The following is a 57,086-nucleotide window of genomic DNA, read 5'->3' on the forward strand; positions in this document are numbered from 1 at the left end:
GCACGGAAGCAGGTAACCGCCCGGGGAAAGCGAGCACAAGCCGAGGGCCGGCGGCCAATCCGGCTCGTGGCGCGTGGCGGGCAACGCAGGGGTTCGATTCCCATTTGGACAGCGCAGCCCAGCACCGCGCACAGGTGACCGCGCACGCGGCACACTTCACCACCACGTGCTGGTTCCCCGGGAAGGTGAGGGCGGGTAAGGGGTTTTCCGTGTCAGGGCACCGCCGGGGGTGGGGTACCGGTTCTCGACGGACCGAGTCTCGGAAACGATCTTTTCTGAGACTCGGTCCGCAACCTCAGTTCTGCCAGAGGAACGCGGCCTCGCCACAGGGCCGGCACGTGAAGAGGTAACCGAGGCCCCCGCCGCCGAAGTTCGCGGAGGTGGCGAAGTCGTAGCCCTCCGCCAGCTCGGCTGTGAACGTCATGCGGGTGGCGCACACGGGACAGTCGGGGGTCTCGTCCCCCTGGATCCAGTCAGGCTCGGCGCCCAGCCGTCCGAGGACCGGCTCCTCCGTGTTTTCGCCGGCGGGATGGAGACGCAGAGCGGTCACGGCTCCCAACAGCGGCTCACCGTCGGCTGGGACAGCGGCGGGGGTGAGTTCACTGGTGAACAGGAAGGCGCGGTTGGCGCCGGCAGTGGCGTCCCAGTCATCGCACATGCCGGGATCGTTCTGGCAGAAGAATGCCGCAACCACACCGATTTCCAGGGGTAGATGGGCGAGGAACTGCATGGCCCCACCGCACTCGCGGCACCTCGGCCAGACGAAGTCGTCCGGGACGAGTGGGACTCCGCCGGTGCGTAGCGTGGGCGCGTCGGCAGTGGTTTGCCCGTCGTAGATCAGCAGCACGGATACAGCCTAAAGTCGCCTCTCCGCGCGCTGTGCCGGTGGTGATCGCCGAGACCAGGCCTTCAGTCCATGAGGACCTCCGGCTCAGCGGTCGTAGTAGCTCGGCGGGCGACGGTTCGTGCCACTGCCGGGCCGGCATGCCTGCCCGCGAGGCGTGCTTGCGCTGGTACGGGGCCCGCGCGTTGGTCCCCATGCTGCTCACCACACTGGCGATCACGAGCCCGATCACGAGGTTGATCGCCCCGTCGGTCGCCGGGTAATTTCGCTGTCCGAGCCGCAAACGTGGGGCAGGCTCAGTACCTGCTCGACACATTCTTCGCGTTCTTCAGAATGTCGTCCCACGGGAAGGTGTTGTTGGCGATCGCCTCGCGGCAGCCGGCGCTCGGCACCGTTAACCAGACTTTGACGGGGGTCGCGGCGTCGACGCGGCTCCGCATGAATGGGCCGATGCCGGAGACGTGGCAGATCGACGTACGTGCTTCAGTTGCGGTTTGATGCTGGGCAGCGATCTACATGGGCGGGGTAGCGATGGGTGGGCGCGGGAGCGGGCGCATGAACGAGTCGGTGTGGACCGAGACCGCTGACCTGCCCCTGAGTTACGGGGTCTTCCTTATCAAGGACTTGAGCGCGGACTTGCCCAGTCCAAGCGTTGCCTACGCCAACGGTCTCGTGGGGACGGATTTCATCAACGGGGCGGTTGTCCTCACCGGCATCCACACGGGTTCGGTCACCGTGACCGTGCAAGCGCTCGACGCCGCACCCGACTCGGTCGAGCTCGACGGCTGGGACGAAGTCGCCGAGGTGTCGGTGGATTCGGAGTACGGGGACCTCATCGTCCACGGCGTGGATGAAGCCCATCCGGATTTCCCCGAGCTGGCCCACGCGGGACCCGGCTCCTACCGGCTGCGCGTCCACGCGCGTGGCCGCGACATCGCCCCCCATCTCAACGTCGAGGACCCCGTCGAGGACTACCAGATCTCCGTGTGGCCGGCTCCGGAAGCACCCGAGGTCGTCTACAAGCAGTCGGACAAGCGCGGACAGGAATACCGGGCTCACCGGAAGAAACCGTGACGCTGGGCTGCGCAGGCTGACGCAGTGTCGGGTTGGTGGCACTTCGAGCAATCTTTCGACGCCTGCTCTTCGTCGGCCACGGCCGCACCCCTGTTCTCGTTCACCGTTTCGTCGCGACGACCGTAGGTCGCGCCAGGCCGCCGCACCGCCTCGACATGCGCTCCCGCGGTGCGGCGTTCACGGCAGCCAGCGACTGATGCCCGCGGATGAGGCGTCCGGGGCTGCCGCCCGCCAAAGTGTCTCAAGCGCGGCGCAGGACCAGGAACGCGAGTTTGCCGGCACCGAGTGGCAGGAAGGGGGCTGGGTGTTCGCACAGCCAACCGGCAGGCCGCTGGATCCACGGGCGGATCACGATGAGTGGAAGACGTTGCTGGCCGAGGCTCAGGTTCGCGACGCCCGCTTGCACGATGCTCGTCACACGGCAGCGACGATGCTGCTCGTCCTGCGGGTGCCGCTGCCGGCGATCATGGACGTGATGGGCTGGGGCGATGCGGCAGTGGCGAAGCGATACGTGCACGTGCCGACGGAAGTCGTCACGGGAATCGCCGACGAGGTCGGCAACTTCCGCGGAGCGATGCGCCACAGCAGGAGCCGCCCGCTTACGCAGACTCGCTGATCGACCAGCTCCAGCAACTCCTCGATGCCGCAAAAACGTCCGGCCGAGACTCTGATGGCGACGACCCGCCGGGGCTGCGCGCGGTGGTCTGAACACCGTATAACGGCTTGTACTGAGACGAGAACTGAGGCGGCGGGATCCCTACCCTCGTAGGAATCTCGCCGCTTCCGCTGGCCAGATGATCGACCTGAGTCGGGATGACAGGATTTGAACCTGCGACCCTTCGCTCCCAAAGCGAATGCGCTACCAAGCTGCGCCACATCCCGATGCCCGCCACCCGCCGAAACCCGAGCCGAGCCGGGGTCCGGAGGGGGTGTGCGGCATCAGCCTAGCCCTCACGCTAAGCTGGGCCAGCCTCCGGGTCCACTGGGTCCCAGTGGGGGCGCTGCGGGTGTAGCTCAATGGTAGAGCCCTAGTCTTCCAAACTAGCTACGCGGGTTCGATTCCCGTCACCCGCTCCATAACCGTTCACCTGCGAAGACGAGGCCGCGTCGGCCTCGAGGCGGGTGGCGATCACGTCCAGGAGCAGGTCGGTGTCCACCGGCTTGGTGATGTAGTCGTCGGCGCCCGAGGCGAGGGTGCGTTCGCGGTCCTCGGCGGTGGCCTTGGCTGTGACGGCAATCACGGGCAGGTCCTCGTGGGCCGCCTCGGCGCGGATGGCCGCGATGGTGGCGTTGCCGTCGAGCTCGGGCATCATGACGTCCATCAGCACCAGCGCCGTGTCCTCGTGGCGTTCCAGGGCGCGGATGCCCGCAACGCCCGTGTCGGCGTAGATCACCTCCAGGCCGGCCTGTTCGAGCACCGCCGCGAGGGCGAAGACGTTGCGCAGGTCGTCGTCGACGATCAGGACCTTCTCGCCGTTGAAGCGCTTCGGGGCGCTGTCCGGCTCGGTCACGGTGATGGTGCTCGGCAGGACCGGCAGCTTCGGCGTGGGTCGCACCGGGACGGCGGGCGCGATGAGGTTCGCCGCGCCCACGGGCAGGTACAGCGTGAACGTGCTGCCCTTGCCCGGTTCGCTGTGCACACGCAGCTCGCCGCCGATGAGTTCCGTGAGCTGCTGGCTGATCGAGAGCCCGAGGCCGGTGCCGCCGTACTTGCGGCTCGTGGTGCCGTCGGCCTGGCGGAACGCGTCGAAGATGATCGCCAGCTTCTCCTCGGGGATCCCGATGCCGGTGTCCTCCACGCCGAACGCGATGATCCCCGCCGCCGACTGCAGCGCCTCCTGCTCCACCTCTTCGGCCGACGCCATGCGGATGTGCAGCCGCACGCCGCCCTCGTCGGTGAACTTGGCGGCGTTGGACAGCAAGTTGCGCAGCACCTGCTGCAACCGGTGTTCGTCGGTGTGCACGCTGCCGGGCACGGGTGGGTCGATGAGCACGGCGAACTCCAGGCCCTTGTCCGACGTGAGCGGGCGGCACAGGGATTCGACGTAGTTCACGAGCTCCGGCAGCGTCACGTCGGACATCTGCAGGTCCATGCGCCCGGCCTCGACCTTCGCGAGGTCGAGGATGTCGTTGATCAGCTGCTGCAGGTCGCTGCCCGCCGCCCAGATCGTCTTGGCGAACTGGATCTGCTTCTCCGTGAGGTTGCCCTCCGGGTTCTCCGACAGCAGCTTCGCGAGGATCAGCGCGCTGTTGAGCGGGGTCCGCAGCTCGTGCGACATGTTCGCCATGAACTCGGTCTTGTACTGCGACGCCACGGTGAGCTGCCCGGCGCGCTCCTCGAGCTCCTGGCGCGCCTGCTCGATCTCGATGTTCTTGACCTCGATGTCACGGTTCTGCTGGGCCAGCAGCGCCGCCTTCTCGGCCAGCTCCGTGTTGGAGCGCCGCAGCTCGCCCTGCTGCGCCTGCAGCTGCTCCGAGCGCGCGCGCAGCTCCTGGGCCAGCCGCTGCGATTCGGTCAGCAGCGCCTCGGTGCGCGAGTTCGACAGGATCGTGTTCACGTTGACACCGATGGTGTGGCGCAGCTGCTCCAGCAGATCCAGGTGCACGGCGGAGAACTCGTTGACCGACGCCAGTTCCAGCACGCCGAGCACCTCGCCCTGGAACAGCACGGGCAGCACGATCACGTTCACCGGCGGCGCAGAGCCGAGGCCCGAGGACACCAGCGCGTACTCCGGCGGCGCCTCGCGAACGAGGATCGTCTGCCGGTCGACGGCAGCTTGCCCGATCAGCGACTCGCCGAGCGTGAACCGAAGGCCGGCGCGCGACTGCGCGAGCCCGTACGCGGCGATGCAGTCGAGCACCTTGCGGCCCGGGTCGCTGCCGTCGTCGTGGGCCAGGAAGAACGCGCCCTGCTGCGCGCTCACCAGCGGCGCCAGCTCGGACAGGATCAGGGTGGCCACGGACGCGAGGTCGCGGTGGCCCTGCATCCGCCCGCCGAGGCGCGCGAGGTTTGTCTTCAGCCAGTCCTGCTCGCGGTTCGCCGACGTCGTCGACTTCAGGTTCGCGATCATCTGGTTGATGTTGTCCTTGAGGTCCGCCAGCTCACCGGACGCGTCCACGGTGATGTGGCGGGTCAGGTCGCCCGCCGTCACGGCCGTGGCGACCTGGCCGATGGCGCGCACCTGGGTGGTGAGGTTGCCGGCCAGCTGGTTCACGCTCTCCGTGAGCCGCTTCCACGTGCCGGACACGCCCTCGACTTCGGCCTGGCCGCCCAGCTTGCCCTCGGTGCCGACCTCGCGGGCCACCCGTGTGACCTCCGAGGCGAACGCGGAGAGCTGGTCGACCATCGTGTTCATGGTGGTCTTGAGCTCCAGGATCTCGCCGCGCGCGTCGACGTCGATCTTGCGCGAGAGGTCCCCTCGCGCGACCGCGGTGGTCACCTGCGATATGTTGCGCACCTGGCTGGTCAGGTTGTGCGCCATGAAGTTGACGTTCTCGGTCAGGTCCTTCCACGTGCCGGCCACACCCGGCACGCGCGCCTGACCGCCGAGGATGCCTTCCGTGCCGACCTCGCGCGCCACTCGTGTGACCTCGTCGGCGAACGCGCGCAGCGTCTCGACCATGCTGTTCAGCGTGGCCGCGAGCGCCGCGACCTCGCCGGCGGCGTCGATGGAGATCTTCTTCGACAGGTCCCCGTTGGCCACCGCGCTCGCCATGGTGGCGATGCTGCGGACCTGCTCGGTGAGGTTGTCGGCCATGCCGTTGACGTTGTCGGTGAGGTCCTTCCACGTGCCGGCGACGCCGGGCACGCGGGCCTGGCCGCCGAGCTTGCCCTCGGTGCCGACCTCGCGGGACACCCGCGTGACCTCGTCGGCGAACGCCGAAAGCTGGTCCACCATCGTGTTCAGCGTGTTCTTGAGTTCCAAGATCTCGCCGCGCGCGTCGACGCTGATCTTCTGCGTCAGGTCGCCCTTCGCCACCGCCGAGGTGACCTGCGAGATGTTGCGCACCTGGTCGGTGAGGTTGTTGGCCATGAAGTTGACGTTGTCGGTCAGGTCCTTCCACGTGCCGGCCACGCCCGGCACGGCCGCCTGACCACCCAGCTTCCCCTCGGTGCCGACCTCGCGCGCCACGCGCGTGACCTCGTCGGCGAAGGCGGAGAGCTGGTCCACCATCGTGTTCAGCGTGGTCTTGAGCTCGAGGATCTCGCCCCGGGCGTCGACCGCGATCTTCTTGGTCAGGTCGCCGCGCGCGACCGCCGTGGCGACCTGGGCGATGTTGCGGACCTGCGCGGTGAGGTTGTTGGCCATGAAGTTCACGGACCCGGTGAGATCGCGCCAGATGCCGGCGACGCCGGGCACCTGCGCCTGGCCGCCCAGCATGCCCTCGGTGCCGACTTCGCGCGCGACTCGCGTGACCTCGTCGGCGAAGGCCGAGAGCTGGTCGACCATCGTGTTCATGGTCGTCTTGAGCTCGAGGATCTCGCCTCGCGCGTCGACGGTGATCTTCTGCGTCAGGTCGCCCTTCGCCACGGCGGTGGTCACGTGGGAGATGTTGCGGACCTGGTCGGTGAGGTTGTCGGCCATCTGGTTCACCGAGTCGGTGAGCCCGCGCCACGTGCCGGCCGCGCCGGGGACCTCCGCCTGGCCGCCGAGCCGGCCGTCGCTGCCGACCTCGCGGGCCACGCGGGTGACCTCGTCGGCGAAGGCGGAGAGCTGGTCGACCATCGTGTTCAGCGTGGTCTTGAGCTGCAGGATCTCGCCGCGGGCGTCGACGTCGATCTTCTTCGTCAGGTCGCCCGCGGCCACCGCCGTGGCGACCTGGGAGATGTTGCGGACCTGGTCGGTGAGGTTGTCGGCCATCAGGTTCACCGAGTCGGTGAGGTCGCGCCAGGTGCCGGCCACGCCGGGCACGCGCGCCTGACCGCCGAGGCGGCCCTCGCTGCCGACCTCGCGCGAGACGCGCGTGACCTCGTCGGCGAAGGCGGAGAGCTGGTCAACCATGGTGTTGATGGTGTTCTTGAGCTCGAGGATCTCGCCCCGGGCGTCCACGTTGATCTTCTGCGTCAGGTCGCCGCGCGCCACGGCCGTGGTGACCTGGGCGATGTTGCGGACCTGCTCGGTGAGGTTGTCGGCGAGGAAGTTCACGGAGTCGGTCAGGTCGCGCCAGGTGCCCGCGACGCCGGGGACCTCGGCCTGACCGCCGAGGCGGCCCTCGCCGGCGATCTCGCGCGACAGGCGGATCACTTCGGCGGCGAAGCGCGAAAGCTGCGCGAGCAGGCCGTTCACGGTCTTCGCGAGGTCGGCGTACTGGCCCTGCAGCGGCTTGCCGTCCAGCTGCAGCGCCATCGGCTGCGAGAGGTCGCCCTCGGCCACGGCGCCCAGCACCCGATCGAGCTCCACCACCGGCTTGCTGACGTCCTCGATCAGCCCGTTGATCGTCTCGACGGCGGTGGTCCAACCACCGGGGCCGATCTCGGCGCGCACGCGCTCGGTGAGCCGGCCCTCCTGCCCGACGGCGCCGCGCACGCGCATGAGTTCCGTCACGAGCCGCTGGTTGCGCTCGGCGATGTCGTTGAACGCGCCCGCGAGCTGAGCGGCGATCCCGTCGCCGCTCGCCACGAGCCGACGGCGGAAGTTGCCCTCGCCGAGGTCACGGACGGCGGCCAGGAGCCGCTCCAGCGCGGCCGCCTCACCGGCGGCGATGCCGCTTCCCCCGGTGATCTCGTCCCGCTCGGAACCGGTTGTCATGTCTGCCGACCCTCTCCACCACGCGTGTGCCAGCCATGGTCGTCGACCCAGCGTGCCACGGTTCGCCCTACACTTCGAGCCAGTCCGCCCGCTCACGCTGTGCCAACCTTGTACTGACGACAAGTCGGTCGACCCGGAGGCAGGAGGTTCGTGCATGGTGTCACGGCCCGCTCCGGCGTCGGCCCTGCCACCCGGCGCCGAGCTGCCCGAGTACGGGGGATTCTGGCGTTCGGTGCTCGAAGACGTGCGGGACCCGGTGTTCGTCCAGGACCCGGCCGGAGCCGTACGCTGGGCCAACGCGGCCGCGCGCACGCTCGCCGCCGAAGGTCCGCCCGTGCTCGTCACCGTGACGGAGACCACCGGCCACATCGATCTCGGCGAGGTCCGCCGCGCCGCGCACCTGCGCCCGCTGCCCGAGGGCTGGCGCGTGTGGACCGTGGTCGACGACAGCCCCCGTCGTCCCGAAGAGTTCCTCGCGGAAGCCGGTCCGAAACTCGCTGCGGCCCGCGGCCGCCACGGCACGGCGCGCGTGATCGCCGAGCTGGCCGCCTCCGCGCTGGGCGACTGCGTGTTCGTGTTGCTGCCCACCACCCGCGGCCGCTGGGAGTGGTGGAGCTGCGAGGACCACGGCGCGCCCGGCCACGGCCGCATCCGGCGGGTGGCGGCTCAGCACGCTCCGGCGGTGGCCGAGACGTTCGCGGCCGTCGGGCCGCCCGAGGTGCGCGTGGTGCCCGCCGCGGAGGTGGCCACGATGCCGCCGGCGGTGGCCGAGCGGTTCTCCGGCCACGCCGAGGTTTCGGCGGTGTCGCTGGGCGTCGACGAGGGCGGCGTCACCGGCGCGGTGCTGATCGGGCGGCGCACGGAACCGGCGTTCGGCGCCGGGCAGCCGCGCGCGATCGAGGCGTTCGCCACGGCCGCGGGCACGGCGCTGGCCAACGCGCAGCGCTACGCGCGTCAGGAAGAAGCCACGCGCGGCTTGGAGACCACGCTGAAGCCGACGCCGCCGGCGGAGGTCGACGGCGCCAACTTCGAGCTCTGGTACGAGCCGGCCGGCGGCGTTCTCGGCGTCGGCGGCGACTTCTACGATGTGCTCGCGCGTGAGGACGGCAGCGCGTTCGTGGTGGTCGGCGACATCTGCGGCAAGGGCGCCGAGGCGGCTGCGCTCACGGGCCGCGTGCGGCATTCGCTGGCCGCGCTGCAGCTCGTGGAACGCGACGGGCGCACGATGCTGCGCCTGCTGAACGAATTGCTCATCGCCGGCGGCTCCAACCGTTTCGCGACGCTCGTGCTCGGCTCGGTGGCGCCGACGGACTCGGGTCTCGACGTCACGCTCGCCTCGGGCGGCCACCCGGCGCCGCTCGTGCTGCGCCGCGACGGCGGGGTCGAGGAGGTGAGCGTGCCGGGCACGCTCGTCGGGATCTCGCCGCAGGCCCGCTTCGCCGAGGCGACGGTGCACCTCGACGAGGGTGACGTCTGCCTGCTCTACACCGACGGCGTCACGGAAGCCCGCAACCGCACGGAATCGGCCGAGCTGTTCGGCGACGAACGGTTCCACTCCGTGCTCGCAGACTGCGTCGGGCTGCCGGCGCACCAGGTCGTGGCGCGGCTGCGCGAGGCCGTGCGCGCGTGGCTGGGCAACTCCGGCCACGACGACATCGCCGTGCTCGCGATCGAAGCCGCGGCGCGCGCGGATTGAGCGGTCCGCCACGCGGGTAGCCGGGGTGGGTCACTAGGACCCGGACGGAGGAAACCCGATGGCGAACGCACTTCAGGGCCGCAAGGTGGCCATCCTGGCGGCCGACGGCGTCGAGCAGGTGGAGCTGGAACAGCCGCGCAAGGCGGTCACCGCCGAAGGCGCGACGGTGGACCTGGTCTCGCTGGCCGACGGCGAGATCCAGGCCATGAACGGCGACATCGACAAGGGCGCCACGTTCCCGGTCGACCGGCTCGTCGCCGACGTCTCCGCCGACGACTACGACGCCCTCCTGCTGCCCGGCGGCACGATGAACCCCGACAACCTGCGCCGCGACCCGGCGGCCGTGCGGTTCGCGGGCGACTTCGTGCGCGCGGGCAAACCCGTCGGCGTGATCTGCCACGGGCCGTGGACGCTCGTGGAGGCCGACGTGGTCCGCGGGCGCACGCTGACCTCGTTTCCCAGCGTGCGCACGGACATCCGCAACGCGGGCGGCACCGTGGTCGACGAAGAAGTCGTGGTGGACAAGGGTCTCGTGTCCAGCCGGAACCCCGACGACCTGCCGGCCTTCTGCGCGAAGGTGATCGAGGAGTTCGCAGAGGGACGCCACCCGGTCGGCTGAGGCTGGTCACCGACCCGCGCAAAGCAGTGGCGCTCTTCCCGTCGGCGGGGGACCCTGGTGGGGTCCACGCCGTGCGGTCCGGGAGGAGGTGACGCGATGACAGTGCATTCGAGGCGGTATGGCCGTTGGTGCCGGGACCACTTCAACGCGCCTGCTCCCGAGGGAGACAAGGCTGTGGAGGAGGTTCAGGCGCAGTCTGCCCAGCCCGAACCTCCGAAGCCGCCCGCGCCTCCGTCGCCGCGGAAGCCGAAGGGCTGAATTCCGGGCCGTCCGGGGGAAGGCGGGCAACCTCGGTGAGGGCCGCACGTCCTGCCGATCATGAAACCCACCCGGTGCGCCGCCGCCGTCGCGGCCGCACTCGCCGTGCTGGCCCTCGTCCCCGCCTCCGCCACTGCCGCTCCTGATGTTTCTGCTGTTCCTGCCGGCTTCGCGCCCGCGTCGACGAGTTGGACCGGGCCGGAGCACGGCTTCGTGCTCGGCTACACCGACTGCGGCGAACCGGGCTGGTGCCCGGTCCTGCTCGAGACGACCGACGGCGGCGCGCACTGGCGGAGGCTGGGCGCGCCGCCGATGTCGTTGCCGGACAACCACAACCACGTCCGGCTCGTCGCCGCGAGCGCCCAGCACCTGTACGTCACCGACGGCTCCCGCATTCTCGCCACGCGCGACGGCGGCCGGCACTGGTTCACGGTGCTCGTGGCCGGCGGCGGGCAGCGTTATGTGTCCGCTCTGGCCGAGACGGGCGGCCGGATTTTCGCCGTGGTCACGAGCAATTCCTACGGCAACACCACGTCCGTGTACTCCGGCCTCGCGGGCGCGCCGGTGCTGGCGCCGCTGCCGGGGTTCGAGGTCACGGGTGGCATCACGTACGGCGATCTGGCCACCGAGGGAGGGCTGCAGATCGCGCTGGGCGCCGACTACCGCACCGAGGAGTACTGGACTTCGCGTGACGGAGTGGTGTTCACGCCCGCTTCGCCGCCGTGCCCGTCGGGGACCACGGCGTCGCTGGGCGGGGTGCGGTCCGGGCAGGTGATCGCGTTGTGCAGCAGCAGCCCGGGCTCGCCGCAGCCGGGTTCGTCGGAGCGGCGGATGTGGCGCGCGCCGAGGCTGGGCGCCACGTTCAGCGGCACGGCCGACGCGCCGGCCGTGGGCATCACGCAGGGGTTCAGCGCCGCGACCGCCGACACCGCGACGGTCGCGGCCGAGGGTGGTGGCGGCGGCTTCCTCCACCACACCACCGACGGCGGCCGTACGTGGACCACTACCGTGCTGTCCGATCGTGGTGTCGGGCTTTCGGATCTCGCCTTCGTCGGTGACGGCGTCGGCGTGGTCGTCGACGGCCTGCCGGACGCCGAAAGCGGCTCCGCTGTGTATCGGACGACCGACACCGGGAGGACGTGGGTAGAACTCTCGTTCTCCTGAGGGTTACTGCAGGTGGAGCAGGCTGTGGGGAGTGGGTTCGCTGAGTGGACGCGGTGTCGTAGTCTGTGCACTGTCCGTGGCGTGAAGGGGGCAGCGGTGGTTTCGGGGACCTCGACGCGCTTCGACCACGACCGCCCCAGCCTGGCCCGCCTGTCCGACGCCCTCCTCGGCGGCTGCGACCACTACGAAGCCGACCGCGTGATGCTCCAGCGCCTGCTCGCCGTCGCCCCCGGCGCCCAGGACATGGCGCGCGAGCACCGCGCGTGGCTCGTGCGCGTGGTCCGCCACCTCGCCGCCGACCGCGGCATCGACCAGTTCCTCGACCTCGGCTCCGGCATGCCCACCGTGGAGAACACCCACGAGGTCGCCCAACGCCACAATCCCGACGCGCGCGTCGTGTACGTCGACAACGACCCTGTCGTCCAGGTCCACGGCCGCGCCGTCCTGGAGACCAACGACCGCACCCACGTCTCCGGCGCCGACCTCACCGACCCGGGCGCCACCCTCGGCGACCCCATCGTCTACCGCCACCTCGACTTCGATCGCCCGATGGCCCTGCTGCTCTGCTCGATCGTCCACCACATCGACAGCCTCGACCGCGCGCGGTTCATCGTGCACAGCTACGTCGACCAGCTGGCCCCCGGCTCGTACCTCCTGCTCACCCACCACCACCAACCCCCGGCCGACCCACCCCGGCAGGCCTTGGCGCACCTCATCGACTCGACCTTCGAGGGCACCGGGCTGGGCACAGTGCACCGGTCGCGGGAGGAGATCGAGTCGTTTTTCACCGGGTTGGAGCTGCTGGATCCGGGCCTGGGCATGCTGCACGAGTGGTGGCCCGACGGGCCGCGGATGACTCCGGTGGGGGATTTGAACTATCTGACGTTGGGTGGAGTGGCCCGGAAGCCGTGAGCCGGCGGTAGTGGACCACCGGCCAGACCCGGCCGCTGATCTCCTTCGTGGGCGGGCCTTCGACGCGGCCGAACCCGGCATGCTCCGCCGCGAGCTGCGAAGCGACGTTGTCCGTGTGCGTCCAGAGGCGGATCTCGATGCCGGGCCACGTCGTGCTCACCCGCCGGCACAGCTCGGCGAGCGCGCGGCTCGCGACGCCGCGGCCTCGCGCGGAGGCTGAAACCCAGTAGCTGACCTCGGCGACGGCACCTTTGCGCTCCGCCGCGAGGTTGGCCAGCCGCTCGCCGGACTCGGCGGCGATGGCGACGAAACCGAGGGCGTTTTCGTTGCGGCGCAACGCTTTCAGCGCGCGCAGGAACTCTGGGGCCGTCAGTGTCGCCCGTTCCGTGGTGAAGCGCAGGGTGCCCGGATCCTGTACCTGCGCGACGTACCACGCCGCGTCGTCGGGCAGCCAGTCCCGCAGCTCGATCTCCATACCGCACCGTAGAACGAAAAACGGGCGGCTTCCCACCCAGGAAAGCCGCCCGTTTCACGTCAGCCGAAACCTCACGCCACGTCGAACGTGTCCGGGTCCGGGCCGGTGCGCAGGCCGCGGTCGAGGGCCGACAGCGCGGCCATCTCGGCGTCGGTGAGGGTGAAGCCGAAGACGTCGAAGTTCTCGGCCACGCGCGAGGGCGTGACGGACTTCGGGATGACCACGTTGCCCAGCTGCAGGTGCCAGCGCAGGACGACCTGGGCGGGCGTGCGGCCATGCGCGGAGGCCACCTCGACGACGGCCTGCTCGCCCAGGAGGTCCCCGCCCTTGGCCAGGGGGCTCCAAGCTTCGGTGGCGATGCCGTGGTCGGCGTGGAAGGCGCGCAGTTCCTGCTGGACGAGGTACGGCGACAGCTCGATCTGGTTCACGGCCGGCACCACTGCGCCCTCGTCGAGTACGCGGCGCAGGTGCGAAGGCTGGAAGTTGGACACGCCGATGGCGCGCACGCGGCCGTCGGCGTAGAGCTTCTCCAGCGCCTTCCACGTGTCGAGGTACTTGTCGCGCGTGGGCAGCGGCCAGTGGATCAGGTAGAGGTCGAGCTGCTCGAGCCCGAGCGCCGTCAAGCTGGAGTCGAACGCGTGCAGCGTCTGGTCGTAGCCCTGGTCGCTGTTCCACAGCTTGGTGGTGATGAACAGCTCGTCGGCCGCGACGCCCGACTCGGCGAGCGCCTCGCCGACGGCCGCTTCGTTGCCGTACGCCGTGGCGGTGTCGATGCTGCGGTAGCCGGCGTCGAGCGCGGTCTTGACCGCGGCCTTCGTCTCGGCGGGCGGCACCTGGAAGACGCCGAAGCCGAGCTGCGGCATTTCGACGCCGTTGTTCAACTTGGTGACAGGAACGCTGGTCAACGCAAAAACCCTTCTGTGCTAACGAAAACTCAGGGAATGATCGCCGACGCGACCCCGCCGTCGACGCGCAGCGCGCCCCCGGTGGTCGCGGCGGCCTGGTCGGAGGCGACGTAGGTGATGAGGTTCGCCACCTCCTCCGGGCGGATCAGGCGGCCCAGCAGGGAGGTCGGACGGTCCTGGGCCATGAACCGCCGCTCGGCCTCGGCGAAGTCGAGGTCCGGGTACAGGCTGCGCACGAACTCGCGCACGCCCTCGGTGAGCGTGGGTCCGGGCAGCACGCTGTTGACGGTGACGCCCGTGCCGGCCACCTCCTGCGCCATCCCGCGGGACAACGCCAGCTGGGCCGTCTTCGTCATACCGTAGTGGACCATCTCAGTCGGCGGCTGAACCGCCGATTCACTGCTGACGAAGATCACCCGCCCCCACCCGCGATTCACCATCCTGGGTGCGTAGTGCCGCGTCAGCCGGACGCCCGAGAGCACGTTGACCTGGTAGATTTGCAGCCACTCCTCGTCGCTGACCTCGAACACCGGGATCGGCGCGAAGACGCCCGCGTTGTTCACCAGCACGTCCACGTCCGGCAGCTGCTCGACCAGCGACGCCACGCCCTCCGCGGTGCCGACGTCGGCCGCGATCCCGCGCACGCCCAGGCGCTTCGCGGCCTCGGCCACGCGATCGGCGTTGCGGCCGTTCACCACCACGTCGGCCCCCGCGGCGGCCAGCGCGGCGGCCGCGGCCTCGCCGATGCCGGCGGTGGAGCCGGTGACCAGGGCGGTGCGCCCGCTCAGGTCGATGTTCATCGGGTGGATACCCCTTCCTGCGTTCGCGAGTACAGTGGCAGCAGACGATTACGAGCGTCAGCAATACTTGCACACGCGGTTATTTGCACACGCTCGATAGTGCCCGAAGGGCGAACCACCCGCAACCGCGGGGGTCGGCGAGAAGAGGTGAACCGTGTCACTGGCTGACGACGCCGTGGAGGCCCGGGCGCAGGGCTGGCGCACTCTGGCCGCGTTGCACGCGCGCATCGAAGACCGGCTGCAGCGCGCGCTCGAGCGCGACCACGAGCTCTCGGTGAGCGAGTACACCGTGCTCGACGTGCTCGCGCGCCAGGACGGCTTCCACCTTCGGATGAACCAGCTCGCCAACGCCGTGGTGCTGAGCCAGTCGGCCACCACCCGCTTGGTGACCCGGCTCGAGGACCGCGGGCTCCTGTCGCGCTACCTCTGCCCGACGGACCGGCGCGGCATCTACACCGAGGTGACCGTCGCGGGCCGCGAGCTGCTCGACGAGGCCCGCCCGACGCACGACGCCACGCTGTCGGCCGCGCTCGCCGAGGCCGAGGAGCTGCCGGAGCTGGCGCCACTCGTCGGCGCGCTGGGTTCGCTCGCCTTCGCGAAACGGTAACTCACCGTCACCATTCGGCTAGGGCCGTCCGAGGACCTTCGGCCCTAGGCGGGCGCCGTTCCCGGCGTGACGCTGGACCGGGAAACTTCCCGGAAGCCGGGTGGCGAAATGACGGAAAACGCTCGTATCGCGGAAGAATCTCCCGCCGGAATCCTCGAACGACTCGGCCGCTGGTGCGCCGGGCACCCGTGGCCGGTGATCGTGATCTGGGTCCTGGTGCTGGCCGGCGCGACGGTGGCCAACAACCTCGTGGGCGGCACGTACAGTGACGACTTCAGCCTGCGCGACGCCGAATCCGGACGCGGCAGCACCGTGCTCGCCGAGCACGGCGTCGTCGGTGGTTCGAACAGCGCGCGCCTGGTCTTCACCACTGACTCCGGCACGCTGAGCAGCCAGAGCGCGGCCATCGAGCAGGCTGCGACGGCGGTCCGCGCCGTGCCCCACGTCGTGTCGCTGTCCGATCCGCTCGCACCGGGCACCACCGCGCCCGACGGCCGCGTCGCCTTCGCCAACATCCAGTTCGACGACAAGCCCGCCGCGCTCGGCACCGACCTCGTCGACGGCATCGACAAGGCCACCGATCCCGTCCGCGCGACCGGTGTCCAGGTCGACTACAGCGGCGCGCTCGGCAAGGCGGCCGAGCCCGGCGCCGGCGACCTGCGCTCGGAGTCCGTGGGCATCATCGTCGCGATCCTGGTGCTGCTGCTGGCTTTCGGCAGCGTGATCGCCGCCGGCCTGCCGATCGTCACGTCGGTGATCGGCGTCGCGACCGGCCTCGGTTTCCTCGGCTTGCTGGCGGCCGCGATCAGCTTCGCCACGGCCTCGCCCACGCTCGCGATCATGATCGGCCTCGGCGTCGGCATCGACTACGCCCTCTTCCTCACCACGCGCTTCCGCCAGCACCTGCTCGACGGCGCCGATCCGGTCACGGCCGCCGGCCGCACCGTCGCCACCAGCGGCCGTTCGGTGCTCATCGCGGCGACGACGGTGGTCATCGCGTTGATGGGCCTGTTCACCGTCGGCGTCGCGTTCATCGGGAAGCTCGGCCTGGCCGCCGCGATCACGGTGGTCGTGGCCGGGATCGCGGCGACGACGCTCGTGCCCGCGCTGCTCGGCCTGTCCGGGCGGCGGATCGACCGCTGGCACGTGCGCAAGCCCGTGGCCGAGCAGTCGGCCGACGGCAAGGAAAGCGCCTGGCACCGCTACGCCGTGCGCATCGACCGCCACCCCTGGCGCTACCTCGGCGGCGGCGTGCTCGTGGCCGCGGTGCTCGCCATCCCCGCGTTCTCCATGGAGTTGGGCCACATCGACGAAGGCGCCGACCCGGCCGGCACCACCACGCGTCAGGCCTACGACGCCATCAGCAGCGGCTTCGGCCCGGGCGCCAACGGTCAGTTCACCGTCGTCGTGGAATCGTCCGACGCGGCCTTGGGCTCGGCCGTCCAGCAGGCCCTGGCGAAAACCCCCGGCGTCGCCTCGGCCACCCCGATGTCGCCCAGCCCGGACGGCGCGCTGATGCTGTCCACCGTCACGCCGACGACCGGCCCGCAGGACGCCGCCACCGACGAGCTCCTCGGCACGCTGCGCACCCAGACCCTGCCCCCGGTTCTCGCCGGCGCGACCAGCTACGTCACCGGCATGACCGCCGGCCAGCTCGACTTCCGCGACATCGTCGCCGCCCGCCTGCCCACGATCATCGGCGTGGTGGTGGCGGCTGCGTTCGTGTTGCTGCTGCTGTCTTTCCGCAGCCCGGTGCTGGCGTTGAAGGCCGCGTTGCTGAACTTGCTGTCGATCGCCGCTTCGTACGGCGTGATCGTCGCGGTGTTCCAGTGGGGCTGGGGCGGGGCGCTGCTGGGGGTGCACGAGACGGTGCCGATCGAGTCGTACGTGCCGATGATCATGTTCGCGATCGTGTTCGGGTTGTCGATGGATTACGAGGTGTTCCTGCTCTCACGGGTGCACGAGGCTTGGCTGCGTACGAAGGACAATCATGCGAGTGTGGCTGATGGTCTCGCGGTGACCGCTCGGGTGATCTCTTCGGCCGCGGTGATCATGGTGTGCGTGTTCTTCGCGTTCCTGGCTTCGCCGAGTGTGGTGATCAAGATCTTGGCCCTGGGCCTTGGCGTGAGTGTGCTGATCGACGCGACGATCATCCGGCTGATCATCGTGCCGGCGGCGATGTTCTTGCTGGGGAAGCACAGTTGGTGGCTGCCGCCTTGGCTGGACCGGCTGTTGCCGCACATCGAACCCGAACCTGAGGGGGTGCCGAAGCCGGTGACTCCTGCACCGGAGTCGGCACCGTCCACTTAAGCCGGTTTGGCGAGGCTGCTGAACCAGTAGACGGCGTTCTGGCTCCGGACCTGCCCGTCCGGGGCCCGAACGGCGGAGAAATCGGCGGTGTAGGTGGTGCCGTCCGCTCGGGTGCCACGGATGTGCAGTGCCTCGGCTCCCTGCACGGTGCCTTTGTCCGGCTGGCCGATCGCATCTTCCACCGCAGGCGGTGTGGCGGAGGGCGCCGCGTGCGAGACATCAGCCAGATCGAGCACCTTCTGGCAGACGCCTGCATCCTGCGCGACCGTGTGGCGCAAGCCCACGTAGTCGTGGGCCCGAGCGAAGCCGGTTGCCTGGTTGAGCAGAGCTTCCGCCTCCGCTCGGGTCGGGACGTACAAGACCGACGTGTCGGTGACCTGCCGGCCGAGCCACACGGTCGGAGTGCCGGAGATGACCAGGAGGCCGGCGCACAGCGTCAGTCCTGCGCCGCCGAGCCACAGCACGGTTCGGCGCTGACGACTGGCCACGGCTGACCCCCTGGCTCGCTCACCCCTTTCCCGCCCGGCGGATGCTCGGACGGCTGAATTTTACCCGATGGGTCGACCACCGGTTTCCCGCTGACCGTCCACTTAGGTCTCCTACGGCGTCAGCCGATGCAGGTCGCGGGGGAATAGCGTCGTACCGCGGATGTTCGGCACCTTCAGCACCCGCGCGACCCAGCGTTCGAGGCCGATCGCGAAGCCGCCGTGGGGCGGCATGCCGTGGGCGAACGTCGCGAGGTAGTCGCGGTACTGGTCGGCGTCGGGGCCGAGGACCGCGAGGTAGTCGGCGTACTGGTGCAGCCGCTGGCCGCCCGTGACGAGTTCCAGGCCGCGGAAGAGGAGGTCGAAACTGTTGGACAGGCCCGGATGCGCTGGGTCGGGGTGGGTGTAGAAGGGGCGTTTGGCCATGGGGTAGCCGGTGACGAACAGGAATTCCGAGCCGTGGTTGGCCAGGGCCCATTCGCCGAGGCGGCGTTCGTCGTCGGGGGAGAGGTCGGGTTCGGTGCTGTGCAAGATCTGCTGCGCCGCGGGGTAGGAGATGGCCGGGATTTCCAGGGGTACTTCAGGAGCCTCAGCACCCACAGCTGCGGCCATTTCCGCGATGACGTCCCGCAGCACAGCCATCACGTCGCGGTGGTCGGCGATGAACCCGAGCTCCGCGTCCAGGCTCGTGTACTGCGCGAGGTGGCGCGCGGTGTCGTGGGGCTCAGCGCGGAAAACCGGGCCGACTTCGTAGACGCGCTCGAAGACACCGACCAGCGCCTGCTTGAAGAACTGCGGTGACTGCGCGAGGTAGGCGGGCTTCCCGAAATAGTCGAGCTGGAAGACGTTGGCACCGGACTCCGTACTGGTGGCCACGATCTTGGGCGTGTGAACCTCGGTGAAGCCGCGGCTGTCGAGAGCGCGCCGGAACGCCGCGACGCTGCGAGCCGCGATCTCGTGCCGCCGCTTCAGCTCGGGATGCCTGAGCGCGACGGCCGCGTTGTCGAGGACCGTCGGCAGCGCTGCCGGGATCGTGGGCCGGTAGAGGTCGAACGGCGGCTGTTTCTCAGGTTTGGCAAGGACATTGATGGTCGCTTCCACGATCTCGATCCCGCCGGGTGCCTGCTTGTTGGCGACGACTCGCCCGGTTACCTCGACGACGGTTTCTTCGCTCAGCTGGGGGATTTCGGTGCGGTCGGCGGACTTGTCCACACCGAACCCGAGTTGTGGACAACTCAGCCCTATTTCGGCTTGGTCGCCGTTTTTGTCGGGGGTGGGCGATAAAATGGACTCGGGGACGCCCCGCTGGGAGGGCGGGGGCGTGTTCGGGCCGGGGCGAGGTGGCGCACTGAACACCACTTGTGCCAACCCCGTACGGTCCCGGATCACCAGGAACGTCACGGATTTGAGGGTGCGCCGGCGGTGGAGCCAGCCGGCGATGGTCGTGGTGGTGCCGGTGTGCGTGGGCAGGTCGGCGACCAGGGTGCGAGGGAACATCCACTCTCCTCGAGCGAACTCGGCGACCCCTTGGGGGTGCGGGCGAGAAGGGAACTCGCGGTACCACCGCACCTTCGCCGCCGGGACATAGGCGGCCTCGAAAGCTGAGCCCGGTGTCGGGGGCCGGCCGGCGGGGCATTGCCTCCCCGCTGCTCGGGAGTGTCTTCGCGGCGGGGGCGCGGCGCCGCCTCTCAGCTGTGGCGGCTCTCTGTGGGCGCGGGACCCCGCGCTACTCGGTTCCGTCAGCGCGTTGCGCGGAAGTCTAGGCACAGGCGCCGCCGAACGTCGCGTGAATTAACCCGGCAGCCGTGCAGGACTTTCGACTTGCCGCGCCGAACGGTGACAAACAGCCGTTTCCAACGAATTCCTCTGCGGCCACCCCGCCGCGTTCACCCGGGTGGCCCAGCAGTCCACGCAACCCCCGTCGGGCCGGGTCATCCGAGTAGCTGAAGCCGAACGGGTGAGTGGTTCGGGCAGCGATTCATCCCAATCCGTGCTCCATCCGAAGGACCGCCCACGACGCCCCGAAGTAAAGTTTCCCCAGGTCACTCCGGCATTTCGGGGCTTTTGCCGGGATCGTTACCATCCCTCAATCGTTGACCCCTTCGTTCGCCCTGACCTAATTTGTTGCCCCACCAGACGAACTTGGCGGTGTCAGCGTGGACTCCTCCCTGCCTCTGAGACCCGTCGGCCCACCGCGGCCGGCGGATCAGGCCTCGGTGCGGCGCAGCAACCTCGCGCTCGTGCTGCGGCACCTGCGTGACGCCGGGCCGCGGTCGCGGGCGGGCATCGCGGCGGAGACGGGGCTGAACAAGGCCACGGTGTCGAGCCTCGTCGCGGAGCTGGTCGAGCGCGGGCTGGCGCGGGAGGGCGAGCGGGAACGCGCGGGGGCGGTCGGGCGGCCGGGCACGATCGTGGAGCTCGACGGGCGCGGGGTGGGCGGCGTCGGCGTCGAGGTGAACGTCGACTACCTCACCGCGCTGGCCCTGGATCTCACCGGCACCGTCCTCTTCGAACAGCGCGTGGCGCTCGATGTGCAAGCGCTTCCTCCGGCCAAGGTCCTCGACGCGACGGCCGAGCTGGCCGCGAGAGCGCTCAGGGAATGCCGCCGGCTCAAGGTGGCGCCGGTCGGGCTGACGCTGGCGATACCGGCCCTCGTCGACGTGGAAGCCGGCACCGTGGCGTTCGCGCCCAACCTGCACTGGACCGACGTCCCCGTGGTCACCGGCCTGACCGAACGGCTCACCCACCGCCTCGGCCGCCTGGGGTTCCCCGTCCGCATGGCCAACGACGCCAACCTCGGCGCGCTCGGCGAGCACGCGATGGGCAGCGTCGCCGGCACCGCGGACCTCGTGTACCTCACCGGCGAGATCGGCGTCGGCGGCGGCGTGATCTCCGGCGGCCGGCTCCTCGGTGGGGCGGAAGGGTTCTCCGGCGAGATCGGCCACATCCAGCTCGATCCGAACGGCCGGCGCTGCGGCTGTGGCAGACGCGGCTGCTGGGAGACGATCGTGGGCCTCGCCGGGATGCTGCGGCTCGCGGCCGAGCCCAGCGACCCGGTGCACGACCCGTCGCTCGACCTCGAACAGCGCCTCGACATGGTGCGCCGCCGCGCGGAGCTGAAAGACCGCCGCACGCTCGACGCGCTGGCCCAGGTGGGCACCGGGCTCGGCGTCGGCGCGGCCGTGCTCGTGAACGTGTTCAACCCGCGCGTGGTGCTGCTCGGCGGCTACTTCGCGCAGCTCGGCCCGTACCTTCTCGGCCCGATGATGGCCGAGCTCAAGGCCCGGGTGGTCGCGCCCGACATCGGTGGCTGCCGCGTGGAGCTGTCGTGGCTGGGCTTCTCGGCCGCCTCGCGCGGCGGGGCCCACGTGGCGCTGGAAGCCGTGTTCGACGACCCCGCGCGGGTTGTAGACGGAGCAGGGGAGAGGGACAGCGGATGACGCTTCTCGAAATGACGGGGATCGGCAAGGGTTTCCCCGGCGTGCGCGCGCTCGACGACGTCGAGCTGAGCGTGGCCGAAGGGGAAGTGCACTGCCTGCTGGGCCAGAACGGCGCCGGCAAGTCCACGTTGATCAAGGTGCTCGCCGGCGCGCACCGGCCCGACGCGGGGGAGATCCGCGTCGGCGGCGAGCCCGTGGAGCTGCCCAACCCGACCGCCGCCATCAAGTGCGGCATCGCCACGCTGTACCAGGAGCTCGACCTCGTCGACGGGCTTTCCGTGGCGGAGAACATCTTCCTCGGCCACGAGCAGGCCAGCGCGGGCTGGGTGCGCCGCGCGACCATGCGCGCCGAGGCGCGAAAACTCCTGGACCGGCTGGGGCACCGGGAGATCCGGGTCGAACGCGAGGTCGGCTCGCTCTCGGCCGCGGGCAAGCAGATCGTGAGCCTCGCCCGCGCGCTCTCGCTCGACGCGCGGCTGATCGTGCTCGACGAACCCTCGGCCGTCCTCGCCAGCGACGAGGTCGCGAACCTCTTCCGCGTGATCCGCGGCCTCACCGAACGCGGTGTCGCCGTCGTCTACATCTCCCACCGCCTCGAAGAGATCCGCGAGGTCGGCGACCGGGTCACGGTCCTGAAAGACGGCCACACCGTCGCCACCGGACTCCCGGCTCGCACCACGCCGACCACCGAACTGGTCGCGCTGATGACCGGCCGCCGCGTCGAGTACCTCTTCCCGCCCCGGCCCGCGGAAGACGCGTTCGACGACCGTCCGGTGCTGCTGGAGGTCGAGGGCCTCACCGTGACCGGCTCGTTCGAAGACGTGTCGTTCACCGTGCGGGAAGGCGAGATCGTCGGCCTCGCGGGACTCGTCGGGTCGGGCCGCTCCGAAGTCCTCGAAACCGTCTACGGGGCAAGGAAAACCACCGCCGGCCACGTGAAGCTCGCCGGAAAACCACTGCGGAACGGCGTGACGTCGGCCGTCCGCGCAGGCCTCGGTTTGGCGCCGGAGGAACGCAAGAGCCAGGCCCTGCTGCTGCAGGAGTCCGTGGCCCGTAACGTTTCCCTCGCCTCGCTGCGGCGTTACGCGCGGTTCGGCTGGTTCAACTCCCGCGCCGAGACAACCGCCGTCCGCCGCCACACCGAGGCCCTCGATCTGCGCCCGCCCGACATCCGCAGGCCCGCGGGGAAGCTCTCGGGCGGCAATCAGCAGAAGGCCGTGCTCGCGCGCTGGCTGCTCAAGGGCTGCCGCGTGCTGCTGCTCGACGAGCCGACCCGCGGGGTCGACGTCGGCGCGCGGGCCGAGCTGTACCGCGTGATCCGCGAACTGGCCGATTCCGGCGTCGCGATCGTGCTGGTTTCCAGCGAGCTGCCGGAGGTGCTCGGCCTGGCCGACCGGGTGCTGGTGCTGCGCGAAGGCCGCGTGCTCACCGAGGCGCGGGGGCGCGACCTCGACGAATCGGCCGTGCTGGATCTCATCCTCGAAGAGCAGGAGCGTGCGGAATGAACGCTGAGCAGGCGGTGGCAACCGAACGTGCGCGCGGGTTCTCGGTGCGGCTGCGGGAGGCGCGCAACCTCGGCCTGGTCGGCGTGCTGGCCGTGCTGGTGCTGATCGGCGCGCTGACCCAACCGGGACAGTTCCTCACCACGGGCACGCTCGTGCTGGTACTGGTGCAGGCTTCGGTGATCGGCGTGATCACCGTGGGCATGACGTTCGTGATCATCGGCGGCGGCATCGACCTGTCCGTCGGCGCGGTGGTCGCCCTCGCGACGGTGTGGGCGACCACGCGCTCGACCCAGCAGTTCGGCATCACCGGGATCGTGTTCACCGCCGTGGCCGTCGGCGTCGGCTGCGGCCTGGTCAGCGGGCTGCTCATCGCGTACGGCCGGCTGGTCGCGTTCATCGGCACGCTGGCGATGCTCGCGTCGGCCCGCGGCCTGGCGATCCAGCTCTCGCAAGGTCGCACGCAGACCGTGACGTCGAGCAACCAGGCGCTCGTCGACCTCGGCTACCAGGACAGCTACGTGCTCGGCATCCCGCCGCTGGTACTGATCTTCGCGGCCGTCGCGATCATCGGCTGGCTCGTGCTCAACCGCACCACCTTCGGCCGCCGCACCTACGCGATCGGCGGCAACCTGGAGGCCGCGCGGCTCGCGGGCATCAACGTGAAGCTGCACACCTGCCTGCTGTACGTCCTTTCCGGACTGTGCTGCGGCATCGCCAGCGTCATGCTGATAATCCTCACCTCCAGTGGCACGTCGGGCAACGGCAACCTCTACGAGCTCGACGCCATCGCCGCGGTGATCATCGGCGGCACCCTGCTCTCCGGCGGCCGCGGCACGCTCGTCGGCTCCGTGCTCGGGGTGCTCGTGTTCACGGTCATCAGCGTGCTGTTCACCCTCAACAACCTGCCCACGGCCGTGCAGCAGCTGGCCAAGGGCGTGATCATCGTGCTCGCCGTGCTCGTGCAGCGGCGGGCTTCGCTCTACTCGAGTGAGAGGACCACCCGATGAACACCGACATCCGCCGCCGCGCGTTCCTGACCGGAGCGACCCTCGCGGGCGTGGGCGCGCTCGCCGCGTGCACGAGCAACGAGGAACCACCGCCTGCCGCCGCGACCGCACCCCAAGGCGCCCAGGACGCGCCGGGCAAGAGAGTCACGGTCGGGTTCGCCGGGCCGCAGGCCGACCACGGCTGGCTCAACGCGATCACCGTCAACGCGCGGGCCGAAGCGCAGCGCCATCCCGACGTGGAGCTCGTCGTCGCCGAGGGGTCGAACGACGCCGCCACGCAGTCGGCGCAGATCGACGCGCTGATCAACCGCAAGGTCGACGTGCTCGTGGTGCTGCCGGCCGACGGCAAGCAGCTCACGCCGGCCGGGCGCAAGGCGATGAACGCGGGCATCCCCGTGATCAACCTCGACCGGATCTTCGACTCGCCGCAGGCCTACCGCACGTGGGTGGGGGGCGACAACTACCGCATGGGCGTGAACGCGGGCAACTACATCGGCCAGCGGCTCAACGGGCAGGGCACCGTGCTCGAGCTCGCCGGCATCGACACGCTCGAGCTCACCCGCCAGCGCACGCAGGGCTTCGACGACGCGCTGGCCAACTACCCGGGCATCCGCAAGGTCGGCCGTGCCGCCGCCGAGTTCACCGTGCCGACCGGGCAGGCGCGCATGGCCGAGCTGCTGCAGGCGCACCCGCAGTTCAACGCGATCTGGAACCACGACGACGACCAGGGCGTGGGCGCGCTGCAGGCCGTGCGCCAGGCCGGGCGGTCGGACTTCCTGATGGTCGGCGGCGCCGGGTCGAAGGCCGCGATGGAGGCGATCAAGAGCGACAACTCGGTGCTCAAGGCCACCGTGCTCTATCCGCCGACGATGGCGGCGTCCGCCGTGCGCCTCGCCCGGCTGCTCGGGCAGGCGAAGGGCGTGTCGGACCTGGCGGAGCAGGAGATCCCCGCTTCGGTGACCACGTTCTCGGCGGTGGTGACCAAGGAGAACGTGGACAAGTACCTGCCGGTTTCCTTCGAGTGAAAGGGTTTTCGATGGCCGGGCAGATCGGCGTCGGGATGGTGGGTTACGCCTTCATGGGCGCGGCCCACTCCCAGGCGTGGCGGACCGTGCACCACGCGTTCGACGTGCCGCTGACGCCGCGGATGGCGGTGCTGTGCGGACGTGACGCCGCGGCGGCGTCGGCTGCCGCGGAGAAGCTCGGCTGGGCTTCCGTGGAGACGGACTGGAAACGGCTGGTGGAGTCCGACGAAGTGGGGCTCGTCGACATCTGCACGCCGGGGGACACGCACGCGGAGATCGCGCTGGCCGCGCTGGCCGCGGGCAAGCACGTGCTGTGTGAGAAACCGCTGGCCAACAACGTTGCCGAAGCCGCGGCGATGGCCGCCGCCGCCGAGGAGGCGACCGCTCGTGGGGTGCGGTCGATGGTGGCGTTCAACTACCGGCGCGTGCCCGCGCTGGCTTTCGCGCGGTCGCTGGTGGCCGACGGGCGGCTGGGCGAGCTGCGGCACGTGCGGGCGCAGTACCTGCAGGACTGGATCGTCGATCCCGAGTTCCCGCTGGTGTGGCGGCTGCAGAAGGAGCGCGCGGGGTCGGGCGCGCTCAGCGACATCGGCGCGCACATCGTGGATCTCGCGCAGTTCCTGACCGGGTCGCGGATTTCGGGCGTGAGCGCGGTGACGGAGACGTTCGTGCGCGAGCGGCCGCTGGTCGCTTCGTCGTCGGGGCTGGCGGCTTCCTCGGCGGCTGCGCGGGGCGAGGTGACGGTGGACGACGCCGCGCTGTTCACCGCGCGCTTCGCGTCGGGTGCGCTGGGCAGCTTCGAGGCGACGCGGTTCGCGGCCGGGCGCAAGAACTCGATGCGGATCGAGCTCAACGGGTCCGCGGGCAGCCTCGCGTTCGATTTCGAGGCGATGAACGAGCTGTACTTCCACGACCACACGCTGGATCCGTCGGCCGCCGGGTTCCGCCGGATTCTCGTCACCGAGCCGGAGCACCCGTACGTCGGCGCGTGGTGGCCGCCGGGCCACGGCCTGGGTTACGAGCACACCTTCACCCACGAGGTGCGCGATTTCCTCGTGGCGCTCGCTTCGGGCACCGACCCGGCGCCGTCGTTCGCCGACGGGCTGCAGGTGCAGCGCGTGCTCGACGCGGTGGAACGCAGCGCCGCCGCCGATTCCGTGTGGACCGTTGTCTGATCAGGAGGTTTTTTCGATGGCACGACCGCTGACACTGTTCACCGGGCAGTGGGCCGACCTGCCCTTCGAGGAGGTCTGCCGCCTCGCGAGCGGCTGGGGCTACGACGGCCTCGAGCTCGCCTGCTGGGGCGACCACTTCGAAGTCGACAAAGCGCTTTCCGATGGCGGGTATGTGCGGTCCAAACGGGACACGCTGGCCAAGTACGACCTTCGCGTGTGGACGATCTCCAACCACCTGGTGGGCCAGGCCGTGTGCGACCACCCCATCGACGAGCGCCACGAGGCCATCCTGCCCGCCCGCATCTGGGGCGACGGCTCACCGGAGGGCGTGCGCCGACGGGCGGCCGCGGAGATGCAGGACACCGCGCGGGCAGCCGCTTTGCTGGGCGTGTCCACTGTGGTCGGTTTCACGGGATCGTCCATCTGGCACACCGTGGCGATGTTCCCGCCGGTGCCGCAGTCGATGATCGACCGCGGCTACGAGGACTTCGCGGCCCGCTGGAACCCGATCCTCGACGTGTTCGACGAGGTCGGCGTCCGCTTCGCCCACGAGGTCCACCCGAGCGAGATCGCCTACGACTACTGGACCACCGTGCGCACGTTGGAGGCGATCGGCCACCGCCCGGCCTTCGGCCTGAACTTCGACCCGTCACACTTCGTCTGGCAGGACCTCGACCCCGTGGGTTTCCTGTGGGATTTCAAGGACCGCATTTACCACGTGGACTGCAAGGAAGCCCGCAAGCAGCTCAACGGCCGCAACGGCAGGCTGGGTTCGCACCTCCCGTGGGCCGACCCGCGCCGCGGCTGGGACTTCGTCTCGACCGGCCACGGCGACGTCCCGTGGGAAGACGTCTTCCGCATGCTCAACGCCATCGCCTACGACGGCCCCATCTCGATCGAATGGGAAGACGCCGGCATGGACCGCTTGACCGGCGCGCCGGAGGCGTTGGAGTTCGTGAAGCGGTTGAACTTCACACCCCCGACGGCGGCGTTCGACGCGGCCTTCTCGTCGAAGCCCTAGGTCTGTCGGACCGGCGTGGCCCTCAGGTCAGGCGGTTGGCGATCATGATGACGACGACCACCAGCGTGAGGGCTGCGAACACCATGCCCACGATGGCCAGCGCCTTCATCCGCCGCCGTCCCATGCACGCGGCGATTCCCAAAGCGAGCGCCACCAGTGCGAACGGCAACCCGATCCACGCCCGGAGGTCGAGCGAGCCACCCAGGTGCGCGTCGTCCATCGCGACCGGCAGGAACGGGACGATCAGGCCCACGATCCCGACCACGAAGGCCACCACGGCGAGCACGCCGCTCTTCACCGGCCCTTGCTGAGCCATCCCGGGCTGCCCGGTCCACTGCTGCTGCGGCGGCCCGGGGTACGGGGGCAGGCCGGGTTGCGGCGGCAGGGGAGCCGAGGGCTGCGGCGGCGCCGCAGCGGGCGCGGACCACGCCTGCTGCGTCCCGCCGCTCAGCCGCCCGGCCTCGGCCGCGGGCGGCTGTCCCGGCGTGTACCGCAGCACGGGCCCTTGTGGCGGCGGCGGGAAACTCGCGTCCGGCTGGGTTTCCGGCGTGCCCGGGCTCTGCTGTGGACCGTCGGTCATGGTGGGGACTCCTCGGTGGCGGGGACCGCGCTGGCGAGAACACAAGATAGTCGCCCAGACCACCTCGCGACCAGCAAACGGCCTACCCCGCCACCGGGGAAATCCGTCACCGGGTGCCGAGCAGGTGCTCCAATGCCAGCTGGTTCAGCCGGGTGAAGTGGTAACCCCGCTTACCCGCCGCCTCGACGTCGAACGAGTCGGCGGCCAGGTCGTCCAGCGTCTCGCCCGGGGCGACCGTCGGGACTGACAGCTCGTCGACGCGCGAAGCCGACAGCGCCGCGGCCACCTCCGGGTCCGCCCGGAACGCGGCGGCCTTTTCCTTCAGGATCAAGTACATCCGCATGTTCGCGGCGGCCGATTCCCAGACGTCCGAAGCGTCCTCGGTGCGCAGCGGCTTGTAGTCGAAGTGCCGCGGGCCCTCGTAGCCGGCGCTCTCCAGGAGGTCCACCAGGAAGAACGCGGAAGTCAGGTCGCCGTGGCCGAAGATGAGGTCCTGGTCGTACTTGGGACCGTGCTGGCCGTTGAGGTCGATGTGGAAGAGCTTGCCCTGCCACAGGGCCTGCGCGATGCCGTGCACGAAGTTCAGGCCGGCCATCTGCTCGTGGCCGACCTCGGGGTTGAGGCCGAACAGCTCGGGACGCTCCAGCTGCGAGATGAGGCCGAGCGCGTGCCCGATCGTGGGCAGGAGGATGTCACCGCGGGGTTCGTTGGGCTTGGGCTCCAGCGCGAACCGGATGGCGTAGCCCTGGGACACGGCGTAGTCGGCCAGGAGGTCGAGGCCCTCCTTGTAGCGGTCCAGCGCGGCGCGCACGTCCTTGGCCGCGTCGGACTCGGCGCCCTCGCGGCCGCCCCACAGCACGTACGTGGAGGCGCCCAGCTCGGCGGCCAGGTCGAGGTTGCGGCGCACCTTCGTCAGCGCGTACCGGCGGATGTCGCGGTCGTTGCTGGTCAGGCCGCCGTCCTTGAACACGGGATGCGTGAACAGGTTGGTGGTCGCCATCGGCACCTTCAGGCCCGTGGCCTCCAGCGCCGCCTTGAACTTCTTGATGGCCGCGTCGCGGTCGGGCTCGGTGGCGAGCAGGTCGTCGTCGTGGAAGGACACGCCGTACGCGCCCAGCTCGGCCAAGCGGTGCACGCTCTCCACCGGGTCCAGCGCCGGCCGCGTCGCCACGCCGAACGGGTCGGCGGCCTGCCAGCCCACGGTCCACAGGCCGAACGAGAACTTGTCGTCCGGAGTGGGCGCGAAGTCGGTCATGACGGTCCCCTTCAATCGAGTACCAATTAGTTCACGTTGTAGACTAAATATGCGCCCCGGAGGCCCGCCCGTCAAGGGCCGCCGCTTCACCGGGGCCTCGGTACAGTTCCGGGAGGAGGCCACGGGGATGACGCAGGCGGTGCGGCACGACTCGATGCGCGCGCGCAACCTCGAGCTGGTGCTCGGCGAGGTCGCCGGGCGCGGCCCGCTCACCCGCGCGGCGCTCGCGGAGCTCACCGGCCTCACCAAGTCCACCGTGTCGAAGCTCGTCGGTGACCTGCTTGACGCCGGTTTCCTCGCCGAGACGGGCCCGGCCCGCGCGGGCGAACGCGGCCGCCCCGGCGTCGAGGTCGTGCTGTCCGGCGCGCGGGTGGCGTCGCTGGGGCTGGAGATCAACGTCGACTACCTCGCCGTCTGCCTGCTCGACCTCGCCCGCACCGTGCGCTTCACCGAGCGCCGCGAGCGTGACAACCGCGGTTCCCGCCCTGAGGAAGTGCTGGGGGAGCTGCAAAACCTCGCCGAGACGGCCCTCGCCGCGGCTGACAACCTGACCGTCGCCGGCGCCGTCCTCGCCGTGTCCGGCCCGGTCGGCGACGGCGTGCTGTTCAGCGCCCCCAACCTCGGCTGGCGCGACGTCCGCGCCGCCGACATGCTGCACCTGCCCGTGCCCGTCACCCTCGACAACGAGGCCAACCTCGGCGCACTGGGCGAGCTCTGGTTCGGCGCCGGCCCGTCCGATTTCCTGTTCGTCTCCGGCGAGGTCGGCATCGGTGCGGGCCTGGTCGTGGACTCGGCGCTGTTCCCCGGCACCCACGGTCTCGCCGGCGAACTGGGCCACGTCGTCGTGTCCCCGACGGGCCCACGCTGCCGCTGCGGGGCGTCCGGCTGCCTGGAAACCTATGCGGGACAAGAGGCTCTGCTCGAAGCCGCGGGCGTCACGAGCGTCCACGAGCTGCTGCGCACCCTCGGCACCAACGATCCCACCGCGACCAAGGCCACCACCGCGGCGGGTGAAGCGCTCGGCCTCGCGCTGTCCTCGGCTGTTAACCTGCTCGACCTCGACCACGTGGTGCTCGGCGGTGTCTTCGCCCCGCTCTTCCCGTGGCTCGCCCCCGCCGCGGAGACCGTGCTGGCGGGCCGCCTGGGCCGCCTGCGGGGCTCGGTCCCGACGCTCGCACCGTCCACTGTGGGCGGCGACGCCGCCACCTTGGGCGCGGCCGGGCGCACCATTCACCACGTGCTGGCCGACCCGGGCCCGTTCCTCACCCGCGCGTGATCCCGGCTCATCTCCCGACGGGTGAGGTGACCGCGGCACCGGCGGGCCGACGATGACGGCCAGTCCCCGCCGGATCGAGGTGTTCGATGACCGCCCAGCCGACTACCCGGACACCCGACCAGACGCAGGTGCGCCACGCCGAAGTCGCGTTGCGCTCGATCGGCCGGCCGAACTCCGTGGCCGGCTAGTTCGACTTCTGGAACGACCGCTACGACGGGCGGCGACTGTTCTCCGAGGTGCTCGGCACCTTCCTGCTGGTCCTCGTCGCCGTGGGCGGCGGGGTCGTCAACGCCCGGTTCGGCGGCTCGGCCATCCCGACGTCCGCGCGGGTTGTGGCCCTCGCGCTGATGGTGGCCGCGATCATCCTGTTCATGGGCACGGTCTCCGGCGCCCACCTCAACCCGGCGGTGACACTCGCGTTCGCCGCGCGCGGTGACTTCCCCTGGAAACGCGTGCCCGCCTACCTCGTGGCGCAGTTCGTCGGCGCGGCCCTGGCCACACTGCTGCTGTGGGCGCTGCTCGGCAAGCAGGGCGACGCCGGGCTCACGCTGCCCGGCAGCGGGATCAGCACCGTCACGGCGATGCTGTGGGAGCTCGTGCTGACCACGGGGCTGGTGAGCGTGATCCTGGGCAGCGCCTCGGGCGCCCAGCAGGTCGGGCCCCTGGCGGCGATCGCCGTGGGCAGCTACATCGCGCCGGCCGGGTTGTGGGCAGCGCCGGTGAGCGGCGCGTCGATGAACCCGGCGCGCTCGCTCGGGCCCGCGCTGGCGCTGGGCGACTGGACGTCCTGGTGGGCCTACCTCGTCGGCCCGATCGCCGGGGGACTCATCGCGGTGGGGATCGCGTACGTCCTGCGTGGCCCCGGCGGTGGCCGTAGCGGGGAGAAGGCCGCGCAGGGCGTGCTTCCGGGGAGCGCGACACCGCGCTCCCCGGAAAGCACCTAGCTCACCGAACGCACCAGCACGATTCCGCTGCCCACGGTCGCGCCCGCTTCGTCGACCACCGAGAGCTGACCGCGCAGCACGCGGTCCGCGCCCGGGGCGGCCGAGGCCGTCACGACACCCGGCACGGTCCACGTGGTGCCCGAGGCGTGCGCGGCGACCGGGTCGGTCACCGTGACGCCGCCGAACGACGGGTTGGCGAACACGTCCAGGTAGTCGTACGCCGTGGTCCCGGTGGGCACGGAGTACCCGTCGACGACCGCGACCCACGCGCCCGCCGCCGGGTTCTGGATCGTCACCGACTCCTCGGAGTCACCGTCGGCGCTCTGGCCCGCGAGGACGCACGAACCGTTGCTGCAGTTGTACACCGACAGGTCCAGGTCGGCGGCGGTGTCGGCGGTGTTGCCGATCGTCACCGTCAGCGAGGTCGAACCCGACGGCACGGTCAGCGGCGTCTGCGCCGACTGGTCCTGCGCGATCGTCGGCCGCGTGATCTTCGCGCTGCCGAACGTGCTGCCGACCACGTGCCCGGTGAACGCCTTGAGCGAGTTCTTCACCGTGTACGTGCGCGCCACCGCGGTGCCCAGCGGAGCCGACGCGATGTCGTCCGGGTTGGGCGTGATCGCGGTGCCCAGCGCGGAAACCGTCAGCTTGTACGGCGCGGTGTCCACATCGGACGTCCGCCGCGCCTCCACCGTGATCTCCCAGACGCCCGGCAGCGGGTTGGTCAGCGTGCGGCTGGTCGGCGTGCCGCCGACGCAGCCCGCGCCCGCGTCGGGGTTGTAGCAGTTGGTGGAGGTGTTGCTGTCGACCGGAACGCCGGTCGGGTCGTAGCGCAGGAAGCGCACCTGGCCCTTGCCGGGGTCGCCGCCACCGGTCAGGTCCACCTGGAGCGAGCTCGCACCCTGCGGCACGCGCAGGAAGTAGCTCACCGACTGGTTGCGCGCGATCGTGCCCGACGCGGTGAAGGTGCCCGAGGAGGCGAACTCCGCCGGCGCGAAGACCGTGTTCATGGTCTGCACGTCGACGCCGATCGTCAGCGGGTTGTCCAGGTACAGCAGCGCCGAATGCGCCCCGGCCTTTTTGGGGTTCACCTTGACCTGGAAGGAAACGGGCTTGTTCAGGGGCAAAGACACCAGGGAACCCGAGGAGAATGTTCCGTCGTTGCCCACCCAGCGTGCGAAATACACCACCGGACGAGAAGAACCGGACGTGCGCGTGAGCGTGTACGTACGCGTGTAGGACTTTCCGACGGTCACGCCCTCGCGGTCGTGGATGCCGACGCCGACACCCGGGGTGGGCTTCAGCAGGTTGGCCTGCACCGTGTGCACGTCGACGGCGGTGGTCACCGCGTCCGGCTTCGGGTTCAGCGACAGCGCGACCCACGCGGCGGGCACGTTGAACAGCCCGGCGCCCTGTTCGTACGCGCCGATGCCCGGCACGAAACGCGCTGTGGACTTGATCGCCGAACGCAGCGCCGCGACCGGCGGACGCCGGCCGTGGTGCGTCGCCTTGTACGCGCTCACCAGTAGAGCCGCCGCGCCCGTCGCCTGCGGCGAGGCCATCGACGTGCCCTGAAGCATCGCGTACCCGGCGGGCAGCTCGTACGTGCCCGCGACCGGACCCGGTGCCTCCCACCGCGGCACGGTGGAGATCGCCGCGCCGGGCGCGATGATGTCCGGCTTGAAGCCGCCGTCTTCGCGCGGGCCGCGCGAGGAGAACGGGTGCAGCGCCTCGGCCTTCGACACCTTCGAGCCGTAGTTCGACAGCCACGTCTCGCGCGTGATGTACGAGCCGACACTGATCGCGTCCGTGGCCACCGACGGGTCGCCGACGGAGTTCGCGCCCGCGCCGGAGTTGCCCGCGGAGATGAAGATCTGCACGTTGTACTCGGCGATCGTGCGGTTGTAGAGCTCCGCGCGCGCGTTGTTGCCGTCGTTGAGCGCGGGCAAGCCGCCGATGGAGATGTTGATGACGTCGGCGCCGTGGCTCGCGGCGTAGACCACGCCGTCGAGCAGGCCGCTGGAGGTGCACGAGTCCGTGGTGAGACACACCTTCACGGCCATCACGTTCGCACCCGGGGCGGCACCGTCCATCTTGCCGCCGAACAGGTCGTTGCCCGTCGCGATGCCGGCCACGTGCGTGCCGTGCTCGGCGCCCGCGATGCCGATGTTCACGAAGCCCGGCTTGTCGGTCTGTACCACGAACGCCATGCGCTCGGCGCGCTCGGTGGCCGGGTTGTCGGTGCCGAAGTAGCCGACATCGAAGTTCTTGGCGTAGTCCGACATCGGCTTCTCGTCGGTGAAGTCGCCGTCGCCGTCGAGGTCTACGCGCACCTGCTTGGTGGCGGTGTCGAGCAGTACGCCCCACGAGTCGGCGCGGTCGCCGTCGCGGTTGAGGTCGCCGCCCGTCTCGCTGCCGGCGCCGCCGAGGTCGCCCGCGGTCTCCTTGAACAGGCCGAAGGTGTACGGGCCGCCGGTGGCGGGGGCGGTCCAGTCGCGGCCGTTCGACGCGAAGGTGCCGGTGTAGGTCTGGGTGGACTGCTGCACCCACGTGCCGTCGCCGGAGTTGGTGGCGTTGGCGTTGTACCAGTCGACGATCTTGCGGTCGCCGTGGCTGGTCTTGGCCAGCGCTGGGCTGTCGAGGTCGACGCCGGAGTCGAGCACGGCAACGGTGGTGCCCTTGCCGTCCCAGCCGCCGAAGGTCTGGCCGAACTGCGCGGCGTAGGTGTCGCCGGTGGGCAGGTACGGGTTCACGCGCGGGGTGTTCTTGCCGGGAGCCGGCTGCGGGATCGGGTTGGCCGCGCCTTCGGGCTTCGGGTCGTCGCGGTGGATGAGGCCGTCGACGTCCACGGCGTTCACCGACTTGAGCTTCGCGGCCTTCTCGGCGTTCGCGACGGGCACGGAGACCTTGACGTAGTCGAGCTTCGCGTCCGTGGACTCGACCACGCCGCCGAGGGCCTTGAGGTCGTTCACGGCGGCGCTCGAGCGGCCGCGCTCGGCGGCGACCAGCAGCGTCACGGTGCGCTTGCCGGCCCGCTGGGCTTCGGCGACGAGCGCGCGGTCACCGTCGTCGAGGGTCTTGCCGTCAGTGGCGGTGGGGTTTCCGGGGGAGGAAGGGGGCTGCGCGGCGAGCGCAGCGGGCACCCCGACGGGGGCGACGCCGAGGGCGGTGGCGAGGAGGGTGATCCCTGCCCGCCGTCTCCAGCGTGATCTCTGCTGTGTCATCGGAGCAGTACACAGGTCGGGACCATCCGCATCAATCAGACAGTCAGCCTATCGGCCGCAATTCGGCGTGAGACGAACGGCCTAACCCGAGGGCCTGACAGGACGACCACCCCGAGGATCCCGCGCCCGATGGCCCAACGACGCCACCACCACAGGAGTCCCGGGGGGCGGCCTATCAAGGCGACCACCGTAGAGGGCCGGGGGAGACGACTCGCCAAGGCGACCACTGCGGGGTTCGGGGGGAGACGGCTTGGCAAGGCGACCACCGCAGGAGTTCGGGGGAGGCGGCCTGGCAAGTCGACCACTGCGGGGGCCTGGGGGGAGACGACTCGCCAAGGTGACCACTGCGGGGTTCGGGGGAGGCGGCCTGGCAAGGCGGCGACCACCGCAGGGGCCCGGGGGAGGCGACTCGCCAAGGTGACCACCGTCGGGGGTCCGGGGGCGAAGCCCTCCAGGCGGGCCCGGGGGTTGCACCCCCGGAGATACGACGAGCGAGCCCGGTCCGCGCTTCCCGCGGACACAGTCCACCCACTCGCTCGTGGCAACCGAGGGAGTCGAACCCTGCGCGGCTTGTGAAGGCGGCGCCCCTGACCGGCCCTGACCCTGCGGCGGGCGACGGCTGCCATGTATTCGTTCAACAAAGGGGGAGTATCCCCGCATTCCCAGCATCGCACATTCGTCACCCGTTCGGGCAGTGACGGGGTGGCGGTGATCTCGTCGTGCCGGTGATTCCCTTCCCCCGTACCGGACTGGCAGGCTGGGCGGATGGACGATCTCCTCCTCCGCCGGGTGCGGGTCGGGTTGGGCGGCGGCCTCGCCGACGTGCGTGTGAACGACGGCCGCGTGGCCGCCATCGAGGAGCCGGGCACCGGTTCGGGCTTCGCCGCGCGCGTGCTCGACGGCCACGGCGGCACGCTCCTGCCCGGTCTCGTCGACGCCCACGTGCACGCCCTGCAGTGGGCCACCTTCCGCCGGCGCATCCCGCTGGATGACGCGCGTTCGGCGGCCGAAGCGGTGGAACTGCTGCTGCGGCGGCTGTTGGAGACGTCCGACCGGCCGGGCGACCTCGTTGTCGGCGCCGGTTTCCGTGACGGGCTCTGGCCGGACAAACCGCACAAGGACCTGCTGCAGCGCGCGTTGCCGGGCCGCGCGGTCGCGTTGTTCAGCGCGGATCTGCACACGCTCTGGCTCAGTCCCGCCGCGCTCAAGCTGGTCGGCCGCGATCACCCGACGGGCGTGCTGCTGGAAAACGACTGCATGACCGCCACGGCCGCGCTGCCGTCGGCCTCACCGGACGTGCAGGACCGCTGGGTCGCCGACGCGCTCAGTGCGGCGGCTTCCCGTGGTGTGACGGGGATCGTGGACTACGAGTACGCGGACACCGTCACCGACTGGACCCGCCGTGTTGCCGCGGCGGCACCGGCGACGCGGGTGTCCTGTGTGATTTCGCGGCTGTTGCTCGACGTCGCTGTTGCCTGCGGCCACCGGACCGGTGACGTGCTGCCGGCCGGCGGCGGGTTGCTGAGCGTGGGGCCGTTCAAGTTGTTCGTGGACGGTTCGCTCAACACCCGCACCGCGTATTGCCACGACCCCTATCCGGAGTCGGATTCCCCTGGCCTGCTTGAGCTTCCGCCTTCGGAGCTCGAGCCGCTGATGCGGCGGGCGTGGGAAAACGGCCTGGTGCCGGCGCTCCACGCCATCGGCGACAAGGCCAACACCATCGCCCTCGACGCGTTCGCCGCCGCCGGCTGCCCCGGCCGCATCGAGCACGCGCAACTGCTGTCGATCGAGGACATTCCGCGGTTCGCCGGGCTGGATCTCGTGGCGAGCGTGCAGCCCGCCCACCAGCCCGACGACCGCGACGTCGCCGACCGCCACTGGTACGGCCGCACCGACCGCGCCTACGCCTACCGCGCCCTGCTGGATTCCGGCGCCCGCCTCGAAATCGGCTCCGACGCGCCGGTCGCGCCGCTGGACCCGTGGGACGGGGTCGCCGCCGCCGTGGGCCGCACGGACGACGACCGGCCGGCCTGGCATCCGGAACAGGCGATCCCGCTGGCGGACGCGTTGGCCGCGGCTTCGGGCGGACGCCGGGGGATCGCCGTCGGCGACGTCGCCGACTTGATGATCACGGCGGCCGACCCGTCGCACCTGTCCCCGGCGCAGCTGCGGGACATGCCGCTCACAGCGACGATCCTGGCCGGGAAGCCGACGCATCTGGCGTGAGCCGGCAAGCGGGCCGGTGCGGCGCGTCAGCGGGCGGCGCTACCGGCCTGCCAGCCCGAGGCCCACAACCGATCCGGCGTCACCTCACCGCGGAAGAGCGGAGCCGCGCGGGCGGCGAAGTCGGCGAAGGACGTCGGGTGGAGGCCGAGCTCCGAGAACACGGTGGTGTCCACAGTGGACTCCGGGCTCCCCGCGCGGCGGAGGCGGAAGAGCGCGGCGACGTCGTCGGCGAACTCCGCCGGGATTCCGGCCGCGACGACGCGGCGGTGATGCTCCTCAGGGGAGAGGTCGACGTAGCGGATCGGCCGTCCCACGATGCCGATCAGGATTTCGGCTACCTCCGCCATGGTCAGCGCTTGCGGTCCGGTCATCTCGTGAACGGCCGATTCGTGACCGTCGGAGGTGGCCGCGGCGTAGACGACCTTCGCGATGTCCTCGACGTCGATCGGGGCCAGGCGGGTGGCGCCGAGGGGCAGGGCGAGCTCGCCGTCGGCGAGCATGGTCGGCACTTCTCGCAGGTAGACCTGCATGAACTGGCTCGGCCGCAGGATCGTCCAGGCGAGGCCGGACGCGCGCAGGTGCTCCTCGATCCGTGCGTGCAGCCGCGCGAACCGGAAGCTCGAATCCGGGTCTGTGCCCATTCCGGACACCTTCACGACCCGCCGGACACCGCACCGAGCGGCGGCGTCGATCAGGTTGGCCTGCGCTTCGGCCATCCGGCCGTCCGCGCCGGAGATCAGGACAGCCGTGTCGACGCCGTCGAGCGCCGGGCCGAGCGTGTCCGGCGCCAGCAGGTCGCCGTGCACCGTGGAGATGCCGGGCAACGCCGGCAGTGGCCTGCGGACCAGGGCCCGCGCCGGGTGACCCTGCCGGACGAACTCGCGCACGACAGCCGAACCGGTGAGCCCGGTGCCGCCGGTGATGAGGATCATGGGGTGACTCCTTCGTCGAATTTCCCTGTCGATCCCTGTAGACGAAGCGCTGCCCGCGAACTGACCGCGGAATCCACCGGACGTCCGGCGCGTTGCCGGGGTTGTGACGCCGACCACCCTTGACGACTGGACCGACCTCGACTCCCGGCATCGGCCGGAGCTGCTGGGCTACTGCTACCGGATGCTCGGTTCGGCCGTCGATGCCGACGAAGCCGTGCAGGAGACGATGCTGCGGGCCTGGCGTGGGCGCGCCGGCTTCACCGGCGCCGCCAGCCCGCGCGTGTGGCTGTTCCGCATCGCCACGAACGTCTGCCTCGACCAGCTCCGGCGCAGGCCTCGCCGGGAGCACCCCGTCGACGTCACCGCGGCCGGCGACGCGAGTTCGCCGCTCGGCGTGGGGGAACCGGCGAGGTGGGTCGGCCCCGCACCCGATCGCTGGCTCCTGGCGCCGGGCCCCGACCCGGCGGAAACCGTGGTGCGGCGCGAATCGGTGCGCCTCGCCTTCGTCGCCGCCCTGCACACGCTGTCCGCACCGCAGCGCGCGACGCTGATCTTGCGTGATGTCCTGAAGTTCAGCGCGGACGAGACGGCGGGGCTCCTCGGCATCACCGTAGCCGCCGCGAACGGGCTGCTGCGCCGCGCGCGGGGGCGCCTCGCCGAGCGCCCGGCGCCGGCGGCCGGACTCACCGACTCCCAGCGCGCGCTGCTCGCCCGGTTCGTCGAGGCCTACGAACGCTACGACGTGCCCGCCCTCACCGCTCTGCTCCACGAGGACGCCACGCTCGCCATGCCGCCCTACGGCCTCTGGCTCGCCGGCCGGGCCGAGATCTCGCGGTGGTTCCGGCGCGAGGACAGCCCGTGCCGTGCGTCAAGGCTCGTTCCGATCGAGGCGAATGGCTCGCCCGCTTTCGCGATCTACCACGAAGAGGGCGGCTTGCAGGCCTTCGCGGTGCTGGTCGTCGACGTCGCCGGCGACCGGGTCGCCGCGCTCGAGGCGCACCTCGAGCCGCGGCTGTTCGGCCTGTTCGGGCTCCCGGCCGAGCTCGCCGTGGCTCAGTCGCCGTGCGAGTCGGAGGCGTTGACGGCGGCGACGACCTGGTCGTAGTCGCCGCGGGCTTCGCCGTAGCGGAGGAACTTGACGCGCTCGACCTGGATCTCGCGGGCGTCCGGCTGGGTCTCGATGAGGTTCATGACCTCGCTGACGAACTCGTCGAGCGGCTGGGCGTGGTCGTTGCCGGCCTGGCCGGGCAGCAGGTCCGTCTGCACGGACGGCGGTTCGAGTTCCAGGACCTTCACCGACGTGTCGGCCAGCTGCAGGCGCAGCGATTCGCTGAGCATGTGAATGGCGGCTTTCGACGCGTTGTAGCTCGGCGTCACCTTCAGCGGTGTGAAGGCGAGACCGGAGGAGACGGTCATGATCGTCGCGTCGGGGCGGGTCTGCAGGTGCTCCACGAAGGCGGCGATGAGGCGGATCGGGCCGAGCACGTTGGTGGTCACGACCGATTCCGCCGACGCGAGGAAGGACTCGGGCCGGTGCCAGTCCTCCACGCGCATGATGCCGGACATGGTGACCAGCACGTTGAGGTCGGGGTGGTTCGCGAGCACCTCCTTGGCGGCGGCGTCGAGGCTCGCGGGGTCGGTGGTGTCGATCCGCACGGTGTCGAGCCCGGGGTGCCGCACCGCGATCTCGCGCAGCAGCTCCGTGCGGCGGCCGCCGATGATCACGGTGTTGCCCTTCGCCTGCAGCTCGAGCGCGAGGGCCAGGCCGATGCCGCTGGTCGAGCCGGGGATGAAGACGGTGTTTCCGCTGATGTCCATGCCACGACTTTCGCGCTTCGCCAGGCTGAGGTGCAGAGACCGCTCATCGGGGGATCGGCGATCCCTGGTTCGCGCCCGGCGTGAGCCGGATACTGAGTGTCATGGATCGTTCGACACTGGCGGAGTTCCTGCGCCGACGCCGGGAGGCGCTGCAACCCGAGGACGTCGGCCTGCCCGCGGGCGCGCGTCGTCGCGCTCCTGGGCTGCGGCGTGAAGAGGTCGCCTCGCTGGCCGCCATGTCCACCGACTACTACACCCGGCTCGAACAGCAGCGCGGTCCGCAGCCGAGCGAGCAGATGCTCGCGTCGCTGGCCCGCGCGCTGCGCCTGGACGCCGGCGAGCGCGACTACCTGTTCCAGATCTCCGGCCGCAACGCGCCTTCGGCCGTCGCCGTTGCCACTCACGTCGCGCCGGCGTTGTTGCGGGTCCTCGACCGGCTCGACGACACGCCCGCGCTGATCCTGTCGAACCTCGGCGAGGTCCTCGTGCAGAACCGCTTCGCCGACGCCCTCTACGGCGACCACTCCCACCACACCGGCCTCGCCCGCAGCGGCATCTACCGCTGGTTCACCGACCCCGGCGAACGCCTCATCTACCCGGCCGCCGACCGCGCCCGCCAGAGCCGCGCCCAAGTCGCGGGCCTGCGCGCCGCGTACGGCTCGATGGGGCCGCAATCCCGCGCCGGCGAGCTGGTGCGGGCGTTGCAGCAGGAGAGCGCGGAGTTCGCCGAGCTGTGGGAACGGCACGAGGTGGCGAGGCGGTTCGAGGACCACAAAACGTTGATCCATCCGCAGCTGGGTCCGATCGAGGTGGATTGCCAGGCGTTGTTCACGGAGGACTGGTCGCAGTCGCTGCTGGTGCTCACGGCAGCGCCGCGGACGGAGGCGGCGGAGAAGATCCAGCTGCTCGGAGTGCTGGGGCACGAGCAGTTCCCCGCTCCGGCTCGCTGATCGGTTCGCGGTCCGTGTCCGTGGTTTTCGAGGATGTCGCCCGTTGAGGTTTCGCGCGGCTGAGTGATCCCCGCACGCCGGTGGCGGGGCCGGTGGTGGTGAAGTCCGCCGTGGTGCTGGGCGGGAGCGTCGCGGGCTGCTCGCGGCACGGGCGCTGGCGGACCACGCCGAGGAGGTCGTGGTGCTGGAGCGCGATGACCCTGGGCCCGGCGCACGGCCGGGGGCGTCGCGGGGGTCGCAGACGCACGTGCTGCTGCCGGCCGCGCTGCGCCAGCTCGAACGGTGGTTCCCCGGCTCACCCGGAAAGCCGTGGCGGCCGGGGCGAGGCTCGCGCCGGCCCGCTTGCGCAGCACGTATTCCGACGGCGTGCGCAAGATCGTCGGCTCGGACACGGACATGCTCAGCAGCAGCCGGCCGTTCCTCGTAGCGCAAATCCGGGAGCACACGGTGGCGTCGCCGAATGTCCGATCGGTCGTCGCGCGCGTGACGGGGCCGGAGTTCTCGGACACCGCGGTCACCGCCGTCCAGTGCAAGGGTGGACGGAAGGAAGCCGATTTCATCGTCGACGCCATGGGCCGCTCCAGCCGCCTCGGCGACTGGCCGCGGACGGCCGGCCGGGAGCAGCCGCCGATGACCCGCATGCGGATCGACCTGAACTACACCACCGCCGTGCTGCGCCGGACCGGTGAGCAGCCCGAGGCCCGCGCGGGCGTGTCGATGCACTCGCCGGGCGACCCGTCGGGCATCGCGGCCGCCGCCCTGTGCCAGATCGAGGACGACCAGTGGATGGTCACGCTGTCGGGCTACCTCGACCAGCGCCCGGGCTGCACGCCCGAGGACTTCGTCCACCTGTGCCGCACCGCGCTGCCCGGCGAGTTCGGCGCGATCGCCGCCGACGAGATGCTCGGCGGCATCACCACCTACCGCCACGCCGACAGCCGCCGCCGCGAGTTCCACCGCCTGCGCCGCTTCCCCGCGCGGCTCGTGGCCACCGGTGACGCCGTCGCGTCCTTCAACCCGATCTACGGCCAGGGCATGTCCTGCGCCGCCCTGCACGCTTCGTGCCTTTCGGAGTACCTGCGCAGTGGCCCTGATCTGGCCGCGCCGGCCCACACGTTCTTCGCCCTTCAACGCGTGATCGTCGACGCCGCCTGAGGCCTCTCCACGGTCGGCGACCTCGAACTGCCCCATGTGGACGGCCCCTACCCCCGCGGCTATCGCCTGCAGAAGCGGGCGATCGGGCAGATCGTGGCGGCGTCGGTGTTCGAGCCGGAGATCGCGCGCCGGTTCGACGAGGTCGCGTATCTGCTGGCGCACCCGGCGACGTTGGCTCGGCCGGGGACGTTGGTGCGGTCGATCGTGGCCAACAGGCGCGGGTGAGAGCCGGCGCGGTCACCGCCGGAGCTCGGCGCGGACCAGGAGAGCGTCGTGGTCGGTGTAGGTCGTCGGTTCGATCTCCGCACGGGGCGCCGCGAGGGTGCCGTAGGAGTGCTGGATGCCGGGGTCCTTGGCGGCGGCCGCGTCGGTCAGCGTCCACTGGCCCTGCGGCGCGCACGAAGCGTGCCGGTTGACGTCACCGGCGAAGATGGTCGGCCGGTGCCGGGCGGCGAGCACCGCGGTCAGCTCGGTGCACTGGACGGAGTTCGTCGTGCCGGGGGCCTCGCCGTCGGTCGACAGGTGGCTGGTGCAGACGTCCACTCCGCGCGCGGTCGTCACGCAGAGCCAGCGGCGCTGCTCCACGCCGCTGAACACGGAGTACGGTGCGTCCTGGGAGGCGCGGATCGTGTCCTTGGTCAGCACGGCGTTGCCGAAGAACCCGCGGCCTTCCGGTGTCTTGCAGGCCAGCGGGGCGCCGTTGTAGATCACCGTGGCGAACCGGTAGTGATAGCGGGTGCGCGCGGCGACCTGGGCCACGTCGCCGCTGCACGCCTCGTTGAGGGTGACCGCGTCGACGTTGTTCGCCTTGATCTTGGCTACGACCTCGTCGACGATCTTCGGGTACTCGGTGCCGGGGTAGCAGCCGGCGTAGCCGCTGGAGCAGACGTTCATCTGCAACAGCGAGTACGGCGACCGCCCGTGCCCGGCCTCGGTGGCACCGGCGGTGGCGAGGGGGGACAGCAGCCCGAAGGCCAGCAGACAGAACAGCACAGTGCGCAGACGCGCAGCGAAACGTTGGGTCACGAGCAGATCCTGCGGCCCGGGCCGGGCCACCCGAAGACCTCTCGGCAAGAGTTCACCGGGTGGACGTCCGGCGGGCAACCTTCATACCGGAGTTGGGCGCCTTCCGTTGCGCCACTACGGTTTCTCGCGATCGCGGACACCACCGAGGCCGCGCCGGCGGCTTCCGTCACCCACCTCCGCGTCAGCCCCGCCCCGCGGGCCGGGGCAGGTCGAGGTGCTCGCGCAGAGTCGACCCGGTGTACTCCGTGCGAAAGCGGCCCTTCGCCTGAAGCAGCGGCACCACGTGGTCGACGAAGGTGGTCAGCTCGTAGGGGAGGGTGGAGCCCATGATCGTGAAGCCGTCGACCGCGCCCGCGTCCTGCCAGGTGAGGATGTGGTCGGCCAGCTGCTCCGGCGTGCCGACGAAGTGGTACTGACCCGCACCGCTTTTCATGGCCGAGGTCAGCTCTCGCAGCGTCGCGGTCGGCTCGGCGCGGCCCGCCTCGACGAGCTGCGCCGCCCGGCTCGACGCCGCCGGCGCGTCGAGCAGCTCCGCGGGCAACGGCGCGTCCGGGACGAACGCGTCCGGATCGAGCCCGGCGGTGTAGAGCACGTTCTGCCACCGGAACTCCTCGCTGGACAGCTCCTCCAGCCGTTGGGCCTTTTCCTGCGCGGCAGCCTCGGTATCGCCGAGCGTGATCATCAACGCGGGCAACACCAGCACCTGCTCGGGCGCCCGCCCGACCGCCGCGGCCTGCGCGTGCAGATCGGTGCGGAACTTCACGGCCGCCTCCAACGACGGCGGCCCCGAGAACACCAGCTCCGCGAACCGCGCCGCCAACCCGATCCCCGCCGACGACTGTCCCGCCTGCACGAGCACCGGCCACCCCTGCGGCGACCGCGGGAACGGCAGGATGCCCTCGACGTCGTAGAACTCCCCGCGGAACCGCGGCGCGTGCAGCTTCGCGCGGTCCGCCCACACGCCGTCGGGCCGATCGCCCACGAGGGCGCCGTCCTCCCAGCTGTCCCACGCCCGCGTGACGACGTCGACGAACTCGTGCGCCCGCGCGTACCGGTCGGCGTGATCGGGGTGCGCGGCCTCGCCGAAGTTGGCCGCCGCCAGCGACGTCACGGTGGTGACGATGTTCCACCCCGCCCGGCCCCCGCTGAGGTGATCCAGCGTCGCGAACCGCCGTGCCAGCTCCCACGGCTTGTTGTACGTGGTGGACCCCGTGCCGATCAGCCCGATGTGACTGGTGACCGCCGCCAACGCGGACAGGACGGAGATCGGATCGAACTGCGTCTGCGGCAAGTGCGCCACCCGGTACTCGGGGATGGCGATGTTGTCGGCGAGGAAGATCGTGTCCAGCAGACCGCGCTCGGCCGTACGGGCGATGTCCGCGTAGTACGGCAGGCCGAGGACCCCACGTACGTCGTCGTCGACGACCCGCCACGCTGATTCGTGGTAGCCGTTGGGCCAGATGAAGGCGTTGAAGTGCAACGGTCGCGCGCTCATGAGCTGGGCTCCTCAAGCAGTGTTGTCACGGGCGTTGTGGTTCCGGCTCACCGCGGCGGCTCACAGCTTTCGGCGAGCGGTTTCGGGCCGGCCGTGTGGCGTGGCGGCTGGGGGCAGTTTGGCTGGGGTTGCCGGGGGTGGGGTTGTGGGCGGGTGCTCTCGCCGCTTTGGGGTGGCCGGGTTCGGTGGCCTGGCCGCACCTCGCCGCAGCTGCCGAGCGGTTTCGGGTTGGCCGTGTGGCGCGGCGGTTGGGGGCGGCTTGGCTGGGGTTGCCGGGTTCGGTGGCCCGACCGCACCTCGCCGCAGCTGCCGTGCGGTTTTGGGTTGGCGGTGTGGCGTGGCGGCTGTGGGCTGCTGGTCGGTGGGGTTGTGGGCGGGTGCCCTTGCGGCCATGGGGCGGCTGGTTCGGTGGCCTGGCCGCACCTCGCCGCAGCTGCCGTGCGGTTTCGGGTTGTACGTGTGGCGTGGTGGCTGTGGGCAGCTTGGTCGGTGGGGTTGCGGGCGGATGCTCTCGCCGCCTTGGGGTGGCCGGGTTCGGTGGCCCGACCGCACTTCGCCGCAGCTGCCGTGCGGTTTCGGGTGGTCGTGCGGCGTGGCGGGCTGTGGGCGGCTTGGTCGGTGGGTTTGTGGGCGGGTGCCCTCGCCGCCATGCGGCGGCCGGTTCGGTGGCCCGACCGCACCTCGCCGCAGCGGCAGGTTTGTCGGGGTGGGTGGGGTCGTAGCGGTTGGGTTGTGGTGGGTACTGCTGTGGTTGGTTGGGGTGTGGTGGCCTGATCGCACCTCGCCGTAGCCGCAGCCGCAGCCGCAGCCGTGGGTGTGGTGCTTGGGCTTGCGGGCGCCAGCGCCACCGCAGTCGGCTGGGCGGCTTCCCTTCGACCGTTCGACGCGGCGCCCGTGCCTCGCTGCGGCCGTCGGGCCGTTCGGGCGGGTTCGCCAGGGCCTCGCCCGGGTCGCAGCAGCGGCTGGGGCCCCTCCACCCCGTGGCGTCCGGGCCACAGAGCGGAGGGAACGACCGCAACCCGACCCGCCATACCGAAACCTCAGGCCAGGCCCTGCTGCTTCAGCCAGTCCTTCGCCACGTCGGCGGCCGGCTCACCGTCGGAGTCGACGCGGCTGTTGAGGTCGCGCAGCTCGTTGGTGGTCAGCTTCGCGCTGACGGCGTTGACCGCCGCCGCGAAGTCCGCGCCCCGCTCGTCGAGCACCTTCTGGCTCACCGCCGGCACGACGTTCTCCGTCGGCTCGATCCCGAGGTCGTCCTTCAGCACCACGTACTTCGAGTCGCCGGCGACCGGGCTCACCGAGTCGACCGGGATCACGGTCGCGCCACCCGAGTCGAGCTCCTGCACCCGCGGGCCGATTTCCTGCACGGTCTTGAATGTCGCGTTCGTGAGCTTGTACACGTCCTGGAAGCCCTTGAAGCACGGCAGCCGCGTCTCGCACTCCGGACCGCCCGCCATCACGACCTTGTTGAGCTTCTTCAAGTCGCCGATCGTGGAGATCCCCTTGGACTTCGCAAGGTCGGCCTTCACGATGTAGACGTCCTTGTCCTCGGCCGGCGCGTAGTTCAGCAGGCCGATGCCCTCGGGCTTGAACAGCTCGGCCAGCTGGCTGTGCTCACCGGCCGCGTCCTTCACCGCGTCCTTGCCGAAGCCCGTCGCGATGGCCGCGCCCTGGTACTCCGGCACGAACTGCAGCTCACCCTTCTTCAGCGACGGGTAGATCAGCTCGCGTGAACCCAGGTTCAGCTTGCGCGTGACCGGGTAGCCCTTCGCCTCCAGCGCGCCCGCGTAGAGCTCCGCGAGGATCTGGCTGTCGGTGAAGTTGAACGACGCCACCACGATCGGCGCGCCGCCCTTGCTCTGCGCAGCCGGCTGGTCACTGCCGCCGCCACCGCACGCCGTGAGGCCGAGCGCCGCCACGGCCAGCAGCGCCCCCGCTCGGATGGTCCGGGTCCAGCGCACGTGCCCACACTCCTCGGTTCGAGAACGGTCTTGGTGACCGATCATTGGGACCCTATAGACGGGTACCGACAGAAACCACATCGTGGGAATCACATGGGGCCGACGTCTGCTGTGGACAGCGGTTATTCCCGATTCACGGCCAGAAATATCGGTCCGAAAGGTCATGCGAGCCGATAGGTTGATCACGTGACGAGTTACGCGATCGTGGGGTCCGGCTGGCGCGCGGAGTACTTCTGGCGGCTCGCGGACGAGCTCGACTGCATCGGCGTGGTGTCGCGCAGCCCCAAGGAGCTGCCGGTGCCCGTGTTCACCTCGCTCGACGAGTGTCTCCGGCGCAAGCCCGACTTCGTGGTGACGTCGGTGCCGTGGCACGTTACGCCGGGCCTGATCCGGGAGCTCGTGGGCCGCGGCGTGCCGGTGCTCGCGGAGACGCCGCCCGCGCCCGACCTGGACGGTCTCCGGGCGCTGTGGCACGACGTCGGCGAGAGTGGTCTGATCCAGGTCGCCGAGCAGTACAGCCGGATGCCCGCCCACGCCGCCCGCATTGCGCTGGCCCGGTCGGGCGTCATCGGCGACATCACGCGCGTCGACGTGTCCTCCACTCACCAGTACCACGCCGTGTCCTCGATGCGGACCTTCCTCGGCGCCGGCCGCGGCCCGGTGGAGGTGCGGGCCACGCGGACCACCGCTTTGCTGGCCGACCCCCTGTCACGCGCGGGTTGGGCCGACGTCGTCGAGACCAAACCCGCAGTGACGACGTTCGCCACGGTGGTCTTCGCGGAGGGCCTCGGCGTCTACGACTTCACCGACAACCAGTGGCACAACCAGCTCCTGCACCGCCGCCTCCTCGTCCGCGGCACCCGCGGCGAGCTGGCCGACCAGGACGTCCTGCGGCTGACCGGCGACCGCACCATCACCCACACCCCGATCGTCCGCCGCCAGACCGGCTACGACCTCGACCTCGACGGCTTCGACACCGACCACCTCACGTTCGGCTCCGAGGTCCTCTACCGGAACCCGTACCAGGGCCGCCGCTGGAACGACGAGGAGATCGCGATCGCCACCCTGCTGGCCGACACGGGGGCTTGGGTCCGCAGTGAGGGGCCGGCGCCGTATCCGCTGGCGGACGGGATCGAGGACCACCGGATCGCGCTGGCGATCGAGGAGGCCGCGGATCGGGACGCGGTGGTGAGGACGGAGCCGGAAGCCTGGCACTGAGCCGGGAGTCGCGAGGCCGTGGTTGGCGGTGCCCTCCTCGACCGGGCAGCTTCTCGCCTTGGCGAACCCCGGCTGCGGCGCGAAGCGGCCCGACAGCCAGCGGAAGTCGCTGCTGCCGTCGAGGAAGATCTCGCCGAGCAGTTCGTCGCCACGCAGCAGGCGCCACGTTGCCCTGGGGGCGGAAGACGCCTGACAACGCTGCCAGTGGTCTGCACCACCGGAACCGATTCAGCACCGTGGTGAAACCCCCACTGGTACGCCCGGTGGATTGACGAAACCCCACCTAACGGGCAAAGATCGTAGACACCCCGATCTGACAACGTTGTCACGCCGAAAGGAACGCGATGAGAGCGCGGAAACGCGTGTTCGCCGCCTTGGTGCTCGCCAGCGCCGTGGCCACAGCGGCCACCACCACGGCAGCCACAGCCCAGGCCCAGCAAGGGCCGAAGTTCGCCGACGACCCCACCACGCTCGTCGACACCAGTATCGGCAACAACGGCGACGGGACGACGTTCCCGGGCGCCGCGGTGCCGTTCGGCATGGTTCAGCTGAGCCCCGACACCCAGCTGAACCAGTACGCCTCCTACGACTACAAGCAGGACACCATCCTCGGCTTCAGTCACACGCACCTCTCGGGCGTCGGCTGTCAGACGATGGGCAACTTCCGCTTCATGCCGACCACCGGCGCCGTCACGTCGTCGGATCCGGCGCAGTACGGCGCGAAGTTCAGCCACGCCAACGAAACCCGCGCGCCCGGCTACTACGGCGTGAAGTTCGACAACGGCATCCAGGCCGAGCTCACCGCGACGCAGCGCACGGGCCAGCACCGCTACACCTACCCCGCCGGCTCGGGACCCGAGAACGTGCTCATCGAGGTCGGCCAGAGCAACGGTTCGACCTACGCCGGCGACGTCCACGTGGTCGGCGACGACACCGTCGAAGGCTGGCTGCAGGGCGGCAACTTCTGCGGCGAGACCGGCAAGGAGCGCTACCGGATCTTCTTCAGCGCCAAGTTCGATCGCACGTTCCAAAACTTCGGCACCTGGACCGACGGCACGATCACCCCGAACCAGCGCGACGCCTCACGCGGCACCCAGCGCGCCGGCGCCTACTTGACGTTCGACCCCAATCAGAGTCGCGACGTCGGCGCGTCGGTCGGCCTGTCCTACACCTCGGTCGACGGCGCCCGCCTCAACCGCAAGGCCGAGCAGCCCAAGTCGTTCGACAAGGCGCGTTCACAAGCGCACAACACCTGGCAGGACGAGCTCAACCGCATGCGGGTGGCTGGTGGAACAACACCAGACCAGCGTACGTATTACACCGCGCTCTACCACTCGCTGCTGCACCCGTCGATCGGGTCCGATGTGGACAATCGCTACCGCGGCTTCGACGATCAGGTGCACAAGGCGGATTCGACGTACTACCAGATGTTCTCGCTCTGGGACACCTACCGCTCGCAGAACCAGCTCGTGGCGCTGCTGCATCCGGACAAGGCCGCCGACATGGCGAAATCCGTGTTGCACATCTACCAGGATGGTGGCTGGTTACCACGCTGGGGCCTCGGCAACAGCGAGACCAACGTGATGTCCGGCGACCCCATCACCCCGTGGGTCGTGGACATCTACAACCGCGGCCTGCTCGACAACCGCACCGCGCGCGGCCTGTTCGACGCGCTCTGGAAGAACGCCAACGAGGTCCCCGCCGACCAGTCGATCTTCCGCGGCCGCGACGGCAACCCCAGCTACGTCCAGAACGGCTGGGTCGCCTACCAGAACCTGCCCGGCTACAAGTTCGGCGACAGCCGCCAGGCCGGCTCCGCCACGCTGGAGTACGCGCTGGGTGACTGTTCGCTTTCCACCATGGCGGCGGGACTGGGTTACCAGGACAAGGCGAAAACTCTCGCGTCGCGCTGTGACAATTTCACCAAACTCTGGGACCCGACGATCACCTCCCAGGGCTTCAACGGTTTCCCCGTCCCGAAGAACGCCGACGGCTCCACCGTCGGCAACCCTGACCCCACCCAGACCAACGCCTTCCACGAGGGCACGGCCTGGCAGTACCAGTGGATGGGCCAGCAGGACCCGCAGACCCTCTTCGGGCTGATGGGCGGCGCCGGGCAGGCCGAGCAGCGGCTCGACAAGTTCTTCGACATGCCCACCGTGCTCACCGACCCGGCGAAGGCCGCCGCGGACTCCTGGGTGACGGGCGCCTACGACTACCACAACAACTTCGCGTTCAACCCCAACAACGAGCCCGACTTCGCCGCCCCGTGGATGTACACGTGGACCGGCGCGCCGTGGAAGACGTCGGCCGTGCTGCGCGCCATGCGCACGCTCTTCACCGACAACGTCTACGGCATGCCCGGTAACGACGACCTCGGCGCCACCTCGTCGCTGCTCGTCTTCGCCATGGCGGGGATCTTCGAGGCCCAGCCCGGCTCCGCGACCTACGTGATCACCGCGCCCATGTTCGACAAGGTCGAGATCCGGCCCGAGCACGGCCGCACGATCAGCATCGAGGCCCCGGGCGCCAGCGCTTCGAAGCTGCAGTACGTGTCCTCGGTCAAGACCGACGGCCCGGGCAACGGCGGCAAGCTGCGGCAGAGCTGGTTGTCGCACAAGGACCTGCTGCGCGCGGGAACCATCAAGATTCAGCTCTCGGACACCCCGACGAGCTGGGGCGTCAACGCCGGTCCGCCGGCGGTGGCGCGCGCCTGACAAGTCCGGGGTTGCGGTCCAACAGGGCCGCAACCCCGGGCTTCAGCGCTGCTTCTGTGGCAGGGCTTCAGTGCTTCGCTTGCAACGCGCGGAGGACGCCCTGCCACGCTTCGCGCGAGACGGTGAGTTGTCCCGCTTCGCGATTCTTGGTGTCCCGGACACCGATCTCTTCCGAGACAGCGATCTCGACGCAGTTGGAATTATCCATACTGTAGGACGACTTCCGCCACTGAGCAGCCTGCATGTTTGCCCTCCGCCTACGTCGCTGCCTCCGCGATCATCGCGCGGCTGGCCTCCTCGCTCAATGCCTCTCCGGCGAGAAGCTTAGCAAGTGCAAGATAGGGACCCCAATCCTTATCGCTGCTGAGGAACGAGGTCGTGCTGTACTGCTCCAGGAGGACAATCGGATTTCGATGGTCGTATTCGTAAACAACGAATGACCCGGCCATGCCGGGATGGAATCTTGGTTGGCGTGGCAACACTCGCAGGCTGATGTTGGGTCGCTCGGACATGGCCAGCAGGTGGTCCATCTGATCGGACATGACCCAATCCGGGGCAATCGGCTCATCAATGGCATGGGTGCCGACAATGGCAAGGTATTTGATCGGGTCGCGTTCGGTGAGGATCTTTTGCCGGTTCAGGCGTACTCGTATTCGGGCATCGATTTGGTCGGCATTGAGTCGTCCTTCGAAAAGTGTGCGAGCATAATCCGGAGTTTGCAACAGCCCGGGAATGACGTTGAGAGACCAATCGGTGATCGTGCTCGCGCCCTGCTCGTATTGCAGGAGTGTAGTCAATTCCGGAGTCAGTTCGGCTTGTCCGGCCGCCATCCAGTTCGGATCGCGCAGATGTCGGGACAAGTCCATGATCCGGCGCTTCGGCTCGCCGATCACCCGCAAGTAGCCCAGCAGGGTAGCCACGTCCTCGGTGGACGGCATGCGGGTTCCGGCTTCCCAGTGCGCAACGAGACTCGGGTTCAGGTCGAGTGCCCGCGACAGTTCGCGAAGGCCGAACTTCTTCGCTTCGCGCACTTCGCGCAGCGCCGCACCCAGCGCCACTGCGCGCGGGGTGCCAGAAGGCTTGGTCATGGGCGTCATCATACGTATTCGGATGATCACCCGGGCCGCGCTTGGCGTTTACCGGCGTTGACAGAAGGCTGTGTTCAGCACGTTGCTGAATAGGGGAGACCGCTGTGTTGAGATGGCAGCAGGCCGAGGGTAAACGGCACGCCCTCGAAGGGCCTTTCGCGCCGCGTCCGGAGGAATCGTTCGTCGCGTTGTGCGGGGTGGAGGTGACCGTCGCGCGGGACGACGTTCCGCAGCTCGGCGGGAATTGGTTCGATCCGACGTGTGTGGTGTGTTCGTCGGCGTGGTTGAGTCGGACGTGAACGACACCTTGCTCCTCGATCGGATCCGGGATCTGCACGCTTCACTGGGCGCGGATCTGGCGTTCCTGGCGCGCACGTTCGAGGAAGACCTGCCCCGCCCCGACGCGCTGCGCGACCTCGGCGAGCGGCTGCTCGACCTGGGCGGTGCGCTCGTGGCGAGGTCGGACGAGCTGAACGCGGCCATACTCGCCGTGCTGCCGCCCGACGGGTGGCTGCCCGAGGCCGGCACGCGCCGCCACGTGATCGGGGTGGTGCACCAGGTGGGGCCGAGGCCGTTGCGGTGCGGGAACGTGTTCCTGGCGCTGTGCGGTTCGGCGTGTTACCCGTTCTACGGCCGCGACGCCACGAACCGCGCGGCGCGCCACGAAAGGTGCGAATCGTGCCAAGTCTGGCAGGGATCCTCCTGACGGGTGCCCACGGGCGCCCGACCCGAGCGTGACCGGCGGTTTTCGTGTTGGCTGGACCGATGGCGGAGCCGAACCAGGAGAACCAGCAGAACCAGGAGAAGACCAGCACTGACCGGCTGTTCCGGATCGCGATCGCGCTCAAGGGGCTCGACGGCGCGGTGCAGCTGGTCGGGGCGCTGATTCTGGCGTTCATCCCGTCGACGGTGGTCACGGGCTTCACCCACGCCGTGATCACGCGCGACCTGCTGGGCGACCCGTCGGGCACGCTCGCCCACCACTTGGAACTGGCGACCGAGCACTTCGTGAGCGGTGGCACGAAGACGTTCGCGGTGGCATACCTGCTGGCCCACGGCGTGATCAAGCTGCTGCTGGTGTGGGCGCTCGCGCGCAAGTGGATGCGGGCGTACCCGGTGGCGATGGTCGTGCTGGGCGCGTTCGTGGTCTACGAGGTGTACCGGGCGATCAACACGCATTCGATCGCGCTGCCGTTCTTCGCGGCGCTCGACGCGGTGATCATCGTGCTCGTGTACCGCGAGTACCGGCAGCTGCGCCGGGAACGCGCCCGTCAACGTGAGTCAGACGGCCCTGGTTCGGGCGGCTCGGATTCGGGCAGCGCGGATTCAGGCAGCTGAGGGAAATCGCTCGGTGACGATGGCGGCCACGTCCACCTCCGGCTGTTCGACGAAGAGCGCGGTGGCGTTGTCGGTACCGCCGAGGGTGATGGCTGCCTCGACGAGCGCCGCGGCGCCGCGCTCGGGGTCGGCCAGGATCTCGTCGATGGTCGCGGGCGGGAGGACCTTGTGCACGCCGTCGCTGGTGAGCAGCAGCCCTCTGCCGACGACCTCCGCGGTGCCGATCTCGTCGGGCTTCGTGGTGCGCACGCTCGTGGTGACCATGTGCTCCATGCGCGAGGAGTACGGCTGGTGGCGCGCGCGGAAGTACTCGGCCAGCGTGTGATCGGTGGTGAGCTTGCGGATCATGGTGCCGTCCCAGGCGTATGCGCGGGAATCGCCGACCCACGCGATGCGGTAGCCGCCGGGGAAGGGCATGGCGACCACGAGCACGGCGTCGCCGGTGCCACCGAGCTCGCGCAGGGCGCGCTGGGCGTTGAGGATCGCGGCGACGGGTCCGCTCTGCACGGGCGTGCGCGCGGCGGCCGCCGCGGCGGTCTGGGCGGCGCGGCCGGCGCCGGGGTCGTCGCCGACGCCGTCGGCGAGTGCGAAGGTGATCCCGGGCGCGCCGGCGAGGGCGTAGGCGCTCACGGCGTCGGCGTTGCGCTCGCGTGGGCCCTGGGCGCTGGCGGTGTGCCAGCGTGGGTATCCGGCCATCGTGACCTCCCCGGTATTCGCGGCTTCCCCCTGCACTTTCCAGAATGCGCTCGTTTCCTGGGAACAGACTGAGACCCGGCTGTTTTTCCCCTGTTGGCCTAAACCACCGCTTCACACGCTGCGCCGAACACGCCGAAGGCCACCTCGCCCTGCTGGGCGAGGTGGCCTTCCCGCTCGGGCTACTTCGTGAGGTCGTAGACGGTCGAGTTGCCGACGGTGGTGGCGGTGAAGTTCGCCGCGACCCACTCGGTGATCTCACTGGAGCCGCCGCCGGGTCCGCCGCCGCGGCCGCCGTCGACGTAGTAGGAGACCTGGCCGTTCGCCACGTACTGCTGGAACTGCGCCAGTGTGGGCGTCGGGTCGCTGCCGTCCCAGCCGCCGATGCCGATCACGGACCTGCCGCTGGCGAGCTCCAGGCTCGCGGCAGACTGGGAACCGGTGGTCGCGGCGGCCCATTTCGTGGTGGTCTTGGCCAGCAGCGCGGTGAGCTCGCTGCTCGTCTGCTCCACACCTGGACCGCCGCCGAACCCGCCGAACCCGCCGACGCCTCCGGTGCTCGGGCCGGACGTCGGGATCGAGCCGGTGTGGGGCTGGGCGGCCGTTTCGACGGCGTAGGCGGCGGTGCCGAGCCCGAGCGTCAGCACGCTCGCGGCGGCCAGGGTCACCAGCGCCTTGCGCACCGGGGGCACGCCGAGGACCACGACCGTCGCGACGAGAACGCCCAGAACCACGATGATCCACCGCAGCGCGGGGAACCAGCCGGGTGTGCGGTCGAGGAGGATGAAGCTCCACACGGCCGTCACGGCGATCATCGCACCGAGCACCACCCGCGCCGCGGTGTTCGCCCGGCCGCGCCACAGGGCATGGCCGGAAATCGCGACCACGGCGGCGATCGCCGGGGCGAGCTGCACGGAGTAGTACGGGTGCACGATGCCGCTCATGAGGCTGAACACCAGGCCCGTGACGAGCAGCCAGCCACCGCAGAGCAGCAGGGCCGCGCGGGTGCGGTCGGTGCGGGCGGCGCGGCGGGTGAACCAGAGGCCGGCGACGAGCCCGATGATCGCGGCCGGAAGCAGCCACGACACCTCCGTGCCGAAGCTGGCGCCGAACATGCGGCCCAGGCCGCTGCTGCCGCCGAACATCGTGTTGGCGCCGCCCGCGCCGCCGAACCCGCCGCCACCGCCCGGGCCCTCGCCGCCGAAGATGCGGCTGAGGCCGTTGTAGCCGAGGGCGAGTTCGAGCAGGCTGTCGGCGGTGGAGCCGCCGATGTAGGGGCGCGAGGCCGTGGGCCAGATCTCGACGAGCGCCACGAACCACCCGGCGGACACGATCACCGCGAGGCCCGCATACAGCAGGTGCAGCACGCGTTTGCCGGGCGACGTCGGCGCGGCCACGAGGTAGGCGAGCGCGAACGCGGGCAACACGGTGAAGGCCTGCATCATCTTCGTCAGGAAGCCGAACCCGACGGCGACCCCGGCGAGTGCCAGCCACATCGGGCTCGACTTCTCCACTGCGCGCACGGTGAAGTACGCGGCGGCGATGAGCAGGAGCACGAGCAGGGCGTCGGGGTTGTTGAAGCGGAACATCAGTGCGGCCACGGGCGTCAGCGCGAGACCTGCGCCGGCGAGGAGGCCGGGGACTGGACCGGAGACGCGGCGGACCGTGAGGTAGAGCAGGCCGACGGACGCGACGCCCATGAGCGCCTGCGGGGCCAGCACCGTGAAGCTGGAGAAGCCGAAGATGCGGGCGAAGGCCGTGCCGACCCAGAGGGCGGCGGGTGGTTTGTCGACGGTGATCACGTTGCCGGAGTCGAGGGAACCGAAGAGCCAGGCTTCGACGTTCTGCGTGCCGGACTGCACGGCGGCGGCGTAGAAGGAGTTGCCGAAGCCCGAGGCGGTGAGGTTCCAGAAGTAGAGGACGGCCGTGAGGGCCAGGAGGCCGAACACGGCCGGCCGGTGGTGTTCCTTGCGGTGTGCGGGTTTCTGTCTGGCAGGGACGGCGAGCGTGGCGGTCATGGGGTCTCCTCGGACGGGCGCCGGCGGGGGTTGAACACCCAGCCGCGCAGCAACAGGAAACGCAGCACCGTGGCGGCGAGGTTCGCCAGCACGAGCACGGTGGTCTCCAGCCCGAGCCCGGGGTGGGTCGTGTGGTTGAGCAGGGCCAGCGAGCCGCTGGTGAGCACGAGGCCGAGGCCGAACACGATCAGGCCCTCGAACTGGTGCCTCCCGGCGCCGCCGCGGCCGCGGACGCCGAACGTGACGCGCCGGTTCACCGCCGTGTTGGCGACGGCCGTGACGAACAGGGCCAGAAAGTTCGCCGGCTGCGAGCCGATCCCGTTGCGCAACAAGAGGAACAGCAGCAGATACGCGGCGGTGCTGGCGACCCCGACGACGGCGAAGCGCACGAGCTGCTTCACAAGGCCGGGCGAGACGCCGGGCGCGGTGACGCCGATGGGCTCGCGGCCGAGCTGCTCGCGCAGGCGGCGCACGGGGATCTCGCCGGTCAACGTGGCGCGCGTGATGCGCACGATGCCCTTGAGGTCTGCGGTGGCGGTCTTGACGATGTGGACGGAAGACTCGGGGTCGTCGACCCAGTCGACCGGGACCTCGTGAATCCTCAGGCCCGAGCGCTGCGCGAGGACAAGGAGTTCGGTGTCGAAGAACCAGCCCGTGTCCTGCACGTGGGGGAGCAGGCGGCGCGCGACGTCGGCGCGGATGGCCTTGAAGCCGCACTGCGCGTCGGAGAACCGGGCGGCGAGCGCGCTCTTGAGGATGAGGTTGTAGCAGCGCGAAATGAACTCACGCTTGGGGCCTCTGACGACGCGCGCACCCCGTGCGAGCCGGCTGCCGATGGCGAGGTCCGAGTGTCCCGAGAGCAGCGGGGCCACGAGCGGCTGCAGGGCGGCGAGATCGGTGGAGAGGTCGACGTCCATGTAGGCCAGCACCTGGGCGTCCGAAGTGGACCACACGGCGTTCAGCGCACGGCCGCGGCCCTTCTCGTCGAGGTGGCGCACCTCGACCTGCGCGAACTCTCTGGCGAGGGTTTCTGCCACGTGGAGCGTCTTGTCGGTGCTCGCGTTGTCCGCGATGGTGATGCGGTAGGCGTAGCCGGCGTGCTCCTCGAGGTGCGCGTGGAGCCGGCGGATGCAGGGCTCCAGGTCGGTTTCCTCGTTGTACACCGGGATCACGACGTCGAGCACCGGCTGCGGCCCGCCGAGGCCGACCGGCGTCGACCCGGGGCGAGGCTGGGGCACCTGTGCGGGGGCTCCTGCTCCGTTTTCGGCTCCGTTTTCGGCTCCGTTCCGGGAGGGTGCGGTGGCGTTCATGGGAGCCATCGTTCGGCGCCCGGCTTTGGCCGGCTTGTGGCGCCGCTGTGGGCCGCCTGTGGGTCGCTGCTCTATCGGGTGATCTTGAACGGCTGGGGTGCTCGCCGTGCCGCCCGGCGTTCAGCGCCGAGAGCCGCCGGGGAACTCACCGACGGGCACAGCCGCCTCACCGGAAACGGCGGGGCAGACCCAGGCCGCGACGCCGTCGAGGACGAGCGGGTCATGGGATGGCCGTGGTCACGGTTGGCACAGTGCGGCCACACAACACTTCGGCCACCAGGACGGTGATTCTCCAGGACGAGGTCCTGAGTGAAATTGGCGAGCGCGGCCAACCGCTCGGCCGGTGAAGCCCCTTCGTCGAGCGCGACTGTGCCGATCTGGCGCACCTTCGACGCTCAAGGTGGCCAGAAGACGGGAATCCCCGGGAATCTCCGCGCACCACCGACCTCGGCGCGCAGACCGGCGGCGAGGAGGTCGTGCCGTACGGGCTCGAACTCGTCCGTGATGTAGCTGTCGCCGGTCTGCATGGGTTCTGGCCTCGGATTTCGTTCAGATGACGAACTGGCAGTCGAGGTAAGCGTATCCGCCTTGCGTCGGCTGTGCTGCTCGCCGTAATGGTCGCCGAAAACGCGCCCTGGCGCGGCGGGCTATGTCATCGCGAAAGGACGTGTGGCAGGAACGCCCGGGCTGATCGTCGTCTCCGTGCGTCGGCGTCCGCGGGTTGTCGGCGCTCTCCTGTCGCTGGGCCGCCGCAAGGCTGGTTCAGCCCATGAGTCGAGTTGTCCACACG

Annotated in this window: 46 protein-coding genes, 2 tRNA genes and 2 pseudogenes; 27 read left to right on the plus strand and 23 right to left on the minus strand. The window is 70.2% G+C overall.

The window, feature by feature from the left end; translation table 11 throughout:
• Positions 1–295: 295 nt before the first annotated feature.
• On the minus strand, positions 296–847 hold the full coding sequence (locus AB0383_RS37340) for a hypothetical protein (RefSeq protein ID WP_366189788.1): 552 nt from the start codon (positions 845–847) through the stop codon (positions 296–298).
• Between the two features lie 293 nt (positions 848–1,140).
• Positions 1,141–1,284 (minus strand): hypothetical protein, encoded by a 144-nt coding sequence (locus AB0383_RS37345; protein WP_366189789.1) that lies wholly within the window; start codon positions 1,282–1,284, stop codon positions 1,141–1,143.
• 115 nt (positions 1,285–1,399) lie between these two features.
• Here AB0383_RS37345 and AB0383_RS37350 point away from each other — a divergent pair, with 115 nt between their 5' ends.
• Both AB0383_RS37350 and AB0383_RS37355 read left to right on the plus strand, forming a co-directional pair.
• Positions 1,400–1,918, plus strand: a complete 519-nt coding sequence (locus AB0383_RS37350; RefSeq protein WP_366189790.1) for a hypothetical protein — start codon at positions 1,400–1,402, stop codon at positions 1,916–1,918.
• A 262-nt stretch (positions 1,919–2,180) separates the two neighbouring features.
• A pseudogene (locus AB0383_RS37355) lies at positions 2,181–2,626 on the plus strand (tyrosine-type recombinase/integrase); the annotation flags it as partial.
• 100 nt (positions 2,627–2,726) lie between these two features.
• Here the strand turns inward: AB0383_RS37355 and AB0383_RS37360 are convergent.
• A tRNA-Pro gene (locus AB0383_RS37360) sits at positions 2,727–2,800 on the minus strand.
• A gap of 121 nt (positions 2,801–2,921) precedes the next feature.
• Here AB0383_RS37360 and AB0383_RS37365 point away from each other — a divergent pair.
• Positions 2,922–2,995: transfer RNA gene (locus tag AB0383_RS37365), tRNA-Gly, on the plus strand.
• On the opposite strand, the gene AB0383_RS37370 is transcribed toward AB0383_RS37365, so the two are convergent.
• Complete coding sequence (locus tag AB0383_RS37370) at positions 2,947–7,668, minus strand: HAMP domain-containing protein (RefSeq protein ID WP_364173511.1); 4,722 nt, start codon at positions 7,666–7,668, stop codon at positions 2,947–2,949. The two genes, AB0383_RS37365 and AB0383_RS37370, sit on opposite strands and share 49 nt — an antisense overlap.
• A 154-nt stretch (positions 7,669–7,822) precedes the next feature.
• Between AB0383_RS37370 and AB0383_RS37375 the strand changes: the two genes are divergently transcribed.
• From AB0383_RS37375 to AB0383_RS37390, 4 genes are all read left to right on the plus strand, one after another.
• A complete protein-coding gene (locus AB0383_RS37375) occupies positions 7,823–9,364 on the plus strand; it encodes a PP2C family protein-serine/threonine phosphatase (RefSeq protein ID WP_366189791.1) in 1,542 nt (513 codons plus the stop codon).
• A 58-nt stretch (positions 9,365–9,422) separates the two neighbouring features.
• Positions 9,423–9,983 carry a type 1 glutamine amidotransferase domain-containing protein gene (locus AB0383_RS37380; RefSeq protein ID WP_364173279.1) on the plus strand — a complete coding sequence of 187 codons (561 nt, stop codon included), beginning with the start codon at positions 9,423–9,425 and terminating at the stop codon, positions 9,981–9,983.
• A gap of 318 nt (positions 9,984–10,301) precedes the next feature.
• Complete coding sequence (locus AB0383_RS37385) at positions 10,302–11,405, plus strand: hypothetical protein (protein ID WP_366189792.1); 1,104 nt, start codon at positions 10,302–10,304, stop codon at positions 11,403–11,405.
• Positions 11,406–11,486: 81 nt separating this feature from the next.
• Complete coding sequence (locus AB0383_RS37390; RefSeq protein ID WP_366189793.1) at positions 11,487–12,317, plus strand: SAM-dependent methyltransferase; 831 nt, start codon at positions 11,487–11,489, stop codon at positions 12,315–12,317.
• A gap of 82 nt (positions 12,318–12,399) precedes the next feature.
• Here the strand turns inward: AB0383_RS37390 and AB0383_RS37395 are convergent.
• The 3 genes and pseudogenes from AB0383_RS37395 to AB0383_RS37405 form a co-directional block, all read right to left on the minus strand.
• A pseudogene (locus AB0383_RS37395) lies at positions 12,400–12,792 on the minus strand (GNAT family N-acetyltransferase); the annotation flags it as partial.
• Between the two features lie 71 nt (positions 12,793–12,863).
• Positions 12,864–13,697, minus strand: a complete 834-nt coding sequence (locus tag AB0383_RS37400) for an aldo/keto reductase (protein ID WP_366189794.1) — start codon at positions 13,695–13,697, stop codon at positions 12,864–12,866.
• Positions 13,698–13,726: 29 nt separating this feature from the next.
• Positions 13,727–14,497 carry an SDR family oxidoreductase gene (locus AB0383_RS37405; protein ID WP_366189795.1) on the minus strand — a complete coding sequence of 257 codons (771 nt, stop codon included), beginning with the start codon at positions 14,495–14,497 and terminating at the stop codon, positions 13,727–13,729.
• A 154-nt stretch (positions 14,498–14,651) separates the two neighbouring features.
• Between AB0383_RS37405 and AB0383_RS37410 the strand changes: the two genes are divergently transcribed.
• Both AB0383_RS37410 and AB0383_RS37415 read left to right on the plus strand, forming a co-directional pair.
• On the plus strand, positions 14,652–15,104 hold the full coding sequence (locus AB0383_RS37410) for a MarR family transcriptional regulator (RefSeq protein ID WP_366189796.1): 453 nt from the start codon (positions 14,652–14,654) through the stop codon (positions 15,102–15,104).
• 108 nt (positions 15,105–15,212) lie between these two features.
• Positions 15,213–17,414 carry an MMPL family transporter gene (locus AB0383_RS37415; protein ID WP_366189797.1) on the plus strand — a complete coding sequence of 734 codons (2,202 nt, stop codon included), beginning with the start codon at positions 15,213–15,215 and terminating at the stop codon, positions 17,412–17,414.
• On the opposite strand, the gene AB0383_RS37420 is transcribed toward AB0383_RS37415, so the two are convergent.
• On the minus strand, positions 17,411–17,902 hold the full coding sequence (locus AB0383_RS37420; protein ID WP_366189798.1) for a hypothetical protein: 492 nt from the start codon (positions 17,900–17,902) through the stop codon (positions 17,411–17,413). The genes AB0383_RS37415 and AB0383_RS37420 overlap by 4 nt on opposite strands.
• 111 nt (positions 17,903–18,013) lie before the next feature.
• Entirely contained in the window at positions 18,014–19,396 is a 1,383-nt protein-coding gene (gene aspS, locus AB0383_RS37425; RefSeq protein ID WP_366189799.1) for an aspartate--tRNA(Asn) ligase, read from the minus strand.
• Positions 19,397–20,115: 719 nt separating this feature from the next.
• On the opposite strand from aspS, the gene AB0383_RS37430 reads away from it, so the two are divergent.
• The 6 genes from AB0383_RS37430 to AB0383_RS37455 are packed head-to-tail and all read left to right on the plus strand — an operon-like array spanning position 20,116 to position 27,072.
• A complete protein-coding gene (locus tag AB0383_RS37430) occupies positions 20,116–21,339 on the plus strand; it encodes an ROK family transcriptional regulator (RefSeq protein ID WP_364173253.1) in 1,224 nt (407 codons plus the stop codon).
• On the plus strand, positions 21,336–22,844 hold the full coding sequence (locus AB0383_RS37435) for a sugar ABC transporter ATP-binding protein (protein WP_366189800.1): 1,509 nt from the start codon (positions 21,336–21,338) through the stop codon (positions 22,842–22,844). The genes AB0383_RS37430 and AB0383_RS37435 overlap by 4 nt, the downstream gene beginning before the upstream one ends.
• The gene (locus tag AB0383_RS37440; RefSeq protein ID WP_354873798.1) at positions 22,841–23,851 is read left to right on the plus strand and encodes an ABC transporter permease; all 1,011 of its coding nucleotides are present in this window, start codon (positions 22,841–22,843) and stop codon (positions 23,849–23,851) included. Before AB0383_RS37435 ends, AB0383_RS37440 begins: the two co-directional genes overlap by 4 nt.
• A complete protein-coding gene (locus AB0383_RS37445; protein ID WP_364173247.1) occupies positions 23,848–24,876 on the plus strand; it encodes a substrate-binding domain-containing protein in 1,029 nt (342 codons plus the stop codon). Before AB0383_RS37440 ends, AB0383_RS37445 begins: the two co-directional genes overlap by 4 nt.
• 11 nt (positions 24,877–24,887) lie before the next feature.
• Complete coding sequence (locus AB0383_RS37450; RefSeq protein ID WP_366189801.1) at positions 24,888–26,051, plus strand: Gfo/Idh/MocA family oxidoreductase; 1,164 nt, start codon at positions 24,888–24,890, stop codon at positions 26,049–26,051.
• A gap of 16 nt (positions 26,052–26,067) precedes the next feature.
• Positions 26,068–27,072, plus strand: a complete 1,005-nt coding sequence (locus AB0383_RS37455) for a sugar phosphate isomerase/epimerase family protein (RefSeq protein WP_366189802.1) — start codon at positions 26,068–26,070, stop codon at positions 27,070–27,072.
• A 22-nt stretch (positions 27,073–27,094) separates the two neighbouring features.
• Here AB0383_RS37455 and AB0383_RS37460 read toward each other — a convergent pair whose 3' ends face one another.
• Positions 27,095–27,652 (minus strand): hypothetical protein, encoded by a 558-nt coding sequence (locus AB0383_RS37460; protein ID WP_366189803.1) that lies wholly within the window; start codon positions 27,650–27,652, stop codon positions 27,095–27,097.
• A gap of 106 nt (positions 27,653–27,758) precedes the next feature.
• Complete coding sequence (gene xylA / locus AB0383_RS37465) at positions 27,759–28,907, minus strand: xylose isomerase (protein ID WP_364173236.1); 1,149 nt, start codon at positions 28,905–28,907, stop codon at positions 27,759–27,761.
• 127 nt (positions 28,908–29,034) lie between these two features.
• On the opposite strand from xylA, the gene AB0383_RS37470 reads away from it, so the two are divergent.
• Positions 29,035–30,183 carry an ROK family transcriptional regulator gene (locus AB0383_RS37470; RefSeq protein ID WP_364173233.1) on the plus strand — a complete coding sequence of 383 codons (1,149 nt, stop codon included), beginning with the start codon at positions 29,035–29,037 and terminating at the stop codon, positions 30,181–30,183.
• Positions 30,184–30,407: 224 nt separating this feature from the next.
• Complete coding sequence (locus AB0383_RS37475) at positions 30,408–31,127, plus strand: aquaporin (protein ID WP_366189853.1); 720 nt, start codon at positions 30,408–30,410, stop codon at positions 31,125–31,127.
• Here AB0383_RS37475 and AB0383_RS37480 read toward each other — a convergent pair.
• Positions 31,124–34,351 (minus strand): S8 family serine peptidase, encoded by a 3,228-nt coding sequence (locus AB0383_RS37480; RefSeq protein WP_366189804.1) that lies wholly within the window; start codon positions 34,349–34,351, stop codon positions 31,124–31,126. The genes AB0383_RS37475 and AB0383_RS37480 overlap by 4 nt on opposite strands.
• A 765-nt stretch (positions 34,352–35,116) precedes the next feature.
• On the opposite strand from AB0383_RS37480, the gene AB0383_RS37485 reads away from it, so the two are divergent.
• Complete coding sequence (locus AB0383_RS37485) at positions 35,117–36,577, plus strand: amidohydrolase family protein (RefSeq protein WP_366189805.1); 1,461 nt, start codon at positions 35,117–35,119, stop codon at positions 36,575–36,577.
• Between the two features lie 26 nt (positions 36,578–36,603).
• Here AB0383_RS37485 and AB0383_RS37490 read toward each other — a convergent pair whose 3' ends face one another.
• Positions 36,604–37,509 (minus strand): SDR family oxidoreductase, encoded by a 906-nt coding sequence (locus AB0383_RS37490; RefSeq protein ID WP_366189806.1) that lies wholly within the window; start codon positions 37,507–37,509, stop codon positions 36,604–36,606.
• 103 nt (positions 37,510–37,612) lie between these two features.
• Between AB0383_RS37490 and AB0383_RS37495 the strand changes: the two genes are divergently transcribed.
• Entirely contained in the window at positions 37,613–38,614 is a 1,002-nt protein-coding gene (locus tag AB0383_RS37495) for an RNA polymerase subunit sigma-70 (RefSeq protein WP_366189807.1), read from the plus strand.
• Here the strand turns inward: AB0383_RS37495 and AB0383_RS37500 are convergent.
• Positions 38,563–39,327, minus strand: a complete 765-nt coding sequence (locus AB0383_RS37500; protein ID WP_366189808.1) for an SDR family NAD(P)-dependent oxidoreductase — start codon at positions 39,325–39,327, stop codon at positions 38,563–38,565. The two genes, AB0383_RS37495 and AB0383_RS37500, sit on opposite strands and share 52 nt — an antisense overlap.
• 101 nt (positions 39,328–39,428) lie before the next feature.
• Here AB0383_RS37500 and AB0383_RS37505 point away from each other — a divergent pair, with 101 nt between their 5' ends.
• The 3 genes from AB0383_RS37505 to AB0383_RS37515 all read left to right on the plus strand — a co-directional run bounded on the left by AB0383_RS37505 (position 39,429) and on the right by AB0383_RS37515 (position 41,657).
• Entirely contained in the window at positions 39,429–40,277 is an 849-nt protein-coding gene (locus AB0383_RS37505) for a helix-turn-helix transcriptional regulator (RefSeq protein WP_366189809.1), read from the plus strand.
• A 282-nt stretch (positions 40,278–40,559) separates the two neighbouring features.
• Positions 40,560–41,432, plus strand: coding sequence for a hypothetical protein (locus AB0383_RS37510; RefSeq protein WP_364173209.1), 873 nt, complete (start codon positions 40,560–40,562; stop codon positions 41,430–41,432).
• Positions 41,433–41,468: 36 nt separating this feature from the next.
• Complete coding sequence (locus tag AB0383_RS37515) at positions 41,469–41,657, plus strand: hypothetical protein (protein WP_364173207.1); 189 nt, start codon at positions 41,469–41,471, stop codon at positions 41,655–41,657.
• Positions 41,658–41,669: 12 nt separating this feature from the next.
• Here AB0383_RS37515 and AB0383_RS37520 read toward each other — a convergent pair whose 3' ends face one another.
• The 3 genes from AB0383_RS37520 to AB0383_RS37530 all read right to left on the minus strand — a co-directional run bounded on the left by AB0383_RS37520 (position 41,670) and on the right by AB0383_RS37530 (position 45,914).
• Positions 41,670–42,458: an endonuclease/exonuclease/phosphatase family protein gene (locus tag AB0383_RS37520; RefSeq protein ID WP_364173204.1), complete on the minus strand. Its 789-nt coding sequence runs from the start codon at positions 42,456–42,458 to the stop codon at positions 41,670–41,672.
• 181 nt (positions 42,459–42,639) lie between these two features.
• A complete protein-coding gene (locus AB0383_RS37525; RefSeq protein ID WP_364173202.1) occupies positions 42,640–43,953 on the minus strand; it encodes an NtaA/DmoA family FMN-dependent monooxygenase in 1,314 nt (437 codons plus the stop codon).
• Positions 43,954–44,993: 1,040 nt separating this feature from the next.
• The gene (locus tag AB0383_RS37530) at positions 44,994–45,914 is read right to left on the minus strand and encodes an ABC transporter substrate-binding protein (RefSeq protein WP_364173200.1); all 921 of its coding nucleotides are present in this window, start codon (positions 45,912–45,914) and stop codon (positions 44,994–44,996) included.
• A 186-nt stretch (positions 45,915–46,100) separates the two neighbouring features.
• On the opposite strand from AB0383_RS37530, the gene AB0383_RS37535 reads away from it, so the two are divergent.
• Together AB0383_RS37535 and AB0383_RS37540 are read left to right on the plus strand one after the other, a co-directional pair.
• Positions 46,101–47,132 carry a hypothetical protein gene (locus tag AB0383_RS37535; RefSeq protein ID WP_364173197.1) on the plus strand — a complete coding sequence of 344 codons (1,032 nt, stop codon included), beginning with the start codon at positions 46,101–46,103 and terminating at the stop codon, positions 47,130–47,132.
• Positions 47,133–47,476: 344 nt separating this feature from the next.
• A complete protein-coding gene (locus AB0383_RS37540; protein ID WP_364173195.1) occupies positions 47,477–49,849 on the plus strand; it encodes a GH92 family glycosyl hydrolase in 2,373 nt (790 codons plus the stop codon).
• 67 nt (positions 49,850–49,916) lie between these two features.
• Here AB0383_RS37540 and AB0383_RS37545 read toward each other — a convergent pair whose 3' ends face one another.
• Complete coding sequence (locus AB0383_RS37545) at positions 49,917–50,093, minus strand: DUF397 domain-containing protein (protein WP_364173192.1); 177 nt, start codon at positions 50,091–50,093, stop codon at positions 49,917–49,919.
• A 13-nt stretch (positions 50,094–50,106) separates the two neighbouring features.
• The gene (locus AB0383_RS37550; protein WP_364173189.1) at positions 50,107–50,937 is read right to left on the minus strand and encodes a Scr1 family TA system antitoxin-like transcriptional regulator; all 831 of its coding nucleotides are present in this window, start codon (positions 50,935–50,937) and stop codon (positions 50,107–50,109) included.
• Between the two features lie 104 nt (positions 50,938–51,041).
• Between AB0383_RS37550 and AB0383_RS37555 the strand changes: the two genes are divergently transcribed.
• From AB0383_RS37555 to AB0383_RS37565, 3 genes are read left to right on the plus strand one after another with little or no spacing between them, the layout of a single operon-like run.
• The gene (locus AB0383_RS37555; RefSeq protein WP_364173186.1) at positions 51,042–51,236 is read left to right on the plus strand and encodes a zinc finger protein; all 195 of its coding nucleotides are present in this window, start codon (positions 51,042–51,044) and stop codon (positions 51,234–51,236) included.
• Positions 51,233–51,643 carry a hypothetical protein gene (locus AB0383_RS37560; protein ID WP_364173183.1) on the plus strand — a complete coding sequence of 137 codons (411 nt, stop codon included), beginning with the start codon at positions 51,233–51,235 and terminating at the stop codon, positions 51,641–51,643. The genes AB0383_RS37555 and AB0383_RS37560 overlap by 4 nt, the downstream gene beginning before the upstream one ends.
• Positions 51,644–51,702: 59 nt before the next feature.
• The gene (locus AB0383_RS37565) at positions 51,703–52,275 is read left to right on the plus strand and encodes a DUF2127 domain-containing protein (RefSeq protein WP_364173180.1); all 573 of its coding nucleotides are present in this window, start codon (positions 51,703–51,705) and stop codon (positions 52,273–52,275) included.
• On the opposite strand, the gene AB0383_RS37570 is transcribed toward AB0383_RS37565, so the two are convergent.
• The 4 genes from AB0383_RS37570 to AB0383_RS37585 form a co-directional block, all read right to left on the minus strand.
• Entirely contained in the window at positions 52,264–52,971 is a 708-nt protein-coding gene (locus AB0383_RS37570; RefSeq protein WP_364173177.1) for a serine/threonine protein phosphatase, read from the minus strand. The genes AB0383_RS37565 and AB0383_RS37570 overlap by 12 nt on opposite strands.
• 179 nt (positions 52,972–53,150) lie before the next feature.
• Positions 53,151–54,986 carry a glycosyltransferase family 39 protein gene (locus AB0383_RS37575; RefSeq protein WP_366189810.1) on the minus strand — a complete coding sequence of 612 codons (1,836 nt, stop codon included), beginning with the start codon at positions 54,984–54,986 and terminating at the stop codon, positions 53,151–53,153.
• A complete protein-coding gene (locus AB0383_RS37580; RefSeq protein ID WP_366189811.1) occupies positions 54,983–56,296 on the minus strand; it encodes a bifunctional glycosyltransferase family 2/GtrA family protein in 1,314 nt (437 codons plus the stop codon). The genes AB0383_RS37575 and AB0383_RS37580 overlap by 4 nt, the downstream gene beginning before the upstream one ends.
• A 395-nt stretch (positions 56,297–56,691) precedes the next feature.
• Positions 56,692–56,823: a hypothetical protein gene (locus AB0383_RS37585; RefSeq protein ID WP_366189812.1), complete on the minus strand. Its 132-nt coding sequence runs from the start codon at positions 56,821–56,823 to the stop codon at positions 56,692–56,694.
• Between the last annotated feature and the right edge of the window lie 263 nt (positions 56,824–57,086).

The organism is Amycolatopsis sp. NPDC051373 (genome assembly GCF_040689465.1).
Classification (GTDB): Bacteria; Actinomycetota; Actinomycetes; order Mycobacteriales; family Pseudonocardiaceae; genus Amycolatopsis.

Coding starts and splice junctions, on each gene's coding strand:
- AB0383_RS37345 (WP_366189789.1), bottom strand. CDS start 1,284: ATGCGGAGCCGCGTCGACGCCGCGACCCCCGTCAAAGTCTGGTTAACG.
- AB0383_RS37350 (WP_366189790.1), top strand. CDS start 1,400: ATGAACGAGTCGGTGTGGACCGAGACCGCTGACCTGCCCCTGAGTTAC.
- AB0383_RS37370 (WP_364173511.1), bottom strand. CDS start 7,668: ATGACAACCGGTTCCGAGCGGGACGAGATCACCGGGGGAAGCGGCATC.
- AB0383_RS37375 (WP_366189791.1), top strand. CDS start 7,823: ATGGTGTCACGGCCCGCTCCGGCGTCGGCCCTGCCACCCGGCGCCGAG.
- AB0383_RS37380 (WP_364173279.1), top strand. CDS start 9,423: ATGGCGAACGCACTTCAGGGCCGCAAGGTGGCCATCCTGGCGGCCGAC.
- AB0383_RS37385 (WP_366189792.1), top strand. CDS start 10,302: ATGAAACCCACCCGGTGCGCCGCCGCCGTCGCGGCCGCACTCGCCGTG.
- AB0383_RS37405 (WP_366189795.1), bottom strand. CDS start 14,497: ATGAACATCGACCTGAGCGGGCGCACCGCCCTGGTCACCGGCTCCACC.
- AB0383_RS37415 (WP_366189797.1), top strand. CDS start 15,213: ATGACGGAAAACGCTCGTATCGCGGAAGAATCTCCCGCCGGAATCCTC.
- aspS (WP_366189799.1), bottom strand. CDS start 19,396: ATGTTCCCTCGCACCCTGGTCGCCGACCTGCCCACGCACACCGGCACC.
- AB0383_RS37435 (WP_366189800.1), top strand. CDS start 21,336: ATGACGCTTCTCGAAATGACGGGGATCGGCAAGGGTTTCCCCGGCGTG.
- AB0383_RS37440 (WP_354873798.1), top strand. CDS start 22,841: ATGAACGCTGAGCAGGCGGTGGCAACCGAACGTGCGCGCGGGTTCTCG.
- AB0383_RS37445 (WP_364173247.1), top strand. CDS start 23,848: ATGAACACCGACATCCGCCGCCGCGCGTTCCTGACCGGAGCGACCCTC.
- AB0383_RS37450 (WP_366189801.1), top strand. CDS start 24,888: ATGGCCGGGCAGATCGGCGTCGGGATGGTGGGTTACGCCTTCATGGGC.
- AB0383_RS37455 (WP_366189802.1), top strand. CDS start 26,068: ATGGCACGACCGCTGACACTGTTCACCGGGCAGTGGGCCGACCTGCCC.
- AB0383_RS37460 (WP_366189803.1), bottom strand. CDS start 27,652: ATGACCGACGGTCCACAGCAGAGCCCGGGCACGCCGGAAACCCAGCCG.
- xylA (WP_364173236.1), bottom strand. CDS start 28,907: ATGACCGACTTCGCGCCCACTCCGGACGACAAGTTCTCGTTCGGCCTG.
- AB0383_RS37470 (WP_364173233.1), top strand. CDS start 29,035: ATGACGCAGGCGGTGCGGCACGACTCGATGCGCGCGCGCAACCTCGAG.
- AB0383_RS37480 (WP_366189804.1), bottom strand. CDS start 34,351: ATGACACAGCAGAGATCACGCTGGAGACGGCGGGCAGGGATCACCCTC.
- AB0383_RS37485 (WP_366189805.1), top strand. CDS start 35,117: ATGGACGATCTCCTCCTCCGCCGGGTGCGGGTCGGGTTGGGCGGCGGC.
- AB0383_RS37490 (WP_366189806.1), bottom strand. CDS start 37,509: ATGATCCTCATCACCGGCGGCACCGGGCTCACCGGTTCGGCTGTCGTG.
- AB0383_RS37500 (WP_366189808.1), bottom strand. CDS start 39,327: ATGGACATCAGCGGAAACACCGTCTTCATCCCCGGCTCGACCAGCGGC.
- AB0383_RS37505 (WP_366189809.1), top strand. CDS start 39,429: ATGGATCGTTCGACACTGGCGGAGTTCCTGCGCCGACGCCGGGAGGCG.
- AB0383_RS37525 (WP_364173202.1), bottom strand. CDS start 43,953: ATGAGCGCGCGACCGTTGCACTTCAACGCCTTCATCTGGCCCAACGGC.
- AB0383_RS37540 (WP_364173195.1), top strand. CDS start 47,477: ATGAGAGCGCGGAAACGCGTGTTCGCCGCCTTGGTGCTCGCCAGCGCC.
- AB0383_RS37545 (WP_364173192.1), bottom strand. CDS start 50,093: ATGCAGGCTGCTCAGTGGCGGAAGTCGTCCTACAGTATGGATAATTCC.
- AB0383_RS37550 (WP_364173189.1), bottom strand. CDS start 50,937: ATGACCAAGCCTTCTGGCACCCCGCGCGCAGTGGCGCTGGGTGCGGCG.
- AB0383_RS37565 (WP_364173180.1), top strand. CDS start 51,703: ATGGCGGAGCCGAACCAGGAGAACCAGCAGAACCAGGAGAAGACCAGC.
- AB0383_RS37570 (WP_364173177.1), bottom strand. CDS start 52,971: ATGGCCGGATACCCACGCTGGCACACCGCCAGCGCCCAGGGCCCACGC.
- AB0383_RS37575 (WP_366189810.1), bottom strand. CDS start 54,986: ATGACCGCCACGCTCGCCGTCCCTGCCAGACAGAAACCCGCACACCGC.
- AB0383_RS37580 (WP_366189811.1), bottom strand. CDS start 56,296: ATGAACGCCACCGCACCCTCCCGGAACGGAGCCGAAAACGGAGCCGAA.
- AB0383_RS37585 (WP_366189812.1), bottom strand. CDS start 56,823: ATGCAGACCGGCGACAGCTACATCACGGACGAGTTCGAGCCCGTACGG.